The sequence below is a fragment of the Stagnimonas sp. FW305-C-60 genome (assembly GCF_058782965.1).
The window spans coordinates 1,073,162-1,125,316 of record NZ_JBYSYF010000002.1 but is presented as its reverse complement, the minus strand read 5'-3'; the positions used below and the strand labels follow the sequence as shown (position 1 = coordinate 1,125,316).

At 67.4% G+C, this 52,155-nt stretch carries 54 protein-coding genes (1 of these 54 running past the window's edge); 37 read left to right on the top strand and 17 right to left on the bottom strand.

What is annotated here, in order from left to right:
* The first annotated feature begins 76 nt into the window (after positions 1-76).
* From cutA to purH, 10 genes are all read left to right on the top strand, one after another.
* Complete coding sequence (gene cutA / locus AC3WT6_RS12020) at positions 77-403, top strand: divalent-cation tolerance protein CutA (protein ID WP_492653811.1); 327 nt, start codon at positions 77-79, stop codon at positions 401-403.
* Positions 364-825: a protein-disulfide reductase DsbD N-terminal domain-containing protein gene (locus AC3WT6_RS12015; RefSeq protein WP_492653810.1), complete on the top strand. Its 462-nt coding sequence runs from the start codon at positions 364-366 to the stop codon at positions 823-825. Before cutA ends, AC3WT6_RS12015 begins: the two co-directional genes overlap by 40 nt.
* Positions 825-1,406, top strand: coding sequence for a TlpA family protein disulfide reductase (locus AC3WT6_RS12010; protein ID WP_492653809.1), 582 nt, complete (start codon positions 825-827; stop codon positions 1,404-1,406). The genes AC3WT6_RS12015 and AC3WT6_RS12010 overlap by 1 nt, the downstream gene beginning before the upstream one ends.
* A 119-nt stretch (positions 1,407-1,525) precedes the next feature.
* Entirely contained in the window at positions 1,526-1,972 is a 447-nt protein-coding gene (gene aroQ, locus AC3WT6_RS12005; RefSeq protein WP_492653808.1) for a type II 3-dehydroquinate dehydratase, read from the top strand.
* Between the two features lie 79 nt (positions 1,973-2,051).
* Positions 2,052-2,525 carry an acetyl-CoA carboxylase biotin carboxyl carrier protein gene (gene accB, locus AC3WT6_RS12000; RefSeq protein ID WP_492653807.1) on the top strand — a complete coding sequence of 158 codons (474 nt, stop codon included), beginning with the start codon at positions 2,052-2,054 and terminating at the stop codon, positions 2,523-2,525.
* A 13-nt stretch (positions 2,526-2,538) separates the two neighbouring features.
* Entirely contained in the window at positions 2,539-3,888 is a 1,350-nt protein-coding gene (gene accC, locus AC3WT6_RS11995; RefSeq protein WP_492653806.1) for an acetyl-CoA carboxylase biotin carboxylase subunit, read from the top strand.
* Positions 3,889-3,984: 96 nt separating this feature from the next.
* On the top strand, positions 3,985-4,815 hold the full coding sequence (locus AC3WT6_RS11990; protein ID WP_492653805.1) for an HDOD domain-containing protein: 831 nt from the start codon (positions 3,985-3,987) through the stop codon (positions 4,813-4,815).
* Between the two features lie 67 nt (positions 4,816-4,882).
* Positions 4,883-5,761, top strand: a complete 879-nt coding sequence (gene prmA, locus AC3WT6_RS11985; protein ID WP_492653804.1) for a 50S ribosomal protein L11 methyltransferase — start codon at positions 4,883-4,885, stop codon at positions 5,759-5,761.
* 107 nt (positions 5,762-5,868) lie between these two features.
* A complete protein-coding gene (locus AC3WT6_RS11980; RefSeq protein ID WP_492653803.1) occupies positions 5,869-6,186 on the top strand; it encodes a helix-turn-helix domain-containing protein in 318 nt (105 codons plus the stop codon).
* A 41-nt stretch (positions 6,187-6,227) separates the two neighbouring features.
* Complete coding sequence (gene purH, locus AC3WT6_RS11975) at positions 6,228-7,784, top strand: bifunctional phosphoribosylaminoimidazolecarboxamide formyltransferase/IMP cyclohydrolase (protein WP_492653841.1); 1,557 nt, start codon at positions 6,228-6,230, stop codon at positions 7,782-7,784.
* A 58-nt stretch (positions 7,785-7,842) separates the two neighbouring features.
* Here the strand turns inward: purH and AC3WT6_RS11970 are convergent, their stop codons facing one another.
* Positions 7,843-8,193, bottom strand: a complete 351-nt coding sequence (locus AC3WT6_RS11970) for a hypothetical protein (protein WP_492653802.1) — start codon at positions 8,191-8,193, stop codon at positions 7,843-7,845.
* A 140-nt stretch (positions 8,194-8,333) separates the two neighbouring features.
* Here AC3WT6_RS11970 and AC3WT6_RS11965 point away from each other — a divergent pair, with 140 nt between their 5' ends.
* A complete protein-coding gene (locus tag AC3WT6_RS11965; RefSeq protein ID WP_492653801.1) occupies positions 8,334-9,215 on the top strand; it encodes a UDP-2,3-diacylglucosamine diphosphatase in 882 nt (293 codons plus the stop codon).
* Positions 9,216-9,226: 11 nt separating this feature from the next.
* Here the strand turns inward: AC3WT6_RS11965 and AC3WT6_RS11960 are convergent, their stop codons facing one another.
* Entirely contained in the window at positions 9,227-10,036 is an 810-nt protein-coding gene (locus tag AC3WT6_RS11960) for an FHA domain-containing protein (RefSeq protein ID WP_492653800.1), read from the bottom strand.
* A gap of 125 nt (positions 10,037-10,161) precedes the next feature.
* Here AC3WT6_RS11960 and AC3WT6_RS11955 point away from each other — a divergent pair, with 125 nt between their 5' ends.
* Complete coding sequence (locus AC3WT6_RS11955; protein WP_492653799.1) at positions 10,162-11,067, top strand: recombination-associated protein RdgC; 906 nt, start codon at positions 10,162-10,164, stop codon at positions 11,065-11,067.
* 66 nt (positions 11,068-11,133) lie between these two features.
* Here the strand turns inward: AC3WT6_RS11955 and ilvB are convergent, their stop codons facing one another.
* The 3 genes from ilvB to AC3WT6_RS11940 all read right to left on the bottom strand — a co-directional run bounded on the left by ilvB (position 11,134) and on the right by AC3WT6_RS11940 (position 14,907).
* On the bottom strand, positions 11,134-12,825 hold the full coding sequence (gene ilvB / locus AC3WT6_RS11950; RefSeq protein ID WP_492653798.1) for a biosynthetic-type acetolactate synthase large subunit: 1,692 nt from the start codon (positions 12,823-12,825) through the stop codon (positions 11,134-11,136).
* Between the two features lie 351 nt (positions 12,826-13,176).
* Complete coding sequence (locus tag AC3WT6_RS11945) at positions 13,177-14,061, bottom strand: DMT family transporter (protein WP_492653797.1); 885 nt, start codon at positions 14,059-14,061, stop codon at positions 13,177-13,179.
* A 99-nt stretch (positions 14,062-14,160) separates the two neighbouring features.
* Positions 14,161-14,907 carry an SDR family oxidoreductase gene (locus AC3WT6_RS11940; protein WP_492653796.1) on the bottom strand — a complete coding sequence of 249 codons (747 nt, stop codon included), beginning with the start codon at positions 14,905-14,907 and terminating at the stop codon, positions 14,161-14,163.
* 100 nt (positions 14,908-15,007) lie between these two features.
* On the opposite strand from AC3WT6_RS11940, the gene AC3WT6_RS11935 reads away from it, so the two are divergent.
* Positions 15,008-15,925, top strand: coding sequence for an AraC family transcriptional regulator (locus tag AC3WT6_RS11935; RefSeq protein WP_492653795.1), 918 nt, complete (start codon positions 15,008-15,010; stop codon positions 15,923-15,925).
* Positions 15,926-16,427: 502 nt separating this feature from the next.
* Here the strand turns inward: AC3WT6_RS11935 and AC3WT6_RS11930 are convergent.
* The 6 genes from AC3WT6_RS11930 to AC3WT6_RS11905 all read right to left on the bottom strand — a co-directional run bounded on the left by AC3WT6_RS11930 (position 16,428) and on the right by AC3WT6_RS11905 (position 20,423).
* On the bottom strand, positions 16,428-16,670 hold the full coding sequence (locus tag AC3WT6_RS11930; protein ID WP_492653794.1) for a hypothetical protein: 243 nt from the start codon (positions 16,668-16,670) through the stop codon (positions 16,428-16,430).
* 123 nt (positions 16,671-16,793) lie between these two features.
* Positions 16,794-17,249, bottom strand: a complete 456-nt coding sequence (locus AC3WT6_RS11925) for a GNAT family N-acetyltransferase (RefSeq protein WP_492653793.1) — start codon at positions 17,247-17,249, stop codon at positions 16,794-16,796.
* A gap of 232 nt (positions 17,250-17,481) precedes the next feature.
* Positions 17,482-17,871, bottom strand: a complete 390-nt coding sequence (locus tag AC3WT6_RS11920) for a hypothetical protein (protein WP_492653792.1) — start codon at positions 17,869-17,871, stop codon at positions 17,482-17,484.
* 659 nt (positions 17,872-18,530) lie between these two features.
* A complete protein-coding gene (locus tag AC3WT6_RS11915; protein WP_492653791.1) occupies positions 18,531-19,010 on the bottom strand; it encodes a hypothetical protein in 480 nt (159 codons plus the stop codon).
* Between the two features lie 377 nt (positions 19,011-19,387).
* Positions 19,388-19,840: a DUF4437 domain-containing protein gene (locus tag AC3WT6_RS11910; RefSeq protein ID WP_492653790.1), complete on the bottom strand. Its 453-nt coding sequence runs from the start codon at positions 19,838-19,840 to the stop codon at positions 19,388-19,390.
* A gap of 40 nt (positions 19,841-19,880) precedes the next feature.
* Positions 19,881-20,423: a carboxymuconolactone decarboxylase family protein gene (locus AC3WT6_RS11905; protein ID WP_492653789.1), complete on the bottom strand. Its 543-nt coding sequence runs from the start codon at positions 20,421-20,423 to the stop codon at positions 19,881-19,883.
* A gap of 113 nt (positions 20,424-20,536) precedes the next feature.
* On the opposite strand from AC3WT6_RS11905, the gene AC3WT6_RS11900 reads away from it, so the two are divergent.
* Positions 20,537-21,424 (top strand): LysR substrate-binding domain-containing protein, encoded by an 888-nt coding sequence (locus AC3WT6_RS11900; RefSeq protein WP_492653788.1) that lies wholly within the window; start codon positions 20,537-20,539, stop codon positions 21,422-21,424.
* A 54-nt stretch (positions 21,425-21,478) separates the two neighbouring features.
* Here the strand turns inward: AC3WT6_RS11900 and AC3WT6_RS11895 are convergent, their stop codons facing one another.
* The gene (locus AC3WT6_RS11895; RefSeq protein ID WP_492653787.1) at positions 21,479-21,670 is read right to left on the bottom strand and encodes a YgaP family membrane protein; all 192 of its coding nucleotides are present in this window, start codon (positions 21,668-21,670) and stop codon (positions 21,479-21,481) included.
* Positions 21,671-21,855: 185 nt separating this feature from the next.
* Here AC3WT6_RS11895 and AC3WT6_RS11890 point away from each other — a divergent pair, with 185 nt between their 5' ends.
* The 6 genes from AC3WT6_RS11890 (at position 21,856) to AC3WT6_RS11865 (ending at position 32,239) form a co-directional block, all read left to right on the top strand.
* The gene (locus tag AC3WT6_RS11890; protein WP_492653786.1) at positions 21,856-22,518 is read left to right on the top strand and encodes a hypothetical protein; all 663 of its coding nucleotides are present in this window, start codon (positions 21,856-21,858) and stop codon (positions 22,516-22,518) included.
* 82 nt (positions 22,519-22,600) lie between these two features.
* On the top strand, positions 22,601-23,803 hold the full coding sequence (locus tag AC3WT6_RS11885) for a diguanylate cyclase (RefSeq protein ID WP_492653785.1): 1,203 nt from the start codon (positions 22,601-22,603) through the stop codon (positions 23,801-23,803).
* Positions 23,782-28,605 carry a CHASE domain-containing hybrid sensor histidine kinase/response regulator gene (locus AC3WT6_RS11880; protein WP_492653784.1) on the top strand — a complete coding sequence of 1,608 codons (4,824 nt, stop codon included), beginning with the start codon at positions 23,782-23,784 and terminating at the stop codon, positions 28,603-28,605. Before AC3WT6_RS11885 ends, AC3WT6_RS11880 begins: the two co-directional genes overlap by 22 nt.
* Before the next feature lie 159 nt (positions 28,606-28,764).
* A complete protein-coding gene (locus AC3WT6_RS11875) occupies positions 28,765-30,726 on the top strand; it encodes a M1 family metallopeptidase (RefSeq protein WP_492653783.1) in 1,962 nt (653 codons plus the stop codon).
* Complete coding sequence (locus tag AC3WT6_RS11870) at positions 30,726-31,181, top strand: metallophosphoesterase family protein (protein ID WP_492653782.1); 456 nt, start codon at positions 30,726-30,728, stop codon at positions 31,179-31,181. The genes AC3WT6_RS11875 and AC3WT6_RS11870 overlap by 1 nt, the downstream gene beginning before the upstream one ends.
* A 56-nt stretch (positions 31,182-31,237) precedes the next feature.
* Entirely contained in the window at positions 31,238-32,239 is a 1,002-nt protein-coding gene (locus tag AC3WT6_RS11865) for an LLM class flavin-dependent oxidoreductase (RefSeq protein ID WP_492653781.1), read from the top strand.
* Positions 32,240-32,631: 392 nt separating this feature from the next.
* Here the strand turns inward: AC3WT6_RS11865 and AC3WT6_RS11860 are convergent, their stop codons facing one another.
* Both AC3WT6_RS11860 and AC3WT6_RS11855 read right to left on the bottom strand, forming a co-directional pair.
* Positions 32,632-33,231, bottom strand: a complete 600-nt coding sequence (locus AC3WT6_RS11860; protein ID WP_492653780.1) for a DUF2946 family protein — start codon at positions 33,229-33,231, stop codon at positions 32,632-32,634.
* 93 nt (positions 33,232-33,324) lie between these two features.
* Positions 33,325-34,443 (bottom strand): glycerophosphodiester phosphodiesterase, encoded by a 1,119-nt coding sequence (locus AC3WT6_RS11855; RefSeq protein ID WP_492653779.1) that lies wholly within the window; start codon positions 34,441-34,443, stop codon positions 33,325-33,327.
* A 76-nt stretch (positions 34,444-34,519) separates the two neighbouring features.
* On the opposite strand from AC3WT6_RS11855, the gene ubiA reads away from it, so the two are divergent.
* From ubiA to AC3WT6_RS11840, 3 genes are read left to right on the top strand one after another with little or no spacing between them, the layout of a single operon-like run.
* Positions 34,520-35,374 carry a 4-hydroxybenzoate octaprenyltransferase gene (gene ubiA, locus AC3WT6_RS11850; RefSeq protein WP_492653778.1) on the top strand — a complete coding sequence of 285 codons (855 nt, stop codon included), beginning with the start codon at positions 34,520-34,522 and terminating at the stop codon, positions 35,372-35,374.
* 4 nt (positions 35,375-35,378) lie between these two features.
* Positions 35,379-36,257 (top strand): alpha/beta hydrolase, encoded by an 879-nt coding sequence (locus AC3WT6_RS11845; protein WP_492653777.1) that lies wholly within the window; start codon positions 35,379-35,381, stop codon positions 36,255-36,257.
* On the top strand, positions 36,245-37,102 hold the full coding sequence (locus AC3WT6_RS11840) for an alpha/beta hydrolase fold domain-containing protein (protein ID WP_492653776.1): 858 nt from the start codon (positions 36,245-36,247) through the stop codon (positions 37,100-37,102). The genes AC3WT6_RS11845 and AC3WT6_RS11840 overlap by 13 nt, the downstream gene beginning before the upstream one ends.
* On the opposite strand, the gene AC3WT6_RS11835 is transcribed toward AC3WT6_RS11840, so the two are convergent.
* Positions 37,099-38,439 carry a GDSL-type esterase/lipase family protein gene (locus tag AC3WT6_RS11835; protein WP_492653775.1) on the bottom strand — a complete coding sequence of 447 codons (1,341 nt, stop codon included), beginning with the start codon at positions 38,437-38,439 and terminating at the stop codon, positions 37,099-37,101. The genes AC3WT6_RS11840 and AC3WT6_RS11835 overlap by 4 nt on opposite strands.
* A 218-nt stretch (positions 38,440-38,657) precedes the next feature.
* Between AC3WT6_RS11835 and AC3WT6_RS11830 the strand changes: the two genes are divergently transcribed.
* The gene (locus AC3WT6_RS11830; RefSeq protein ID WP_492653774.1) at positions 38,658-39,929 is read left to right on the top strand and encodes a DSD1 family PLP-dependent enzyme; all 1,272 of its coding nucleotides are present in this window, start codon (positions 38,658-38,660) and stop codon (positions 39,927-39,929) included.
* A 138-nt stretch (positions 39,930-40,067) separates the two neighbouring features.
* Here AC3WT6_RS11830 and AC3WT6_RS11825 read toward each other — a convergent pair whose 3' ends face one another.
* Complete coding sequence (locus AC3WT6_RS11825) at positions 40,068-40,766, bottom strand: ComF family protein (protein WP_492653773.1); 699 nt, start codon at positions 40,764-40,766, stop codon at positions 40,068-40,070.
* Positions 40,767-40,896: 130 nt separating this feature from the next.
* Between AC3WT6_RS11825 and bioB the strand changes: the two genes are divergently transcribed.
* From bioB to AC3WT6_RS11780, 9 genes are all read left to right on the top strand, one after another.
* The gene (gene bioB / locus AC3WT6_RS11820) at positions 40,897-41,958 is read left to right on the top strand and encodes a biotin synthase BioB (protein WP_492653772.1); all 1,062 of its coding nucleotides are present in this window, start codon (positions 40,897-40,899) and stop codon (positions 41,956-41,958) included.
* A 45-nt stretch (positions 41,959-42,003) separates the two neighbouring features.
* Positions 42,004-43,203 carry an 8-amino-7-oxononanoate synthase gene (gene bioF, locus AC3WT6_RS11815; protein WP_492653771.1) on the top strand — a complete coding sequence of 400 codons (1,200 nt, stop codon included), beginning with the start codon at positions 42,004-42,006 and terminating at the stop codon, positions 43,201-43,203.
* Between the two features lie 5 nt (positions 43,204-43,208).
* Entirely contained in the window at positions 43,209-43,898 is a 690-nt protein-coding gene (bioD, locus tag AC3WT6_RS11810; RefSeq protein WP_492653770.1) for a dethiobiotin synthase, read from the top strand.
* Between the two features lie 55 nt (positions 43,899-43,953).
* Positions 43,954-44,481: a DUF2244 domain-containing protein gene (locus AC3WT6_RS11805; RefSeq protein ID WP_492653769.1), complete on the top strand. Its 528-nt coding sequence runs from the start codon at positions 43,954-43,956 to the stop codon at positions 44,479-44,481.
* A 10-nt stretch (positions 44,482-44,491) separates the two neighbouring features.
* Positions 44,492-45,769 (top strand): cytochrome c oxidase subunit II, encoded by a 1,278-nt coding sequence (gene coxB, locus AC3WT6_RS11800; protein WP_492653840.1) that lies wholly within the window; start codon positions 44,492-44,494, stop codon positions 45,767-45,769.
* Between the two features lie 47 nt (positions 45,770-45,816).
* Positions 45,817-47,448, top strand: coding sequence for a cytochrome c oxidase subunit I (ctaD, locus tag AC3WT6_RS11795; protein ID WP_492653768.1), 1,632 nt, complete (start codon positions 45,817-45,819; stop codon positions 47,446-47,448).
* A gap of 5 nt (positions 47,449-47,453) precedes the next feature.
* The gene (locus AC3WT6_RS11790) at positions 47,454-47,585 is read left to right on the top strand and encodes a hypothetical protein (RefSeq protein ID WP_492653767.1); all 132 of its coding nucleotides are present in this window, start codon (positions 47,454-47,456) and stop codon (positions 47,583-47,585) included.
* Entirely contained in the window at positions 47,582-48,160 is a 579-nt protein-coding gene (locus AC3WT6_RS11785; RefSeq protein ID WP_492653766.1) for a cytochrome c oxidase assembly protein, read from the top strand. The genes AC3WT6_RS11790 and AC3WT6_RS11785 overlap by 4 nt, the downstream gene beginning before the upstream one ends.
* 67 nt (positions 48,161-48,227) lie before the next feature.
* Positions 48,228-49,106, top strand: coding sequence for a cytochrome c oxidase subunit 3 (locus AC3WT6_RS11780; RefSeq protein WP_492653765.1), 879 nt, complete (start codon positions 48,228-48,230; stop codon positions 49,104-49,106).
* A 150-nt stretch (positions 49,107-49,256) separates the two neighbouring features.
* On the opposite strand, the gene AC3WT6_RS11775 is transcribed toward AC3WT6_RS11780, so the two are convergent.
* Positions 49,257-49,466 carry a twin transmembrane helix small protein gene (locus tag AC3WT6_RS11775; RefSeq protein WP_492653764.1) on the bottom strand — a complete coding sequence of 70 codons (210 nt, stop codon included), beginning with the start codon at positions 49,464-49,466 and terminating at the stop codon, positions 49,257-49,259.
* A gap of 63 nt (positions 49,467-49,529) precedes the next feature.
* On the opposite strand from AC3WT6_RS11775, the gene AC3WT6_RS11770 reads away from it, so the two are divergent.
* The 4 genes from AC3WT6_RS11770 to cyoE form a co-directional block, all read left to right on the top strand.
* Positions 49,530-50,285: an SURF1 family protein gene (locus AC3WT6_RS11770; protein ID WP_492653763.1), complete on the top strand. Its 756-nt coding sequence runs from the start codon at positions 49,530-49,532 to the stop codon at positions 50,283-50,285.
* A gap of 2 nt (positions 50,286-50,287) precedes the next feature.
* Entirely contained in the window at positions 50,288-50,923 is a 636-nt protein-coding gene (locus tag AC3WT6_RS11765; protein WP_492653762.1) for a redox-active disulfide-containing membrane protein, read from the top strand.
* Positions 50,924-50,992: 69 nt separating this feature from the next.
* Positions 50,993-51,997, top strand: coding sequence for a COX15/CtaA family protein (locus tag AC3WT6_RS11760; protein ID WP_492653761.1), 1,005 nt, complete (start codon positions 50,993-50,995; stop codon positions 51,995-51,997).
* Positions 51,990-52,155, top strand: the 5' portion of a protein-coding gene (cyoE, locus tag AC3WT6_RS11755) for a heme o synthase (protein ID WP_492653760.1). It continues 728 nt past the right edge of the window; 166 of the gene's 894 nt are visible here — the first part of the coding sequence; it begins with the start codon at positions 51,990-51,992; its stop codon lies off the right edge, out of view. The genes AC3WT6_RS11760 and cyoE overlap by 8 nt, the downstream gene beginning before the upstream one ends.

Genomic DNA, 52,155 nt, shown 5'->3' with positions numbered 1-52,155 from the left:
ATCCGCAATCCGCAATCCGCAATCCGCAATCCGCAATCCGCAATCCGCAATCCGCAATCCGCAATCCGCAATCCGCATGTCCGCCATCCTGGTCCTGATCACCGCGCCCGCCGAGGCCGCGCCGGCCCTGGCGCGCGCCCTGGTCGAGGCCAGGCTCGCCGCCTGCGTCAACCTGCTGCCGGGGCTGCGCTCGGTCTACCGTTGGCAGGGCGAGGTCTGCGAAGAAGGCGAGACCCTGCTGATCGCCAAGACCGCCAGCGAGCGCTTCCAGGCCCTGCGTGAGGCGGTGCTGCGGCAGCATCCCTACGAACTTCCCGAGATCGTCGCGGTCAAGCTCGACGACGCCCACCCTCCCTATCTGCAATGGCTGCTATCCCAGGTTTCCGACTCTCCCTCGCCCTGAGTGGCGCTCTGCTGCTGGCATTGCCGGCTGCGGCCGGCGAGAGCCTGTTCAAGTCCAAGGCCCAGGCCGACGCCCTGCTGCCGGTGGATCAGGCCTTCCAGTTCGACGGCGCGCGCCGCGAGGGCGGGGCGCTGCAACTGCAATGGACGGTAGCGCCCGGTTACTACCTGTACCGGCACATGCTCAAGGTGACGGTCGACGCGCCGGCCAAGCTGAAGCTGGCGTCGCCGCAGCTGCCCAAGGGCGAGCCCAAGCAGGATGCGGAGTTTGGCAGCGTCGAGATCTACCGGGGCCGGGTGCAGGCGCGCATTCCGCTGGCGGCGGACGCGCCGCTGCCGCGCACGCTGCGGGTGCGCTACCAGGGCTGCGCCGACATCGGCGTCTGCTATCCGCCGCAGACCAAGCTGGTGGCGGTGCGCTGATGACTGTTTTCTCGCGCCAGGCGCTGGGGGCGGCGCTGATCGCCGTGGTCGCCGCCGCAGGCGGTTTTCTGGTGGCCCGGCAGTTTCAGCCGGCGCCGCCGGTGATCCCCGAGGGCGTGCCGCGGGTGCCGCCCGCCAATGGGGCGCTGGAAGGCCAGCTGGCGCCGGAGCTGAGCCTCAAGGATCTCGACGGCAAGCCGCGCCCGCTGTCGGAATGGCGCGGCCGCTGGCTGCTGGTCAATTTCTGGGCGACCTGGTGTGCGCCCTGCATGGAAGAGATCCCGGTACTGATCCGGGCGCAGGCCGAGCGGGGTGCCCAGGGCCTGCAAGTGCTGGGCGTGGCCATGGACGAGACCGAGGCCGTGCGCCACGCGGTGGCGGAAATGGGTTTCAACTACCCGACCCTGGCCGGCGACGAGGCGGTGCTGGCGGCGATGGAGAGTCTGGGCAACAGCCTGGGGGCGATCCCCTACACGGTGCTGATCGGGCCCGACGGCGTGATCCGGCACCTGGAAATGGGCGGGATCGACGCCGCCAAGCTGAAAATGCTGCTGGAACGCTTCCTGCCTCCGGCGGCTTGATGGTCGGTTCACAAAGTGGTCAACAAAATCTGCTAAGTCGCACCCATCTCCGCTGATTTGCGTCTCACCTCGCCCTTGGGGCAGACTCCGTTCATCTTCGTGAACCGCGTCGTGCTGCCTTGAGCCACCTGCTGCTGGTCAACGGTCCCAATCTCAACCTGCTCGGCAAACGAGAGCCGGGGATTTACGGGCACCAGACCCTGTCCGGCATCGAATCGGCCTTAAGCGGCGAGGCGGTGGTGCTGGGCCATCGCCTGAGCTGCTTTCAGTCCAACCACGAAGGCGCGCTGGTGGATCGCATCCAGCAGGCGGCGGTGGAGGCGGTGGAGGCCATCATCATCAATCCCGGCGCCTACACCCACACCAGCATCGCCCTGCGCGACGCCCTGATCGCGGTCAACCTGCCCTTCGTCGAAGTGCATCTGTCCAACGTCTACGCACGCGAACCCTTCCGCCAGCATTCCTACCTGTCGGATAAGGCGGCGGGCGTGATCGTCGGCTTTGGCCCGGCCGGTTATCGCCTGGCCCTGCTGGCCCTGCACGACCGTCTGCGGCCGCCGGTCTAGCCGCCTTTCTGAGTTTCTTTCCCCACATCCCGGTCAACGGCAACGAACCGCTGATCCTCCCTTGGAGCCTCACCCCGTCATGGACCTGCGCAAGATCAAGACGCTCATCGACCTGGTAGAAGAGTCCGGCATCGCCGAGCTGGAAGTGAAGGAGGGCGAGGAGAGCGTGCGCATCAGCCGCTATCCCACCGGTGGTCTGGCGCAGCAGGTGATGTTGCCGCCGGCCGCCTATGGGCAGTACGCGCAGCCGCCGGCACCCGCCGCGCCTGCCGCCGCCCCCGCGGCGCCGGCGCCTGCCGCTCCGGTCAGCAACCAGCACATCGTCAAGTCGCCGATGGTCGGCACCTTCTACCGCTCGCCCTCGCCGGGTGCCAAGTCCTTTGTCGAAGTCGGCCAGACGGTTAAGGCCGGGCAGGTTCTTTGCATCATCGAAGCCATGAAGATGCTCAACCAGATCGAGGCCGACAAGAACGGCGTGATTGCCGCGGTGCTCGCCGAAAACGAGAAGCCGGTGGAGTTCGATCAGCCGCTGTTCGCCATCGACCCCGCGTAAGGCGGCCGGCGCCATGTTCAACAAGATCCTGATTGCCAATCGCGGCGAAATCGCCCTGCGTATCCAGCGTGCCTGTCGCGAGATGGGCATCAAGACGGTGGCGGTGTATTCCACCGCCGACCGTGACTTGAAGCATGTGCTGCTCGCCGACGAATCGGTGTGCATCGGCCCGGCGGCCGCCTCCGGCAGCTACCTGAACATGGCGGCGATCATCTCCGCCGCCGAAGTCACCCAGGCCGATGCCATCCACCCCGGCTACGGCTTTCTCTCGGAGAACGCCGACTTCGCCGAGAGTGTCGAGAAGTCCGGCTTCGTGTTCATCGGCCCGCGTTCGGAAACCATCCGCCTGATGGGCGGCAAGACCAGCGCCAAGGCCGAGATGATCGCCGCCGGCGTGCCCTGCGTGCCCGGCTCCGAGGGCGTGCTGCCCGACGACGAGGCGAAGTGCCGCGAGATCGCCCAGAAGGTCGGCTACCCGGTGCTGATCAAGGCCGCCGCCGGTGGTGGTGGTCGTGGCATGCATGTGGTGCGCGAGGAGGGCGAGCTGATCAACAAGATCCAGCTCGCCCGCACCGAGGCGCTCAATGCCTTCAAGGACGGTTCGGTATTCCTGGAGAAGTTTCTGGAGGAGCCGCGCCACATCGAGATCCAGGTGCTGGCCGATGGCCACGGCAACTGCGTGCACCTGGGCGAGCGCGACTGCTCCATGCAGCGCCGCAACCAGAAGGTGATCGAGGAAAGCCCGGCGCCCGGCATCACCGCTGCTCAGCGCGCCGAGATCGGCGCACTTTGTGTCGAGGCCTGCAAGCGCATCGGTTATCGCGGCGCCGGCACCATGGAGTTCCTGTACGCCAAGGGTCACTTCTACTTCATCGAGATGAACACCCGCATCCAGGTCGAGCATCCGGTGACCGAGCTGGTGACCGGCATCGACCTGATCCAGGCGCAAATCCGCGTCGCTCAGGGCGAGACGCTGTGGATCGACCAGAGCCAGGTGGTGCCGCGCGGCCACGCCATCGAGTGCCGCATCAATGCCGAGAACCCGCGCACCTTCGTGCCCTCGCCGGGCGAGATCAAGCGCTACCACGTACCCGGTGGCCCGGGCGTGCGCATCGACTCGCACTGCTACGCCGGCTACAAGGTGCCGCCCAATTACGACTCAATGATCGGCAAGCTGATCACCTATGGCGTCACCCGCGAGTCGGCGATGGCGCGCATGCGCATCGCGCTCTCGGAGATGGCGATCGACGGCATCCAGACCAACATCCCTCTGCAGCGGCGCATCCTCGACGACGAGACCTTCGTCGCCGGCGAGCACCACATCCATTACCTCGGACAGATGCTGGAGCGCGGCGAGGGCTGAGCGGTAGGGCGACGCCGACCGAAGGCGCCGCGCGGCATCAAGCTGGAAAGGGGCGGAGCCGATCTAGTGGGCATAGCCCCGTCGCCAGGTTTCGCCATGCTCGCCACGCCCGCCACGCTGATGTCCCGCATCCACACCCTGCCGACGGTGCCCAAGGTGGTGCAGGAGCTGATCGCCACCTTCGATCAGCCGCAGATCGACCTGACACGCATCGCCAGGCTGGTGAATACCGATCCGGTGATCGCCGCCAAGGTCTTGCGGCTGGCCAATTCCGCCTATTACCGGCGCAGCCGCACGGTCACCAGCGTCAACGACGCCATCGTGTTCATGGGCCTGGACGCGCTGCGCATGCTGGTGGTCGGCGCCGGCTTTGCCGCCAGCGTCAAGGTGCCGGCCTCGCTGGGGCGCGAGCTGTTCTGGCGCTATTGCCTGCATACCGCGGTCAGCGCCCGCTACTTCGCCGGGCAGTGCGGCGAGGATGCGCAGGCGGCGTTCACCGCCGGTCTGCTGCACGCCATCGGCGAACCGCTGATGGTGATGGCGATGGAGGAGGAGCTGCGCGAGGTGGAGCGCCAGACCCGCTTCTTCGACCGCGAGCGCGCCGTCTGCGAGCGCGCCCAGGTGGGCTTCGCCTATTCCGATCTCGGTGCCGAGCTGACCGAGAGCTGGCGGTTTCCGCCGGGCATGGTCGACGCCATCCGCCATGCACCGGAGCCGCTCCACGCCGAGGATTTCTCGCGCGCCGCCGCCTGCGTCTACCTAGGCAGTCATTTTGCCGCCGGCTACGAGCGCCACGATGCCGCCGACATCAGTCTGATGACGCTGGACGTCCGCGTGCTCGACCTGCTGGGGCTGGACCTGACGGTGGCCGAGAAGATGCCGCCGGTCGACAAGCTGGCCAGCGGGCTGGAGGAACTCGTGGCCTAAAAGCAGCACCGGCGCGGCGCCAGCGCGCTACCCTAGGCGCCCCTTGCGTTGATCCCGCGTACCTCCCATGGCCTGGTTGCAGCTGCGTGTCTTTACCCGGACTCCCGAATTTGCCGAGGAGCTGCTGAGCGCCCACGAGGCTTCGGCGGTGAGCTTCGTCGATGCCGCAGACAGCCCGATCCTGGAGCCGCTGCCGGGCGAGACGCCGTTCTGGCCAGACACCATCACCCAGGCCTATTTCAAAGAAGACCAGGATCTGGAGCCGGTGCTGGCGGCGCTGCGTGAGGCCCTGCCGGAAGCCGAGGCGCTGCGCACCGAGACGCTGCTGATCGAGGATCGCGACTGGGTGCGGGTCTGGCTGGAGCACTGGCCGGTGCAGCGCATCGCCGAGAAGTTCTGGGTGGTGCCGCGCGCCAAGCGCCACGAGGTCACCGAGGCCGATGCCACCGTGCTGCTGCTCGACCCCGGTCTCGCCTTCGGCACCGGCACCCATCCCTCGACCTATCTGTGCCTGGAATGGCTGGCGCAGACCGACCTCAAGGGCCGCACGGTGCTCGACTTCGGCTGCGGCAGCGGCATTCTCGCCATCGCCGCGCTGCTGCTCGGCGCCGAGCGTGCGGTATGCGTCGACATCGACCCGCAGGCCCTGACTGCCACCCGTGACAACGCCGAGGTCAATGGCGTCGCCGATCGGGTGACCACCTTGCTGGCGGAAGACTTCCAGCCGGCGCCGCACGGCGTGCTGGTCGCCAACATCCTGGCCAATCCGCTGATCCAGTTGGCGCCGCTGCTGGCCGCCTGCGCCGAGCCGGGTGCGCCGTTCGCGCTGGCCGGCCTGCTGGAGCGCCAGGCCGACGAAGTGCGCGCCGCGTATGCGCCCTGGTTCGTGTTCGCGCCGGACGGCCAGCGCGAAGGCTGGAGCCGCATCAACGGCTGGCGACAGTAAGGCTGTCACAAAAATCCGGCGTACTGAACGCTTTTTAACCGCCGGCCTTGGGGGTATCATTGCCGCCCTTTTCGCTGCGCACGGACGCCCAAGCGTTCGTATGACCCATGTCGTTCAAGCCCTACGAGCGTGACACCAAGCCGCTCAGCCATGCCGTCTCCGACAGCCTCAACGATTACTTCCGGGCGTTGAACGGCCACGCGCCGGAAAACCTCTACGACGTGATCCTGGCGCAGGTCGAGCCGCCGCTGCTGCGCGCCACCCTGGCGTATTGCCGTGGCAATCAGTCCAAGGCCGCCGACATGCTGGGTCTGAACCGCGCCACCCTGCGCAAGAAGCTGGGCCAGTACAAGATCAGCGCCAAGGCCACCGCCGGCGCCCTGGCCGCCGCTCGCGGCCAGGGTCTGCCCGAGCGTCGCCTGTGAGCATCGTCGCCGCGCAAGTCGCGCCCACCACGCTCGCCAAAATCCGCCGCGCCCTGCTGTCGGTCTCCGACAAGGCCGGAGTGCTGGAGCTGGCCCAGGGCCTGCAACAGCGTGGGGTCGAGCTGCTCTCCACCGGCGGCACCTGCAAGCTGCTGCGCGACGCCGGCCTGAAGGTCACCGAAGTCGGCGAGCACACCGGCTTCCCGGAGATCATGGACGGCCGGGTCAAGACCCTGCATCCGAAGATCCACGGCGGCCTGCTCGGCCGTCGCGGCCACGACGACGCGGTGATGGCCGAGCACGGCATCGCGCCGATTGATCTGTTGGTGGTCAACCTCTATCCCTTCGAGCAGACCGTCGCCAAGCCCGGCGTCGCCGACGCCGACGCCATCGAGAACATCGACATCGGCGGTCCGGCGATGCTGCGCGCCACCGCCAAGAACCACGCCCACGTCGGCGTGCTGGTCGACCCCGCCGACTACGCCGCGCTGCTGGCGGAACTCGATGCCCAGGGCGGCCTGACGCTCGCCACCCGCCGTCGGCTCGCGCTCAAGGCCTTTGCGCTGACCGCCCGCTACGATGCGGCGGTCGCGGCCTACCTTTCCAGCGTCGCCGAAGACGGTAGCCGCGATCCCTTCCCGGCGGTGTTCGGCATCCAGCTCAACAAGCTGCAGTCGCTGCGCTACGGCGAGAACCCGCACCAGCGGGCCGCCTTCTACAGCGAGGCGAATCCGCCAGTGGGTTCGCTGGCCGCGGCCAGGCAGCTGCAGGGCAAGGAACTCAGCTACAACAATCTGGCCGACGCCGACGCGGCGCTGGGCTGCGTGCAGGCCTTCGTCAAGCCGGCCTGCGTGATCGTCAAGCACGCCAATCCCTGCGGTGTGGCGGTGTCGCTGGACGGCATCCGCGCCGCCTACGAGCTGGCCTACCAGACCGATCCCACCAGCGCCTTCGGCGGCATCATCGCCTTCAACCGGCCGCTCGATGGCGCCACTGCGCAGCTGATCGTCGGCCGCCAGTTCGTTGAGGTGATCATCGCCCCCAGCGCCGACGCCGAGGCGGTGGCGGCGGTGGCGGCCAAGCCCAATGTGCGCCTGCTGGTCACCGGCGAGTGGCCCTCGCAGCCGGCGGCGAGCTTCGACTACAAGCGCGTCGGTGGTGGTCTGCTGGTGCAGGACGCCGATCTCGCCCTGCCCAGCGAAGCGGGTCTGAAAGTGGTGACCAAGCGCGCGCCTACCGAGGCCGAGATCCACGACCTGATCTTCGCCGCCAAGGTCGCGAAGTTCGTCAAGAGCAATGCCATCGTCTACGCCCGCAACCGCCAGACCATCGGCGTCGGCGCCGGCCAGATGAGCCGCGTCTACTCGGCGAAGATCGCCGGCATCAAGGCCGCCGACGAGAAGCTCACCGTCGCCGGCAGCGTGATGGCCTCGGATGCCTTCTTCCCGTTCCGCGACGGCATCGACGCCGCTGCGGCTGCCGGTATCCGCGCGGTGATCCAGCCGGGCGGTTCGATGCGCGACAGCGAGGTGATCGCCGCCGCCGACGAACACGGCATGGCGATGGTGTTCACCGGCGTGCGCCACTTCCGCCACTGAGGCGACGCGCACAAAAAAGCCCGGCTACGGCCGGGCTTTTTTGCGCGCGCAACAGGCTTTAGCGATGGCGGCCGCCGTGGCGGTGGTCGTCGTTGCCGCGCCAGTAGCCGCGATCATCGTCGCGTCCACGCCAGTCGCCACGGTCGTCGTGACGGCAGTGACGGCCGTGTTCGTGCCGATCCCAGTCGCGGTCGTAGTAATAGACCGGCGCCGGGCGGTAGTAGACCACCGGTTCCGAGTAATAGCGGGGCGGCGGATAGCGATGATGGCGTGGCGATTCGATCACCACCGCGGGCGGGTAGGGCAGGCCGATGCCGACATAGACCCGGGTGTCGGCCAGGGCCGCGGTCGGCAGCAGGCTGAGGCTGGTCAGGCCGGCCAACAGACCACAGACGATGCGCTTGTTCATGGGGTGTGCCTCGAATAAGGGCGGACCAGGGAGTAGGCCGCAGTGGCAGCCTCGCGCCAGCGCCTGAACCGGCTCTGAACTGGCTCCGGAGCCGCTGCGCGTCACGCAATCGTCACGCGCCGGCCGGAAAATCCGCGCACATGAAAAGAGCCCGTCCCAGCAGCAAGGCCATCAGCGCCAAGCCCGGCAAGGCCCAGGTTGAAGCCGGCAAGACCCACTACCGCACGGTCTGGATATCCGACGTGCATCTCGGCACCCCCGGCTGCAAGGCCGAGCATCTGGTCGAGTTTCTGAAGAGCCACACCTGCGACACGCTCTACCTGGTCGGCGACATCATCGACGGCTGGAAGCTCAAGAACAGCTTCTACTGGCCGCAGGAGCACACCAACGTCGTGCGCAAGGTGCTGACCAAGGCCAAGCGCGGCACGCGGGTCTACTACGTGACCGGCAACCACGACGAGTTTCTGCGCAAGTTCGTCGGCTTTCGCCTGGAGCTGGGCAACATCAAGTTCGTCAACGAGGCGGTGCACCAGACCGCCGATGGCCGCAAGCTGCTGATCACCCACGGCGACGCCTTCGACGTCATCACCCGCTACCACGCCTGGATCGCGATGGCCGGTGACACGCTCTACGAAGGCACCATGCGCTTCAACTACTGGTTCAACCGCGCGCGCAGCATGCTGGGTATGGGCTACTGGAGTCTGTCGGCCTTCGCCAAGCAGCACGTCAAGACCGCGGTGAACGTGGTCTCCACCTTCGAGGATTCGGTGGCACACGAATGCCGTCGGCGCGGTCTGGACGGCGTGGTTTGCGGGCATATCCACCACGCCGAGCTGCGCGACATCGGCGGCGTCACCTATCACAACTGCGGCGACTGGGTGGAGAGCTGCACCGCGCTGGTCGAGCATCTGGACGGTCGCATCGAGGTGATCCGCTGGGTGCAGATCGACCATCTCAACCAGCTGCGCAAGCCGGCCAAGCCGCGTCTGCCGGTGGTCGAGGCCGCGGCCGAGGCCGCCTAGGGCCTCTAGCCCTAGGCCAGGAACAGCGCCAGCTGGGAGACCAGCTCGCGCACCGCTTCGGCGGACTTCTCGTAGCGGCGATCCTGCAGGCCGGAGGCGCGCACCCAGATGCCGTCCGGTGCCTTGTCGCGCTGATCCGGATGACCCCAGGTCAGCGACAGCAGGCGATTGGGCTGGCCCTCGCTGCGTACCACTCGCAGCACGATCTCGTGCCGGCGCTCGGAAACCTCGAAGTAGCGGATGCGGCTCTCGCTGGCCAGCCGCGCCTTCATCGCCTCGGCATAGGCCAGGGTGGTGCGCCATTCGCGCAGCAGCTCGGCCTGGCGCTGGCGCTGGCTGTCTTCCTCCTGTTCGCGAAAGCTGCGGATCGAACCCAGCAGGCGATCCAGTTCCTGCAGATCGGGGCTGCCGTCATGGGCCATCTGCGGGTTGCTGTCGCCGCCGCTTGGCAGCGCCGGCGTTTCCGGCTCGGCATTGGCGGCCAGCGCCGGCCGCGGAATGGTGGCGGCCAACTTCGGCTCCACCGCCGTCGGCGTCTCGTCGATGAAGCGCATCGCCACCCGGCCAAAGGCGACGCTGTCGCCATGCACCAGCTCCTGGCTGCTGATGCGGCTGCCGTTGACCCAGGTGCCGTTGCTGGAATTGAGGTCATGCACGGTGACCCGGCCGTCGCGCAGGATCAGCGCCGCGTGGCGGCCACTGACCGCCGGCTCCGGCAAGCGCAGGTCGTTGCCGGCATCGCGCCCCACCGAGATCCGTTCGTGCCGCAGGGGAAATGCGAGCGGTGCCTGTCCCGGCACCTGCCAGACCAACTTCGCCATGATGTCTTTGAGTCGTTCCCGCGTGGAATTCTTGCCCGGCCCTAGCCTGACCCAGCAAGCGGCTGCCCCGCAAGAGCCGGCCGCTCCTCTATCATCGCCGCCCGGATATCGAGGGCAGTACCTCCATGTGGTTCAAGAATCTGCAGATCTACCGTCTGGCCAATGGTTGGGCCATGACTCCCGGCGGCCTGGAGGCAGTGCTTGCCAAGCAGCCGCTGCTGCCCTGTAGCGGCCTCAGCCTACAGACCCGCGGCTGGGTACCGCCGGTCTCCGGCGAGGGCGCGACCGGCCTGGTGGCCTCGCTGGGAAAGCATCTGCTGATCGCCATGGGCAGCGAGCAGAAGATCCTGCCCGCCAGCGTGGTCAACCAGGAGGCCCTGGAGCGTGCCGCCGAGCTGGAGCAGAAGCAGGGCTACAAGCCCGGCCGCAAGCAGCTGCGCGACTTGAAGGAGCGGGTGACCGCCGAGCTGTTGCCGCGCGCTTTCGCCAAGCGGCGGGTGACCTGTGCCTGGATCGATCCCGACGCCCGCTGGCTGGTGGTCGATGCCTCCAGCCCGGCGCGCGCCGAGGAGCTGCTGGAACAGCTGCGCAACAGCCTGGGCGAGCTGCCGGTGACGCGTCTGGAAACCGAGCTGTCGCCGCAGGGCGCGATGACCCAGTGGCTGACCCTGGGCAAGGCGACGCGCGATTTCGCGCTCGACAGCGAATGCGAGCTCAAGGGCACCGGCGAAGACGGCGCCACCGTGCGCTACCTGCGCCACGATCTCTCGGTGAAAGAGATCCGCGAGCACATCAGCGGCGGCAAGCTCGCCACCCGGCTCGGCCTGGTCTGGCGCGAGCGCCTGAGCCTGCTGCTGGTGGAGCCTTTCCAGGTCAAGCGCCTGAAGTTTCTGGAGATGGAAAAGAACGGTGACGAGTCCAGCTTCGCCACTCCCGAGCAGCAGTTCGAGGCCGACTTCACGCTGATGACCGGCACGCTCTCGGCGCTGCTGGCCGATCTGGTCGAGGCGCTGGGCGGCGAGAAGGCCTAGCCGCTTGTTTTTGGTGTCTCCCCTGTCCCACAGGGGAGACACATCATTCCTTCGACGACACTGCCCTCAGCTTTCGGTGTCGACATAGGGCTGCACCACCTCCAGGTTGGAGCGCCCCGGCACCACCATCGGCAGCACCTGGCGGTCGGCATCCACCGGCACCCGGATCAGCGCCGGGCCGGCGCTGCGGAAGGCGGCTTCCAGCGCCTGACGCGGCTCGCTCAGGCGGCCGAGATCGTAGGCGGGGATGCCGAAGGCCTCCGCCACCTTCGCGAAGTCGGTCGGGGTGACGTAGTGCGAGGCGACATGGCGCTGCTTGTAGAACAGCGTCTGCTGCTGGCGCACCAGGCCCAGCGCGGCGTTGTCGAGCAGCACGATCTTCACCGGCAGGTCCAGCTCGGCGAGTGTCGCCAGCTCCTGCACGTTCATCAGCAGGCTGCCGTCGCCGGTGAAGCAGACATTGGGCAGGTCCGGCCGCGCCAGCGCCGCGCCGATGGCGGCCGGCAGGCCGAAGCCCATGGTGCCCAGGCCGCCGGAGGTCAGCCAGCGGTCCGGCCGCGCGAACGGGTAGTGCTGCGCCACCCACATCTGGTGCTGGCCGACATCGGTGCTGATCAGCGCCTCGGGGCCGGCGAGCTCAGCCACGGCGGCGATCAGGCCGCTGGGGTCTTGCAGGCTGTCGCGCGTGGGCTCGGCGGGGAAGGCCGCGCGCAGGGCGGCGATGCGCGCCAGCCAGCCCGGCCGGCTCTGCGCGCGCAGGCGCGGCAGCAGGGTTTCCAGCGCCTGGCGGGCGTCGGCCTGCAAGGCCAGGGTCGGGGTTTTGATCTTGCCGAACTCGTGGGCGTCGAGATCGATGTGGATGATCTGCGCCTGCGGGCAGAAGCCGCTCGGCTGGCCGGTGGCGCGGTCGTCGAAGCGTGCGCCCACCGCGATCAGCAGATCGCACTCGTCGAGCACATGGTTGGTGGCCTTGGCGCCGTGCATGCCCAGCATGCCCAGCGCGAGCGGGTGCCCGGCGGGCAGGCTGCCCAGAGCCATCAGGCTGGTGGTGGTCGGCAGCCCGGCCTTCTCGGCCAGCGCCCGCGCCGCCTCCCAGGCGCGCGCCTTGACCACGCCGCCGCCCAGGTAGAGCACCGGCTTCTGCGCGGCATTGATCATTGCCGCCGCGGTTGCCCAGGCGGTGTTGGTGGGCTGGCGGCGCTCTTCGGCGGTCTCGCTCAGGCAGGGAGGCGGCGGCAGCGGCAGGGCGATGCGCTGCAACTGCACGTCCTTGGGCACGTCCACCAGCACCGGGCCGGGGCGGCCGGACTCGGCGATGCGGAAGGCCTCGGGGATCATCCACAGCAGGTCTTCCACCGAGCGCGCGAAGAAGTTGGCCTTGGTGATGGAATCCGCCAGATGCCCGGTCTTCACTTCCTGGAAGGCATCGGTGCCGATCAGGTGCTGCGGCACCTGGCCGGTGATGCAGACCAGCGGCACCGAGTCGAGCTTGGCGTCGGCGATCGCGGTGAGCAGGTTGGTCACCCCCGGCCCGGAAGTCGCCAGGCAGACACCCGCCTTGCCGCTCACCCGCGCGATGCCCTGGGCGATGAAGCCCGCGGCCTGCTCGTGGCGCGCCAGCACATGGCGCACGCGGGTATCGCCGCCGAGCGCTTCATAGAGCGGCAGGATGGCGCCACCGGGAATGCCGGCGACCAGGTCTACGCCCTGGCTCTCCAGCAAGTGCACGATCAGTTCTGCGCCGGTGAAGTGGTTCATAGCTACGTCCTAGGTAAAGACCCTGGACGAGAAACCGGCGGGTGAAGCTCAAAGAAAAACCCCCGCCGATTTCGCGTCGGCGGGGGTTGGTTGATTCAGCAGCTCCCCTACGACGCGTCGGTAACGACGGCGACGACGAGAATGGCTTTGAGGGCGCGGGAGAGCTTCATGGCGGCGGATTATGGCGATTTGGATCGCGGATTGAAAGCTGTCGCCTAATTCAGCTGGCCGGCGCCGGCCCTCGGCACCTGCGCGTCTGCGCAGTGTGGGTAGACCGTTTAGCTGTGCCTCCCCTGCTTGGCGGGAGAGGTGGCGCCGAAGGCGACGGAGGGGGCGTCGCGTCGCTTGCGGCTATTGCGCCTCCGGCAGCACCGCCTTGGGGCCACGCTCCTGGCGGATCAGGAACACCCCGGCCGCGACAATGATGGCCGCGCCGAGCAGGGTGATGCCGTCCGGCAGGTGCTGCCAGAGCAGCAGATCGAGGCCCAGCGCCCAGGCCAGCGCCGAGTATTCCAGCGGCGCGATCACCGAGGCCTCGCCGCGCGAGAAGGCTTCGGTGATGGCGATCTGCCCCAGCGTGCCGCAGAGGCCGATGCCGGCGATGATCGGCCAGTGCGATGCCGCAATCGCTTGCCACTGCGGTGCCGCCAGCAGTGCCGCGCCGACCCCCATCAGCGTCATCAGCCAGAACACCATCGCCTGGCTGCTGTCGCTGCGCGCCAGCACCCGCACGGTGATGGCTGACAGCGCATAGCCGACGGCGGCAAACAGCACCGCCAGCGCCGGCAGGCTCAGCAGTCCCTCGCCGCTGGGGCGCAGGATCACCAGCATGCCCAGCAGACCAAAGCCGATCGCCAGCCAGCGCGCCCGACCCACGCGCTCGCCCAGCAAGGGGCCGGAGAGCGCGGTGATCAGCAGCGGCGCGCAGAAGAAGATGCTGTAGGCAGTGGCCAGCGGCAGCGTGCGCAGCGCGTAGGTGAAGCTCGCCATCATCGCGATGCCCAGCAGGCCACGGAACAGGTGCAGCGGCCAGCGGACGCGCAGCAGCGTGGCGGCGCGGCCGCTGGCGAGTATCCACAGCGCCACCAGCGGCAGCGAAGACAGGCCGCGAATCGCCGCCATCTGCATCGGCGGGTAATGCGTGCTCAGCGCCTTCAACCCGGCGTCCATCAGCGAGAACAGCCCCACCGCCGCCAGCATGGCGAAGATGCCTCTACGGTTGTCGGTGTGGGACATGGCGGCGGCGCCTGCGCGGAGCTGGAAACGGCGCGCAGCCTACACCGGAGGTTGCGGCGCTGCAGGAGCGCCGCCGAGGCTATCCGGCTCTCGCGAGATTTATCCCGCCGCCTTGGCGAGCGCCACCGCGTCGGCACCGGCCGGGAAGCGGAGTTGCGTCGAGCTGTCGTTGGCGGCGCGCCACACCGTTTCAGCGACGTCAGTCTCCTTGGTCACCGCGCTCGGCTGCGCGAACAGGGCAAACACGCTCTGCGCGTAGGCCGCATAGGCCTCGGGGATCAGCCCCTGCATGCGCACGCCGCCGTTCTCGGTAAAACGAGTGCTGGGGCCATAGCCCGGCTCGACCAGCTTCACGCCCACATCGAAGGCCGCCAACTCGTGCGCGAGCGAGGCGGTAAAGCCCTCGATGGCCATCTTGCTGGCGGTGTAGACGGCCACCAGCGGCATCGGCGCCAGCGTGGCGCTGGAGGTGACGTTGACCACCACGCCCGAGCGCCGCGCACGGAACTGCGGCAGCACCGACTGCGTCATCGCCATCACCCCGAAGGTGTTGGTCTCGAACAACTCGCGGGTGGTCGCCATCGGCGTGGCCTCGAAAGCGCCAAGCAGACCGATGCCGGCGTTGTTCACCAGCACGTCGATGGGCCCGCTGGCCGCCAGCACGGCGGCGATGCTCTCGGGCCGGGTGACGTCGAGCGCCAACACCCGCATGCGCTCGGACGCAGGCAGCAGCTCCGGGCGCGGCGTGCGCATGGTGGCGATCACCTTCCAGCCCTGGGAATGGAAGTAGCGCGCGGTTTCAAGGCCATAGCCCGACGAGCAGCCGGTAATCAGTACGGTTTTCATGGAGGTCTCCTGGTTGGTTTCCATGGAGGCCACGATAGGGCGCCGATGAAGTACGATCTATAACGAATAGTCCGAATAACATTCGCAATAGTCCTAATCCATGGATCCGCTGACCGAAGTCATCGCCTTGCTGCGTCCCAGCTCCGTGCTCTCCAAAGGCATCAGCGGTGCTGGACGCTGGGCGGTGCGCTATTCGGTGTTCGGTCAGCCGAGCTTCTGTGTGGTGCTGGAAGGCGGCTGCCTGCTGGCCGTGGATGGTGAGCCGCCGCTGCGTCTGGAGCAGGGCGACTTCCTGCTGCTGCCGGCGACGCCCGGCTTCACCATGTCCGGCTTCGAGCCCGCCGAGCCGGTGGCGATAGATCCCCGGGGCCTCGCGCCGATGACGGGCGAGGTGCGTCACGGTGGCCGCGGCGGACGCCCGGACGTGCGCCTGCTGGGCGGCTATTTCGTATTCGACTCGCCCGACGCCGCCTTGCTGGTGTCGCTGCTGCCTTCGCTGGTGCATGTGCGTGGCGTCGAGCGCCTGTCGGTGCTGGTGCGCCTGCTGAGTGAGGAATCGCGCGCGAGCCGCCCTGGTCGCGAGCAAGTGCTCACGCGCCTCGTGGAAGTGCTGCTGATCGAAGCGCTGCGCGCCGCGCCCAGCGACAACGCGCCACCCGGCCTGCTGCGCGGCCTGGCCGACGCCCGACTCGCACGCGCCATCCGCCACATCCACGGCGAGCCCGCCCGAGGCTGGACGGTGGCGGAACTCGCCAAGAAAGCTGCGTTGTCGCGCTCGGCTTTCTTCGAGCACTTCACACGCGCCCTCGGCCTGTCGCCGATGGAATACCTCGTCGCCTGGCGCATGGCGGTCGCCAAGGGCCTACTGCGTCAGCAGGACCTCGGGCTCGCCGAGATCGCCGAGCGTGTCGGCTACGGCTCGGCCAGTGCCTTCAGCACCGCCTTCAGCCGGCATGTCGGCCATTCGCCGAGCCGGTATGCGCGGCAGCGCTTGGGCCAGGAAGCTGGGGTCATCTAAGCGGCGCTAGTCCGTGGCGATTTGGTGCCGGTAATGTCCAGCCTAGGTTTGCGCGAGAGAACGTGGAGGCGTGCGACGCCCGCTGTGGCGGTATTGGTGCAGCGAAGGGTGGTGCAACAGCATGGCTCGCTACCGCGACTGCCTGCGGCCTAGCACCCACGCGGTGGCAACGAGGGCGGCGCCTGCGATCACCAGTGCCAAAGGAACGACGTAGGCGCCGGCTGTTGAGCCCGTAGCGGCTCGGTAGTAGTGCGGCGAGGTGTGGAAGTGCGGGAAATCGCGCGCGAGCAATGGAGCGGCGCTGAGCGGAAGAAGATCCGCCAAGGGCGAGAGAAGAAAGACTCCCAGCGCTAGCAGGCTGTAGCCGGTTCTCGTGATCCATCTGAGCATGTCTTGGTGCTCCTTCCGACGTGAGGCCTAACGCCTGACGTAACAGGCTGTCTTAAGCGCGAGCCGCAGCGGTGTGGACGTCGCTTGGAGCAGCTTGTTGTTGCCAGACACATCACCTACTGAACGTAAGCTCTCGCGTTAGGGCCGGCGATTGAATAAGCATCGCTACCTGCACCGAAGCCTCCGGCTCAAGCCCTTTGTACTCGTCGTTCAAGTATTCAACGACCTCGTCTTGGCTCCACGGCCCCAAGGATGTCTGGTAGTCGGGAACCATGGCTTGAAGCTCCTGCCAAGGCAGCTCCACCTGCTTTGAAAGCAGGATCGCAGTTTTGGTGTGGATGATGTGGAGCCTCATGAGATTCAACCTAGGGGCAATCGGGTCGAAGCGGAAGGGCGACTGGGCCCTGCGGCCGATGATGGGCCAATGGGTCGGTACGACCCGGCTGGTCTGCCATGGCGCCACCGGTTGGCCGACCAGTCAGGCATCGCCCTCTCTTCGTCTCCACTTCCAGACCTCTCCATCTTCTTCGTGCTGGATGCTGCCAAGCAGTTCGAAGTCAAGTTTGCGAAGAATGGCAGTGGACGGGCCTTCTTCAGGCAAGGTGTGAGCAATAAACCTCGCGCCGTCAGCCCGCGCCTGCTCTTGGGAGACGAGCATCAGTGCAGTGGCCATTCTGGTGGCGACGCCGCGCCCTTCGTTTCCCGGGAAGGTGAAGTAAGCAATCTCGGCCTCGGATTTATGAGGAGGAGCTGCAAAGCCACAACTGCCGACGACGTTCCCATGCTCAATAGCGGCATAACCGATCCAGGGAGGACGAAATCCTTTCCGCCGATACAGGCCCGCCATGGCCTGGAGAATGTCGTCCAGTACAGGGTGCAACTGCGCACCACACAGATCGACGGTGCCGTCTTGGGCGATTGGACAAAGGTGCATTAGAGCTGCGACGCCTAACGAGTCTGTAGAAAAACGCCACTGCCGAAGCCGATGTGCTTGGCGGGTGATTTGTCGCGACGTGTTTTGGCGGTGGGCCGCTCGTTGTTCATGGTGGCGATTTGCAGGATCGCGATGCCTTGTGGCTTATGGGATGGACCACGCCGAAGCTCACCGGAAAAACTGCAGTAGCGAAGCGAAGGCAGATTTTTCTGGTGCAGCGCCTGGTTAGGAGTCACAGCCACCCACGCTCTTTTCCAAGGAAGATCATTTTGATGTACATGACTACGCCGCCCATAAAAAAGAACATAAATGGCAGCAAAGCCCAAACTACCCAGCTCTTTCCGTTTCGGGACGCGAGGCGGCCAAGTTGAACATAGAAGGCAAAAAAACCTCCCAAAGCTAAGCCGCAATACAACCACATGTTGATTGGTACTAGCCCATCTGGTGTAAATATGCCAACGGCATTCGTGCCGCCAATAATTAGCGGAAGCCAGATGGCGAAATATGCGGTGAGCCACCAAAAGCCGGCGCGACACTTCGCGATATCAACTGAAGGCTCGGGCAGTGCCTTACGGCCGTAGCCAGGACGGGGCGGCACGTAGATATCTGGAACCTCATTCATCTTGTGACTCCCAACGAACTAACTCAGCCGACCGCGCGTTGTTTGCGCGGTTCGGCTGCAGTGCCGGGTTGGGCACACGGCTATCCACCTCTGTAGTACTCAATTGGAACAACTGTTCGACCGACAGGGTTTGAAATAGTTAATGTGCCCTCGTAGCTGTCACCGCAGCAGGACTCTGAATCCGGCCGGCATGTGGTGCCTTTTACAGTCGCTTTCAGGACGATCTTCGTAGCTTTATCTGACGTCAGAAAGACATTTTCTTGCGAAGACCCAACAGAGGATTCGGTATCTGGTCCTTCCGTGTCCTGTTCTGACTCTAAATAGACTGATGTCAAAACGCTGTTTAGCATCACGCTGTAAACATTCGCCCCTTCAGCAAACAGCAAGCAGTCTCTGGTGTCCTTTACGTCACGGGGCCAAACAACGTTATTTCCAAAGTCGTCTTTTTGACAAATCTCGCGCGGCAAAAGCGAAATAGTGGGGCCTTGCGCAAAGGATGGAGATGCCAGAGAGGCCAAAAGAAATAGAAGTCGCACAAAGATTGCCCTCAAGGTTGCTCCTGCGCCCAACGCCTAAGCTCAGGGGCGGCCACAAACTTGCGCTGTTGCTTCTGCAAGTTTGGGGACGTCCCCTGGAGCGCCTTGTTGGACGTCATGTCGTTACGGACACGTGCCGGAGTCCTTGAGTTGAAACTGCGCAAACCCCACCTCCGTTCCGTCCGCGAACCGCCCCACGATAAATGGCCCCTCTCCGAACAGTGCGCCATTTCTCTGCACCTTTGCCGACTCCAGGCACCAGGACACGAGCGAGAACGTGCCGTCGGTGTTAAGCGAGTAGTCCGCGTTGCAATCGCCCATGGCTTCCTCAACAACGCACCTCTTTGGGAGGGTGCGCAACCGAGCAAAGGCCGCTGTGGGTATTAGCTTCGCCTGCGGGAGTGGAAGTTCGCTCTCATCCAGCAGGTTGAGATGAACCCACGCTACTCCATCCTTTTCTCTCCTAACCGAAACGACATTGCCGCTGTTCAGTTGTACCTCGCCGGCCAGGTAGTCCTCTTTGACGACGGCATAGTAAGGGAGAGGCCGTGCGCCAGCGCTCGAACCAATGAGTGTCAGGAAAAGAACGACCCACCGCTTCATGACGTCCAACAGCTAATAGACGGAACGAGGTCCGGACATGCATTGTTAGTCCGGGCGCCGAAATGACGCACTAAGTCATTGTTCGAATTAAAGTCCATCCCGTTCCCGTCTCTTTATTCATCAACTGCCCGGGCGCTCTTTGGCGACCGGGTCACATGCTGCTCCCGCTGACTCGCCGAGGCAAGCTCGCATCGTCTGCCGACGGTTGGCATAGGGCTGTTTGATCCCGAAGGCGCCCGACGGCGACGGCATCGTGTCGGCTGGCGTGAAGCAATGAACTTCGACAGTGCCTTTGCCGCTCCAGAATCCCAGGAAAGACTTCCAGTGCGGCAACGGCGGGTGACCCGCGCCGCCGTCGCCACACTGCATCGGTGCCACTACTTCCGAGGCTGGTCGGTCACATAGTCGAACTTGCCGTTCTGGCTGATGAAGAACAGGCACTCGTTGGGCGACAGGCACTTGGTCACGTGGCGCTCGCCGCCTTTCTGGAACCAGTAGGAGCCGGCCGGCAGCGCGAAGTCGGCGCTACCCGGCAGGCCGTTGGCCGCCACGCCCGAAATCACCACGCCCCAGTAATCCTCGCTGTGGATGTGGATCGGGCTGACGAACCCGGCCGGCATTCGGACGAAGGTGCCGTGCGCGCCGTGTGCGAGATCGCCGTAGGCGGGGGCTGCCTTGAGCTCACCATGCACTCCGTCGCTGACGCCGGTGCTGCCGTACTGCAACTGCGTCACGGGAGTGCTGCTGGATGGCGTCGCCGCCTCGCTGGTCAGCGAGATGGCGGCAAAGAGGACGAGAGCGGCAATGCGCCCGAGGGAACTTGGTTTCATGATGGACATAGCTCCTGGTGGATTGGAAAGAACGGAACGCTCAGGCCGCCTGGGCGCGCACGACCGGGAAGTCGATGTCCGTGGCGGCGACGTTGTTGAGCAGGTTGGTAAACACATTCACGACGACGTTGGCGACGATCTCGACGACCTGGGCATCGCTGAAACCGGCGAGCTTCACGGCGGCCAGATCGGCATCGCTGACCTTGCCCTTGGTCTCGACCAGCTTCTTGGCGAATACCAGGACGGCATCGGCTTTGGCGTCCTGCGAGTGACCTCGGCGGTTGGCCGCCATCTCCGCCTCGTCGAGCTTGGCGAGGTTGGCGCCGAGATAGCTGTGCGCGGAAAGGCAGTAGTCGCAGCCGTTGGCCTGCGCGGTGACGAGCGCAATGCGATTGCGGGTCTGGAGGTCGAGTGTCTTGCCCAGGGCGCCGGAGTAGGCGAGGAAGCCTTCGAGCACTGCGGGGCTGGTGCCGATCAGGCGGAACAGATTGGGAACGGTGCCGAGCTGGCCGTTGACGACGTCGAGCAGAGGGCGCGAGGCCGTGGGAGCGGCATCGATGCTGGGGATGGATAGGCGGGACATGCGGTTTCTCCAAAGGGTGGTTGAGGCAGCCCCGCCACTTTGAAGATCGAACGTCGTCGGGAGAATCCGTCAAGAGCGCATTTCATTGATGCGAAAATCGGCATAATTGCCGCATGGATCGATTCCAGGTTCTGCGGCTGTTCGTGGCCATCGGCGAGCACGCGAGCTTTGCCGAGGCGGCGCGACGCCTGCGCGTGTCGCCCACTGCCGCGAGCCGCGCCATTGCCGGGTTGGAACGCGATCTCGGCGTCACGCTACTGCGCCGCACCACGCGCTCGGTGTCGCTCACCGAAGCCGGTGCGCGCTACCACGAACACTGCCAGCACGCGCTTGAGGAGCTCGACGATGCGGCGCGGGGCCTGCGCGGCGAGAACGCGGAGCCTCGGGGCACGCTGGTACTGACCGCGCCGGAGATGTTCGGGCGCCTGCACATCCTGCCGGTGGTCACCACCCTGCTGCGCCGCTATCCCGCGCTCGATGTGCGGCTGACGCTGAGCGATCGCGTCGTCCGGCTAGTGGAGGAGGGCATCGATGTCGCCGTGCGCATCGCCGAGCTGCCATCCAGCAGCCTGCGCGCGGCGCGGGTTGCGACGACCCGTCGGGTGCTGGTCGCGAGCCCCGACTATCTCGCCGCAAGGGGGACGCCAGAGCGCGTCACCGACCTGTACGACCATGCCCTGATCGCGGTCGAAAGCCTGGCGCCCAATGGCGAGTGGCGGTTTGGTGGAGCGGGCCATCCGGCCATCCGCTTCGAGCCCCGCCTGCTCACCAACAGCATGGGCGCCGCCATCGACGCCGCGCGTGCCGGTGCCGGCATCACCCGCGCGCTGTGCTACCAGGTGCGGGCGGAAATCGACCGTGGCGAGCTGGTGCCGTTGCTGAGCGACTTCGATCCACCGGGGGTGCCAATCAGCCTGCTCTATGCACCCAACCGCCAGCGCTCGGCCAATGTCCGCGCCTTCATCGATGCCACCAAGGCGGCGCTGTCTGGTCTCGGCTAAGCCGCGCGTTCAGGCCTGCCTGGTGAGACGAGTGCGCACTGTGGTGGCGGCGGGTTACTTGCCGGCCAGCTTGCAGGTGCTGAAGCCGAACGGCAGATAGGCGGGGCAGCGGCCCGAGGTGCCGGTCGCCAGTGGCACCAAGCCGATCCAGGCCCAGACCGGGCCGCCGGCAAGCGCCCAGGCGATCAGGCCTAGGCCGACGGCGATGCGCAGAACGCGGTCGATTCCACCGACATTGATTTTCATGGCACCCACTCCTTACTCGCGTGTTTGGCTCCTGCCGCCAAGAGTGCTGGCGCCCGGCCGCGCAGGCATTGATCTCGGTCAGCGTCAATGCCCGATCCGGGGTGCGAGGATGCTCTTGGCCGTGGTGGTCGCGCGCAGTCCGAGCACGAGGCGGCCATCGTCGGTTTTCGTCATGTCCGAGAGTCATGCCCAGCCCCCATCTGCCCCTGCCTGCCGATTGGACCCTGGCCCTGGCCAGCCTGGCGGGCCTCGCATTGCTGACGGCCGCGCTGAGCGCGAGCTGGAAGGCGATCCTGGCGGCTCCTTGGCGAGTGCATCTGTTGTTCGGTGCGGCGCTGCTGCTGGGGGCGCTGCGGCTGGCCTCTTTTCGACTCGGCACCTCGCCGGAGGTGCATCTGCTCGGTGTCACCGTCGCCTCGCTCTTGCTCGGGCCGAGATTTGCCCTGTTGGTCGCGAGCGCGGTGGAGATCGTGTGGCTGCTGGTCGCGGGCGTGCCCTTGCTTGAAGCCAGCGCGGTCACCGCGCTGGATGTGCTGTTGCCGGTGACGATCATCTGGGCTCTGTTCTCGCTGCTGCTGCGGCACGGTCCTCGCAACCACTTCGCGTTCACCCTGCTGGGCGGTTTCGCGGGTGGGGCCACGACCATGGCGGCGGTCTGTCTGGTCGAATCGGCGCTGATCCGCGCGCAGGGCGGTCAGGCCATGTCCTTCGAAGTCGTGGCCTTGCTGTCCTATGCCGAGGGCTTTGTCAGCGGTGCCCTGCTGGCCGTGCTGGCGGTGTATTTCCCGCACTGGTTGAAGGCTTACGACGACCGCCACTTCGAGCCGCCAGCGTCCACGCCGCCGTGAAAATCGCTGTGGGTTCCCTGACTCGCTGTTGTTGAGGGCAGCCCGCGCCCCAGGACGCGCAACAGGCGAGGGTGGCGCCGACATGAGCAGCCGGCGAGGCCGAGGCCGGGACTTGGCTTCGTCGCGCCTGTCGCGGACCGTTCGCCAAGCTTCGGAGCAGGCCATCGTCGGCGTTTCCACCGGCTCCGTTGGCGCGGCCTTCCATGCCGGTGCCGGCACCGCCCGGCGGGCAGTCGCGGTGGCGGTTCGAGACGGCGTGATAGCTTTTCAACACGTTGCGGCAAGTGGCAACCAAAGCTCCGTGGACCTAAGTTTGACTGACCTCGATATCCATAGCGCCTGCATCCTGCTGGTAGACGACGACCCGGGGACGATTCAGGTCCTTCACCGGGCGCTGGGTTCGTTCTCCAATGTGCGCTTCGCGACCAGCGGCGCCTTGGCTCTGAAGCTGGCCGAGGAACTGCAACCGGACCTGATCCTGCTGGACGCCGACATGCCCGGTATGAGCGGGATCGAGACCTTCTGGAAGCTCAAGTCGGACAGCCTGCTGCAAGCCACGCCGGTGATCTTCGTGACCAGCCGCCGGGAGACCGATCTCGAAGTGGAGGTGCTGGAGCTGGGCGCGGTGGACTTCATCAGCAAGCCGGTCAACCCGGTGTTGCTGCGAGCGCGGGTCGGCACGCAACTCCGACTCAAGCTGCTGACCGACGAACTGCGTAGGGCGGCCGGCCGCGACGGGCTCACCGGCATCGCCAACCGCCGGCAGTTCGACGAATGCATCGACGCGGAATGTCGCCGTGCCCTTCGTGGCGGTACGCCGCTGTCCCTGCTCCTCGCCGACGTCGATCACTTCAAGGCCTACAACGATTGCGCCGGCCATCTCGCCGGTGACGACGCCTTGCGCAAGGTGGCACTGGTACTGCAGAACGAAACCCGCCGGGCGGGAGAGCTCGCAGCCCGCTACGGCGGCGAGGAATTCGCGATCGTGCTGCCGGGTCTGGATGGCGAGGCGGCACGTCAGCGTGCCGAAGAAGTACGGTCCCTGGTCGAGGCGTGGGCGATCCCGCACCCGCGGTCCGCGGTTGGTCCCGTCGTCACCCTGTCCATCGGCGTCTCGACGCTGCATCAGGCGGCCGATGCCACGCCGGACGACAGTTCCGCTGCTCGCGCCCTGATCCAGCATGCCGACAACGCGCTGTACCTCGCCAAGAATGAGGGGCGCAACCGCGTCCGCTACGAGGCCTGCTCCTACCCCTTCGGCCCATGGACCCGACAGACCGCCTGAGTACGCCAGGCTTGCGCTGGGACGGCCCAGCGACCTGGGGCGCCATTGTCTTTTTGATCGGGCTGGTTCTTTCGGCCACCCTGGCCCTGGAAGTCCGTGATGGCAATCGGCAGGCGCTCGTCAGTCTTTTCGAGCAGCGCAGCAGCCGGCTTTCCGAGGCCGTAGTTGAGCGGGTCACTCTCTACCAGTACGGCTTGCGCGGTACGCGTGGCGCCGTGCTGGCGGCTGGACTGGATTCGCTCAGCCACTCCCAGTTCGTTGCCTACAGCCGGTCCCGGGACCTCGCCCAGGAGTTTCCGGGCAGCCGGGGTTTTGGACTCATCCGCAGGGTGGCGCCGGAGCAGATTGATGCCTTCCTTTCGAGGGCCAGCGCTGATCGTGGCGAAGTCTTTCCTCTGCATAGCCTGGGTCCTAACGAGGACGACCGCTGGCTGATCCAGTACATCGAGCCGGAGGCGAACAATCGCCCCGCGATTGGTCTCGACATTGCCTCTGAGCCGGCGCGGCGGGCCGCCGCGTTCAGGGCGATGGTCAGTGGTCAACCCGCCCTCACTTCGCCGGTTCAACTGGTACAGGCGAGTGGCGCTGGCCTTCTGATGCTGCTGCCGGTCTATGAGCCCGGCGAAGAGTTGGGATCGGTGGAGCAGCGTCGGCGGGCTTTGCGTGGCTGGGCCTACACGCCCCTGGTCGCGCAGGAGGTTTTCAGGGATCTGCGCCGGCAGATTCCGAATCTGTTGTTCGGGCTCACCGACGTCACCGACCCGGGGGGCGGACTCCCGATTCTGGGAGACCCGTTGCCCTCCGCGCAGAATGGCCTGATCCGACGAGAGTCGATCGAGTTGTTCGGTCGTCGCTGGCAACTGACCACGACTCCGGACGCAGGACTGGCGGCCGAATTGCGTAGTCCGAACGCCGGCATGGTTCTCGGCGGAGGCATGCTGACCAGCCTGTTGGCAGCGCTGTTGGTCGCGGTTCTGCGGCTGTTCGCGGAGCGCGCGCAGGCCTCGCGCCGTGAGCAGTTGGAACTGGTCCGTGGCATCGTCGATGCCTCCCCGGACGCGATCGTGGTGATTGACGGAGAGGGAAGGATCGTCGAGTCCAACCGCCAGGTCGAAACCCTGTTCGGCCGCGCTCCGCAATCCGTGGTTGGCCAGGACATCGGCGAGCTGCTACCCGTAGTTAGGCCGACCGAGCCCGCTCGCGAGGCCCTAGGCTCGAAGGTGATCGGGCCTAGTACGGTGTCTCGTCAGGAGTTGCCGGCGCGCGATGCCCAGGGACGGGAGTTTCCCGTCGAACTGCATCTGCGTCCCCTCGAATTGCAGGGGCGACACCTGGTCGTCGCGACACTGCGCGATGTCTCCGAAGCCCGCGCCGCCGTGCAAAGGATTCAGGGCAGCGAGGCGCGCTGGCGCGAGCTGGCCAATTCGATGCCGCAACTGGTTTGGACCTGCCGGGGTGACGGTCCCTGCGACTTCCTGAGCGCCCAGTGGCTGGCCTACACGGGGATCGACGAGGAAAGCCAGCTTGGCTTCGGCTGGCTGGAGCAGGTTCATCCGGATGACCGCGAGCGACTGATGGCGCGGTGGAACGAATCGGTGAGCCGGCGTGGCACCTTCTCGGTCGAGTTCCGTCTACGGCGCCACGACGGTGTCTACCGGTGGTTCGATACCCGCGCCGAACCGATACTCGACAAGGCCGGCCAGATCCGCGCCTGGATCGGTAGCAACACCGACATCGAGGACCGCAAGCAGGCCGAGGCCGAGCTGCTGCGCCTGAATGCCTCGCTCGAAGCCCAAGTCAGGGAACGCACCTCGGCGCTCCAGCGTTCCTCGGCCCTGCAAAGCGCGGTTCTGGAGTCCGCTGGCTACTCGATCATCGCCACTGACACCGAGGGACTCATCACCCTTTTCAACCCGGCCGCCGAGGCCATGCTCGGCTATTCGGCCGCCGAGATGATTGGGCGCCAGACGCCGGCGATCATCCATGTCGGCGACGAGGTCGCCGCCCGGGCCGCCAGTCTCAGCGAAGAGTTGCGGAAGGACGTGCCGCTGGGCTTTGAAGCTTTCGTTGCCAAGGCTCGCCTGGGTGGCCCCGACGAGAACGAATGGACCTATGTCCGCAAGGACGGCAGCCGTTTCCCGGTTCGGCTGAAAGTGTCGGCGATGCGCGACGAATCCGGGGGGATCATCGGCTTCCTTGGCATTGCCGTCGATCTGACCGAATCCCGTCGGCGCGAGGAGGCACTGAGCCAGGCCAGACAGGACGCGCTGCGGATCGGACACGACCTGCGCACCATTCTCGACGCCATGCCCTCGATGGTCGCCTACTGGGATCGTGACCTGCGCAACCGCTTCGCCAACCACGCCTACCGGGACTGGTTCGGCGTCGATCCTGACCACCTGCCGGGCACCCATCTCCGCGATCTTCTGGGGCCAGAAACATTCAAGGCGAATCTGCCCTACATCAAGGGGGTATTGGCAGGTCAGCCCCAGCAGTTCGAGCGTCGGATCGGCCAACGATTCTCGCTCGCCCGTTATGTGCCGGATATCGCCGACGGAGTGACCCGCGGCTTCTACGCCTTTATCACCGATGTCACCGCCTTGCGCGAAGCGACCGACGCCGCCGAGGCTGCCAGCGCGGCCAAGAGCGCGTTCCTGGCCAACATGAGCCACGAGATCCGTACGCCGATGAACGCGGTCATGAACCTCTGCTATCTACTCGAGCAGACGCCGCTGAGCGAGGAGCAGCGCGATCTGGCCAGCAAGATGCGTATCGCCAGCCGCTCGCTGCTCGGGCTGATCAACGACGTGCTCGATCTGTCGAAGATCGAGGCCGGTGGCATGTCAATCGCCAACGAGCCTTTCAGCCTGCGTCGCCTGATGCTGGATATCGAGCAGCTCATGGCGAGCCAGGCCGCCGCCAAGCGGCTGCACTTCCACGTGCGGACTGGCGTGGAGGTTCCGGATTACGTTCGGGGAGACAGCCTGCGAATCAATCAGGTACTGACCAACCTGCTCAGCAACGCCATCAAGTTCACCGACCGGGGCGAGGTCGAGTTGAAGATCAATGGCGAGCGGCTGCCCGAAAATCGGATCAAGCTCCATTTTGAAGTGCGCGATACCGGCATCGGTATCAGCGCCGATGCCCTGGCTCGTCTGTTCCAGCCCTTTACCCAGGCCGATGATTCCACCACCCGCCGTTTTGGTGGCTCCGGACTGGGGCTCGCCATCGTCAGTCGGCTCGTGCAGATGATGGGTGGCAAGCTTGGCGTGGAGAGCGAGCCTGGGGTTGGCAGTCGCTTCTGGTTTTCCATCGAACTGGCCGTCGAGTCGCATGGCGCATTGCCGGAGCTGGCGCCTCAGGCGCTGAGTGTGCTGGTGGTCGATGACATCGAAGGTCAGCGCGAGCAATTGGTCGCCCTCAGTCGCTCGCTCGGCTGGCGCACCGAGTCGGTGGCGACAGGCGTCGAAGCCCTGCAGCGAGTCACCGACCGGCTCCGGTCGGCGCAGCCGTTCGACGCGATCATCATCGACTGGCATCTGCCTGGACTGGATGGCCTGGTGACACTGGAGGAACTGTACCGCCGCATCGGCAGTCGGCCCTCACCGTCGATCGTTCTGGTTACCTCTAGCGACGTCGGCGCCCTGCAGGCGCTAACCGGCAGCCAACTGGCCGACGAGGTGCTGGCCCTGCCGGTCAAGGCTTCCGGGCTGTTCAACGCCGTCCATCGCGGGGTCGCACGGTACAGCCCCGACAGCAGCGTCCTCTCCGATGAGCGCCAGCTCTCCCCGACGCTGAAACGTCTTCAGGCTGTCCGCGTGCTGCTGGTTGACGACAGCAGCATCAATCTCGACGTCGGTCAGCGCCTGCTCGAGCGCGAAGGCGCCACGGTGCGTCTCGCCGCCAACGGCAAGCAGGCGGTCGATCTGATCGCGACGGACAGCTCGGCGTTCGACATCGTGCTGATGGACGTGCAGATGCCGGTCATGGATGGCATTGAGGCGACCCAGCGGATACGCCAGCTTTCGGGTTCTGCCCAGACTCTGCCCATCGTGGCCTTGACCGCCGGAGCCTTGATGGAAGAGCGCGACCGCGCTCTGGCCGCCGGCATGGACGATTTCATCAGTAAACCCTTCGACGCCGAGAGCATGGTGCTGCGCCTGCGCCAGCGCGTGGAGCGCTATCTGGGCCGGCCTCTGCCACTGGAGCCGAAAACGTTCAGCGTCGCCGCGCCTTCCGGACTGCCCGCCTTGGTTGGTCTCAACCTGCCGGAGGCTCTGAGCCGGGTTGGCGGCGATCTGCCGCTGCTGCGCTCGCTGCTGCGGCGGCTGCTGGAAGAGTTTTCCGACTTCGGGCCGAGCCTGGTGATCAATCACGACGACGCCGAGCGCCAGGCGATCGCGCAGCTCAGCCACAAGCTGCGCGGTATCGCGGGCAATGTCGGCGCCGACGCGCTGCGCCAGGCGGCTGGAGAGCTCGAAGACTGCGCGCGCAGCCCCAGTTGCGCCGAGATCCCTTTTCATCTCGGGCGAATCGAGCAGCAGATCAAGTCGCTCAAGCTCGCCGCGCGCGACTTCCTCGCGGACCTGGATCAACCCACGGAACGCGAAACGACGCCGTTGACGATTGCCCAGCTCGAACGGCTGAGAATGGATCTTCGGGAAAACCGCTTGTCGGCCCTGAACCTTGCGGAGAAGCTCGGTACCGGGCTGCGCGATCTGCTGGGCGAAGCGGGGTACGCGGAGCTGGTTCTGGCCTTGCAGGAACTGCGCTTCGACCACGCCCTACGCCTGCTCGAATAGCGTTCTGTCCGCGTGTCGGTGACTGGGCCGCCTCCAGACTTCCTCGTTCGAACGCCGGCGAATCATGGCGCCGCGGCTCCGGACGCCAAGATTGGCGGTGGTCATCGCGGTGGCCGCCTATCATGGCGGCCTCGAAACCCGTCGCCTGCGAACTCCGCCATGCCCCGCGCCGTTGCCCTGCTGTTGCCCCTGCTGCTGCTCACCGCCATGACCTCCACCGCCTGCCGCCGCAGTGAAACACCCGTGCCGCCCGCAGCCGAGGCGCAGGCTCCGGCCGCGCCCAAGCTCGATCTGCATCGCGATCTCGCCTCTTACGCCAATGTCGAGGCGCTGCGGCTCTCGGCACTCAAGCTCGACCTCGCGGTGGACTTCGAGCAGCGGCGCCTGATCGGCAGTGCCGAGCTGAAGCTGCAAAGGCTGGACGCCACCGCGAAGGAGCTGGTGCTCGATACCCGCGCGCTGGAGATCGCCGAGGTGCAGGCGGCGGTGGGCGAGGGCGCCTGGCGGGCCACCAGCTTCAAGCTCGATGCCGCCGACCCGGTGCTGGGGAGTGCGCTGCGCATCGCCCTGCCGGCTGGCGCCGACCGTGTGCGCATCGCCTACCGCACGTCGCCCGAGGCCAGCGGCCTGCAATGGCTGGCGCCGGTGCAGACCGCCGGCAAGAAGCAGCCCTTCCTGTTCAGCCAGTCGCAGACCATCCACGCCCGCAGCTGGGTGCCGCTGCAAGACACGCCGGGCGTGCGCTTCACCTACGAGGCGCGCATCCGCACGCCGAAGAACCTCCTGGCGGTGATGGGTGCCGAGAACGAGCCAAACGCGGTGCTCGACGGCGACTACAGCTTCCGCATGCCGCAGCCCATCCCCTCGTATCTGCTGGCGCTGGCGGTGGGCGAGCTGGGCTTTGCCAGCACCGGGCCGCGCAGCGGCATCTATGCCGAGCCCTCGATGCTGGAGATGGCGGCGCGCGAGTTTTCCGACACCGAGAAGATGATCGAGGTGGCCGAGAAGTTGTACGGCCCCTACCGCTGGGGCCGCTACGATCTGCTGATCCTGCCGCCCAGCTTCCCCTTTGGCGGCATGGAGAATCCGCGCCTCACCTTCGCCTCGCCAACCGTGATCGTCGGCGACAAGTCGCTGGTCTCGCTGGTGGCGCACGAGCTGGCGCACAGCTGGTCCGGCAACCTGGTCACCAATGCCAGCTGGCGCGACTTCTGGCTCAACGAGGGCTTTACCAGCTATGTCACCAACCGCCTGATGGAGGCGGTGTACGGCCGCGAGCGCGGCGACATCGAGCGGGTGCTGGAGGCCGAGGAGCTCAAGCGCGACCTGCCCGGCGTGCCGGAGGCGCAGCGCACGCTGGCCGGGCCGCCGCAGGCGGGCGACCCCGACAACTTCGCCGGCGTGGTCGCCTACAACCGCGGCTCGCTGTTTCTCTACAACCTGGAACTGGCGTTTGGCCGCGAGCGCTTCGACGCCTTTCTGCGCGAGTGGTTTGACCGCAACGCCTTCGGCAGCCGTATCACCGAGGACTTTCTCGCCTTTCTCGACGAGCGCCTGCTCAAGCCGCACCCGGAACTATTCGCCCCGGAACTGGCGCGCGACTGGATCTACCAGCCGGCGCTGCCGGCAACGACGCAATTCCCGGCTTCCGACGCCTTCGACAAGGTGGCGCAGGCGCGCAACGACTGGCTGGATGGCCGCATCAGCGCCAAGCAGTTGCCGAGCGCCGCCTGGAGCGTGCTGCACTGGAGCTACTTCCTCGACGGCCTGCCGGAGCGGGTGAGCAGCGCGCAGCTCGCCGAGCTGGACGCCGCCGCCCATCTCACGCCCAGCCAGAACCGTTTCCTGCTGCGCAGCTGGCTGCCGCTGGCGATCCATCACGGCTATGGCGCCGCCGACGAGGCGGTGCGCGCGCACCTGCTGACGGTGGGGCGCATGTACTACATCAACCCGGTCTACCGCGCCCTGCTCAAGACCGAGGCCGGCCGCGCCCGCGCCAAGGCGATCTATGCCGAAGCGCGCCCGGGCTATCACCCCATCGCCCAGGCCAGCATCGACAAGCTGATCGCCGAGGCGGACGCCAATGCTGACGCTGACGCCAAGGCGGCGACCCAACCCTGATGCGCATCGGCGTCATCTCCGACACCCACGGCCTGCTGCGGCCGCAGGCGCTGGCGGCGCTTGAGGGCAGCGAGTTGATCCTGCATGCCGGCGACATCGGCGCGCCCGAGGTGCTGGCGGCACTCGAGGCCATCGCGCCGGTCGCGGCGGTGCGCGGCAACAACGACACCGAGCCCTGGGCCGAGGCGCTGCCGGAAACCCGGGTGGTCGAGGCCGGCGGGCTGCGCTTCTACCTGCTGCACGACTTGAAGACGCTGGCGCTCGATCCGCTGGCGGCGGGCTTCGACGCGGTGCTCAGCGGCCACTCGCACAAACCCTTGGCGGAAACCCGCGCGGGGGTGCTCTATCTCAACCCCGGCAGCGCCGGCCCGCGCCGCTTCCGGCTGCCGATCACGCTGGCGCGGCTGCGGCTGGCCGAAGGGCGCATCAGCAGCGAGTTGCTGCACCTTGATTGAGCGGCGGCCGTCTCCAACCTGAGAGGGGCGGGGTGCCTCCTCGCAGAGGAGTCGCCATGCCGCTGTCCTTTCCGCTGTCCGTACTCGATCTGGTGCCGGTGCCGGAGGGCGGCAGCGCCGCCGAGGCCCTGCGCCGCACGGTGGAGCTGGCCGGTCTCGCTGAGCGCCTGGGCTATGCGCGCTACTGGTTTGCCGAGCACCACGGCATGCCCAGCGTCGCCAGCGCCGCGCCGGAAATCCTCATCGGCCACGTCGCCAGCGCCACCACGCGCATCCATGTCGGCGCCGGCGGCATCATGCTGCCCAACCACGCGCCGCTGAAGGTGGCGGAACTGTTCCGCACCCTGGCGGCCCTGCATCCCGGCCGCATCGACCTGGGCCTGGGCCGCGCGCCCGGTTCCGACGGCATGGCCAGCCGCGCGCTGCACGCCAGCGATGGCCACGAATTCCCGGTACAGCTCACCGAGTTGCAGGCCTTTGGCGGCACTCGCGCCTTCCCTGCCAGCCATCCCTATCGCGCCATCCAGCCCATGCCCGGCGATGCGCCGCTGCCGCCGATCTGGCTCCTGGGCTCCAGCGGCGCCAGCGCGCAGTGGGCGGGTTCGCTGGGCCTGGGCTACAGCTTTGCCAGCCACTTCAGCCCGACGCCGGCGGGGCCGGCGTTCCGCGCCTATCGCGACAGCTTCCAGCCCTCCGCCGCTTTCCCGCGGCCGCATGCGGTGCTGGGGCTGGCGGCGGTCTGCGCCGAGACCGAGGCGGAGGCCGACCGACTGGCCGCGACCATGGACCTCGCCTGGCTGCGTATCCGCCGTGGCGAGTTCCTGCCGCTGCCCAGCCCGGAGACGGCGCTGGCCTACCCCTACAGCGCGCAGGAGCGCGAGGTGCTGCGCGAGTACCGCAGCCGCACCCTGGTTGGCACCCCGGCGCAGTTGCGCGCCGGCATCGAGCAGCGCGCGCGCGACAGCGGCGCCGACGAGGTGATGATCACCAGCAATCTCTACGATCACGCCGCGCGGCTGCGTAGCTACGAGCTGCTGGCGCAGGTGTTTGCGGCTTAGCGGGGCTGTTGTCCCCTCCCCTGCGTAGCGGGGGAGGGCCAGGGAGGGGGCGGCTCGTCGCAGGTGCAGAGGTAGGCGTTGAGGCACGCCCCCACCCCAACCCTCCCCCGCCTGCGGGGGAGGGAGTAGATGCATGAGGCGAGTCGGGTGCGCGCTCGGCGGCTGAGGCCGCTGGCCTGTGGCGCAGCCCTCCGTCGCCTTCGGCGCCACCTCCCCTACCAGGGTAGGGGAGGCAATAGGCGGGCTCGCGCCTTGGCGGAACTCTTAATTCCCTCCCCTGCGTAGCGGGGGAGGGCTAGGGAGGGGGCGGTTCGTCGCAGGTGCAGAGGCAGGCGTCGAAGCACGCCCCCACCCCAACCCTCCCCCGCAGGCGGGGGGAGGGAGTGAAGACGCTAATCGGGTGCGCGTTCGGAGGTCTTCTCACCCGGCTGAGGCTGTGGCTCGGCGACAAAGCACAGCACCTGCGGCGCCTCGGCCCGCGACAGCCGTTGCAGGGGCAGCGCCTGCGCGCTCCATTCCAGCCGCAGGTCGGTGCGCGCTCCGGCTGGCAAGGCCAGGGCGGTCGCCAGCTCGGCTTCATCGACCAGGCCTTGCGCGCCTTGCAGATGCGCCAGCAGCCACTCGGCTTCCTGATCGCTGAGCGCCGCCGGGCCGTGCTCGGTGGCGAGCCAGAGCCCGCCATCCTCGTCCAGCCAGCCAGCGCTGGGCGATTCGACGGCGAGGCCGTTGTGCGTGCGCAGCGCCTCGCCCTCGGCGTGCAGCACCAGCGGCGCGGTTTCCAGTTGCACATAGCCGCGCTGCGGACCGTTCTGGAAATACCAGCGGCCGTGTTCGTCAGCAGCGTAGTTGCGGTCGAAGGTGTCGATGATCTGCGGCCGGCTGATCAGCTCGCCACGGATGCGCCAGCGGCCGCGCCGGTCCAGCGACAGCCAGCCGAACAGCGCCGGCACGTTCGGCCAGCGCGCCATCGCGCGTAATGCCCAGTCTTCCATCGCGGCTCGTCCTTCAGGCTTGCGCGGGCATGGTGCAGAGCCGCGCGCGGGCGGGCAAGCCGGCGCGTCCGCCCGGCGTCCGCCCGGCGTCAGCTAGGCGCGCCTGCGACCGCGCCAGACCGCCGCCAGCGCCAGACCGGCCAGCAGCAGGGGCGGCAGGCCGCCGCCGGAACTGCCGCCACTGGAGCCGCCGCCAGAGCTGGAACCGCTGACGGCTTTCAGCTGCACGCCGCGGGTGCCGGTCGGCTCCCAGACATCGCCGGGGCCGAGATTGGAGGTGACGCGGCCGGCGATGCCGGGGCAGCCGTGCTCGAAGCTCGCGGGGTTGCCGCGCTCCTCCGGCGTGGTGCCGTTGCCGCGCGCGTCGATGGCGGCGCGCAGCAGGTCGGTGTTGTTGGTGAAGATGCCGTCCACGCCCAGCGCCAGCATCAGGTTCATCTGCGCGCTGTCGTTCACCGTCCAGGTCTGCACGTCGTGGCCGTTGGTGTGAAAGGCGGTGACCGCCAGCGGGTAGAGCAGCAGCAGCGCGGAATTGGGGATGTAGAAGTCGATGTAGTCCGGGCCGCTGCCGGTAAGCAGCCAGGGCAGGGTGGTCTGGTCCGGCACCGAGAACAGGAAGCCGGTGGGGATGCTCGGCGCCAGACCGCGCATGCGTTCCAGGCTGCCGGCATTGAAGCTCTGCAGCACGATGGTCGAGGACTGCACATTGCCATTGGCGAGATCGCCGGTGGCGATCAGCCCCTTGCGGGTGAGCAGGTCCACCATCACCTGCTCGGCGCGTCCGCCGGCGGAGTCCTTGGTCTCGACATGGAAGCGCATCTTCGGGTTGATGCGCAGGTAGCAGTCGAGCTGCTCCTCGAAGGGCACGATGCGGGCGCCGACGTATTCCGGCTTGGCCAGCGTCGGGTTGGCCTCGTTGAACCAACTGCCGAAGTCGAACTGCCGCAGCTCCGCCAGGGTGAAGCCATCGACCCGGCCGCTGCCGTTGCTGGTGCGGTCGATGGTCTCGTCGTGGATGCACACCGGCACCTCGTCCTTGCTCAGGATCAGGTCGCACTCGAGCATGTCGGTGTCCTGCTCGATGGCGAGGTCGTAGGCGTTGAAGGTGTGCTCGGGCGCGTAGGCCGAGGCGCCGCGGTGGGAGATGGCGATCTGCGCGGCCTGCGCCGGCAGGGCAAGCGCCAGCAGCGCCGGCAGGAGGTAACGCGGCATGGGGGGAAGTCCGAAAAGAAACTGTCACGAGCTTAGGCGGTCGATGTGAAACGCCCGTGACCTTTAAGCTAGCCGGATGCTCAGCAAATTTATCGACTATCTCCGGCTCTGCCGCCTGCACAAGCCGGTCGGCATCTGGCTCCTGCTCTGGCCCACGCTCTGGGGCCTGTGGTTCGCGGCGGAAGGGCCGCCGCCGGTCAAGGTGCTGTGGATCTTCGTGGTCGGCACGGTGCTGATGCGCTCGGCCGGCTGCGTGATCAACGACGTGCTCGATGCCGATTTCGATCCGGGCGTGGAGCGCACCAAGGACCGCCCCATCGCCGCCGGCCGGGTGAGCCGCCAGGAGGGCGTGCGGGTGTTCGTGGCGCTGGCGCTGATCGCCTACGGGCTGGCCACCAAGCTCAACACCCTCACCGTGCTGCTGGCGATCCCGGCGGCGCTCTTGGCCGCCAGCTATCCGCTGATGAAGCGCTGGATCGCCCTGCCGCAGGCCTACCTGGGTCTGGCCTTCTCCTGGGGCATCCCGATGGCCTACGCGGCGGTGCGCGACGAAGTGGACTGGGGCCCGGCGCTGCTGCTGATGGCCGCCAATGTCTGCTGGGTGATCGCCTATGACAGCTACTACGCCATGGTCGATCGCGACGACGACCTGAAGCTCGGGGTGAAGTCCTCGGCGGTGTTCTTCGGTCGCCACGATCTGCTCGCCACCGGCCTGCTGCAGGCGCTCGCCCTGGCGCTGCTGGCGCTGGCCGGCGCCGAGCGTGGCGCCTGGTACTTTGCCGGCCTGGGCCTGGCGGCGCTGATCGCGGCCGGCCTGCAATGGCTGGCGCGCAGCCGCAGCCGCGCCGACTGCTTCCGCGCCTTCCAGCTCAGCCACTGGCTGGGGCTGGCCGTATTTCTGGGCCTAGTGCTCGACTACCGCTACGGCTGATCCCATGCGCCTGCTGCCCATCTCGCTCTTGCTCACCTGCCTTTTGGCACTGCCCGGCTGCGCCAGCCATCTCGGCCGGCCGGAGGCGCCGGCCAAGCCGGAGGTGCATACCCGCTACCAGATCGCGCGCGACGTCATCTACTCGCCGCCCGGCTGGCCCGAGGTCCTGAAGGCCGACATCTACACGCCCGACCCCGGTCCGCGCTCGATCATGTTCCCGCCGCTGCACTGGCCGGCGGTGCTGCTGATCCACGGCGGCGGCTGGGAAGGCCCGGACCGTCGCGAGCTGATGGCCTCCATCGCCGAGCGTCTGGCCAAGCGCGGCTATGTGGTGATGAACGTCAACTACCGCTATGCCCCGCAGTACCACTGGCCGGCGCCGTTCGAGGACTTGCAGGAGGCCCTGAAGTGGCTGCGCGCCCACGCCGAGCAGTACGGCGTGCGCAGCGACCGTATCGCGAGCTTCGGTTATTCCGCCGGCGGTCATCTGGCGGCCATGCTCGGTGCGCTGGGCAATACTGCGGAAACCCGGGTGCAGGCGGTGGTGGCGGGCGGCACCGCCAGCGATCTGCGCAAGGTCGCCGAGCACCCCCTGGTGCTGCAGTTCCTGAACGGCAACCAGCAGACCTTTCCGGAGCGCTACCACGCCGCCTCGCCGATTCTCCAGATCAAGCCCGGCGATCCGCCGGTGTTCCTCTACCACGGCGGCATGGACGGCCTGGTGAAGCTCGATCAGGCCGAGGACTACCACCGCGCGCTGGACGCCGCCGGGGTGCCCAACGAGCTTTACGTCCTGCGTGGCCGTGGCCACATCGGCGCCATCTTCACCGACGGCGGTGCGGTGGACGCGGCGCTGGAATTCCTCGATCGGTGGCTGCGCTGAAGCCAGCACTCTGGCTGTTGCTGCTGGCGGCGCTGGCCGCGCCGGCCTGGGCGCAGGTGGAGGCGCCGGAAACGAGAGCGCCCTCGGAAGGCAAGGTGACCTATCGCGTCCTGCGCGATCTCAGCTACACCCCGCGCGGCTGGCCGCAGACCTTGAAGGCTGATGTCTACCTGCCGGATACGCCCGGCCTGCGGCCGGCGCTGCTGCTGATCCACGGCGGCGGCTGGGCGCAGGCCGAGGGCAGAAAGAGCATGGCCGGCATCGCCCGCGGCTTTGCCGAGCGTGGCTACGTGGTGGTCAACCTCAACTACCGGGTGCTGCCGGACTGGCGCTTTCCGGCACCGCTGGAAGACCTGCGCGTCGCACTCAAGGCCTTGCGCGCGCAGGCTGACGAGTACCGCGTCGATCCCGAGCGCATCGGCGCCTTCGGCTATTCCGCCGGCGGCCATCTGGCGGCGCTGCTGGGCGCGGTCGGCGAGAGCCCGGAAACCCGGTTGCGCGCGGTGGTGGCCGGTGGCGCGCCGGCCGATCTGCGCCGCTACCCGGAGCAGCCGGCGGTGCTGAATTTTCTTGGCGGCCAGCTGAGCCTGCTGCCAGAGCGGGTGGCCGCCGCCTCGCCGGCGCTCAACATCGACGCCGGCGATCCGCCGGTGTTCCTCTACCACGGCGCGCGCGACGAGCTGGTGCCGCTGGCCGACGCCCAGGCCTATCACCGTGCCCTGCTGGCGGCCGGCGTGCGCAGCGAGCTCTACGTGGTGCCCGGCGGCGATCACGCGCGCAGCGCCACCGAGCTGGGGGCGATGCTGGCGGCGGTGGAGTTCCTGCGCCGCGAGTTGCGGCCCTAGCGCCGCGCGCAGCGACCCACGGGTGGCGGCGCCAGGGCTTCCAGTGGCACCGCCTGGGCCATCACGTAGAAGCCCGCCGAGGTCGGGTGCAGCAGGTCGGGCGAGTACAGCAGCGGATGCGGCCGGGTCGCGTCCAGCGGACTGCCCATCACCGCGTCGAAGTCGGCGATGCCCTCGACGCCGCCGTCGCTGCGGATGCGCGCATTCACCCACTGGCGCTGCTCTTCCATGCTCGCGCGATCCCAGCCGAACAGCAGGTCGTCGCGCGGCATCAGGGTGCCCAGCACCACGCAGAGGCCGGCGGCATGGGCGCGGTCCACCAGTCTGCGCAGGCCGGCGTAGAGCGCCTCGCCGGAAACGCCCGAGGTGAGGTCGTTGGTGCCCTCGAACAGCAGCAGGCCGCGCACGCCGGAGCGGTCCAGCGCATCGCGCTGAAAGCGGTCCTCGGCGGCCGGACCCTTGAACAGCTCGCCTTCGAGTATGCCTGCGCGGGTGACGGTATTGCTGTTGATGCCCTGGTTGAGCACGCCCATGTTGGCGCTCAGCGCGTCCAGCCGCGCGGCGAGGAAGTCGGGCCAGCGGGTATTGGTCTCCGGCACCTCGTAGGCGCCGTCGGTGATCGAGTCGCCGAGCATCACCAGGCTGCCCGGCGAGTCGGGCGCGTGGACATCGACGCCGCTCAAAAAGAACCAGCCCAGGCTGGTCTGGCCGAACAGCAGGCCCGTGGCGTCGGCGGTGCGGTCGCCGCTGCCCGGCAGGCTCACGTAGTTGAGTCCGAAGGACACCGCATGCCAGGTCATCGGCCCGCTCTCGCCGACCACGTGGAAGGACACCGCGAGGTCTTGCCCGTAGTCGTAGGCGAAGTCGAGGGGATCGCTGATCGCCTCCGCGCCCGGCGCGATCAGCACGCGCGGTTGGCCGGCGAAGAGCACCGGCTTGGCGCTGCCGGGCAGCAGTGCCGGGCCGGCGGCGCGCAGCGCCACACTGACTGGTTCCAGGTGCAGCGGCCGGCCGCCCATCAGATTGGAGAAGCGCAGCCGCAGGCGCTGCCCACCGAGCGTGGGGTGCACCACCATGCGGAAGCTCTGCTCGCGCGCCTGCTGGTTTTCGAACAGGGTGATGGCGCCCAGCGGATCGACCGGCAGCACGCTGCTCAGCGGGCCTTGCGGATAGGGGCCGTAGGGCGCGGCCGACCAGGCGCCGACCCAGCCGGCTTCGTGGAGGCTGGCCTGGTAGCGGGCTTGATCGGCGGCGCCGTCCTCGCCGCCGGCGCAGGCGGCCAGCAGCAGGCTCAACAGTCCGGTGGCGACGGCGCGCCGGGCGAGACGAAACTTCATGGACTCCTCCACGGCTTCTAAGGAGCCGTTGTTCAGTCGCGAGCTTAGCGGCGAGGTCCACCGCGGCAAGTGGCAGAGCTAATTTTTCCCCAGTACGGCAGTTGCCCTGGGTGCTCTCCGGCGAGGATATTGCAAGCCGCATTCGGCCCTATCGCCAGCAGGCAGTCGGCGGCGCTGGGCCTTTCTCACACACAAGCAGTTGCGAACAGGGCGAAGACATGAAGCGGCGCACGGTGCTGTTGGGTTTGGGTGGTCTGGCCCTGGCGGGCGGATACGCGGCGCGGCCGAAGGACCAGGGCGCGCCCTATGACGACTACTTCCGTACCCTCAATGCCGAGCTGAAGGCCAATGGCCCGATGCGCCCCAGCCTGGTCATCGACCTCGACCGTCTCGATCACAACATCGACCTGGTCGCCGCCTCGGTGAAGAAGCAGCCGGGCCGGCACTACCGCATCGTCGAAAAATCGCTGCCCTCGCCGAAGCTGCTCGAATACATCGGCAAGCGCGCCGGCACCAACCGGCTGATGTCCTTCCACCAGCCCTTTCTCAACCACGACGCCGAGATGTTTCCCGGCGCCGACCTGCTGCTCGGCAAACCGCTGCCGGTGCGCTCGGCGGAGCTGTTCTACAAGACGCTCAAGGGCCCCTTCGACCCGGCTCGCCAGTTGCAGTGGCTGATTGACACGCCGGAGCGCGCCGCGCAGTACCTCGATCTCGCCAAGGGTCTGGGCACCCGGCTCAAGCTGAATCTGGAACTGGATGTCGGCCTGCACCGCGGTGGCCTGTCGGCCGGCCTGCCGCTGGCCTATGTCCTCAAGCTGATCTCGGAGCATCCGGAGCAACTGGAGTTCGCGGGCTTCATGGGCTACGACCCCTTCGTCGCCCTGGTGCCGGGCGCGCTGGGCACGCCGGAGGAGCTGCTGGTCAAGGTGATGGCCCGCTATCAGGCGGCGGTGGACCAGACTCGCCGGGACTATCCCGGCCTCTGGAAGGAGGGGCTCACCCTCAATACCGCCGGCAGCCCCACCTACAAGCTGCACGAGACCGAGACCCTGAGCAACGACATCTCGGTGGGCACCGGCCTGCTCAAGCCCAGCCACTACGACCTCGCCACCCTGGCCGACCACCAGCCGGCGGTCTACATCGCCACCCCGGTGCTCAAGGCCACCGGGCCGGTGCAGATTCCGGCGCTCGATGAGAAGTCACGCATCTTCTCCTGGTGGGACGTCAACCAGCGCCAGACCTATTTCATCTACGGCGGCTACTGGATGGCCGACTACGAATCGCCCAAGGGCCTGCAGTTCAATTCCATCTACGGACACAGCTCCAATCAGGAGATCGTCAACGCCTCCGCCTCGGCGGGCTTGCAGGTGGACGACCAGGTGTTCTTCCGGCCGACCCAGGTCGAGGGCGTGCTGTTGCAGTTCGGCGATCTGCTGGCGGTGCGCGGCGGCAAGATCGTTGATCACTGGCCGGTGTTCAGCGGCTGATCCTTGGAGTTTGTCGACCCTGCATGCAGGGGCGATGTCGCGTGAGCGACAGAGGGGTTTTCCGCTCGGAGGCGGAACCCCTCCGACGCCTTCGGCGCCACCTCCCCTACAGGGTAGGGGAGGCTAGGTCTGCCGTCCTCACTGGCTGCCTCCCAGCGGTTGACGCGCCAGCGCCCAGGCCTCCACCCGCGCCGCTCCGGCGGCCTTGCAGGCGCGCGCCAGCTCGTCCAGCGTCGCACCGGTAGTCATCACATCGTCGAGCAGGGCCACATGCAGGCCGGCGACCTCTTTGCCGACCGCGAAGGCGCCACGCAGATTGAGCCGGCGCTGGGGCGCGCTCAGGCCGATCTGGTCGGGTGTCGCCCGTAGCCGCCGCGCCAGCATCGGAGCAACCGGGATGTCCAGCCGCTTGCCGAGCTGGCGAGCCAGTTCCTGCGCCTGGTTGTAGCCGCGCCGCCGCAGCCGGCCAGGGTGCAGCGGCACCGGAATCAGTCGCTGCGGCAGCGCTGCCTGGCGCTGGCGCAAGGCAGTCGCCAGGCTCTCGGCCAGCCAGCGCGCCTCGTGAAAGCGGGCGCCGTACTTCAAGCCCTGCAGCGCCTGGCTGCCGGGCGTTGCGTAGCGGAAGGCGGCGAAGGCGGCATCGAAGGCGCGCGGCTTGTGCTGGCAGGCCGGGCAGGGCAGGTCCGGCAGTGGCGCGGGCAGGGCGCAGCCGGGGCAGGCGGGCTGGTTCCAGGGCAGGTCGGCCTGGCAGGCGGCGCAGACCGGAGCAGCTCCGGCCTCGCCACAGAATTGGCAGTGGGCGGGTAGCAAGCCGTCAACCAGCGAAGTCCAGTTCAAGTTGACAGCCTCCCGTTCTGCTGCCGACACTGACGCTCACTGTAGGCCTGGAGGCTGGCCTCCGCCTACAGTCAGGCTGCGGGGCGCTGAGGCGCAATCCGCAATCCAATCCGCAATCCGCAATCGAATCATGGCCGCCGACGCTTCCTCCGTTCCTGCCTCCCAGCCCGCCCTCCGCCACGACTGGACCCGCGCCGAGGTCGAGGCCTTGTTCGCGCTGCCGTTCAACGACCTGCTGTTCCAGGCGCAGAGCCTGCACCGGCAGTACCACAAGCCGAACAGCGTGCAGCTCTCGACCCTCTTGTCGATCAAGACCGGCGCCTGCCCCGAGGACTGCGCCTACTGCCCGCAGTCGGTGCGCTTCGAGACCGGCCTGAAGAAGGAGCCGCTGCTCGACGTCGAGGTGGTGCTGGAAGCCGCCCGCGAAGCCAAGGACAACGGCGCCACCCGCTTCTGCATGGGTGCCGCCTGGCGCAGCCCGAAGGACCGCGACCTGGAGCGCGTCGAGGCGATGGTGCGTGGCGTGAAGGCCCTGGGCCTGGAAACCTGCGTGACCCTGGGCATGTTGAAGCCGGCGCAGGCCGAGCGCCTCGCCGGCGCCGGGCTCGACTACTACAACCACAATCTCGATACCTCGCCGGAGTACTACGGCAAGATCATCTCCACCCGCACCTACGAAGACCGCCTCGACACGCTGGCCAATGTCCGCGCGGCGGGGGTGAAGGTCTGCTGCGGCGGCATCGTCGGCATGGGCGAGGAGCTTTCCGACCGCGCCGGCCTCTTGCAGCAGCTCGCCAACTTAAGCCCGCACCCGGAAAGCGTGCCGATCAACGATCTGGTGCAGGTCGCCGGCACGCCGCTGAAGGGCGCCGATTCGCTGGGCGGCATCGAGTTCGTGCGGGTGATCGCGGTGGCGCGCATCCTGATGCCGGCCTCCTACGTGCGGCTGTCCGCCGGCCGCACCGCGATGAGCGACGAGACCCAGGCCCTGGCCTTCTTCGCCGGCGCCAACTCGATCTTCTACGGCGAGAAGCTGCTCACCACCGAGAACCCGCAGAACGGCCGCGACCGCGCGCTGCTGGTACAGCTGGGCATCCAGACCGAGGGCGCGGTGGCGCCTACGGCTTCTGCCGAAGCGGGCGCCAGTTGCGGAGCCGGTGCGGCGGCGGCATTGACCTCCTGCTGCGGCTGAGACGAATCGCGCCCGCGCCACGGCGCCGGGGTCAGCAAGGAGAGCGTGAAAGTGGATGGAGCCTCTGCGGTGGAGTCGCCTCTGGACCGGCGCCTGGCGGCGGAGCTGGAGCAGATCCGCGCCGCCGACCTGTACCGGCTGCGGCGCATCGTCGATGGCGGCCACGGCGCGCGCATCGTTGTCGACGGCCGCGCCTGCCTGAATTTCTGCGCCAACGACTACCTGGGCCTGGCCGGCGATCCGCGCCTCGCGGCGGCCGCGCGCAAGGCCCTGGAGCAGGGCACCGGCAGTGGTGCGGCGGCCTTGGTGTCGGGCTACAACCGCGAGCACGCGGCGCTGGAAGAGGAGTTGGCGGATTTCCTGCGCCGGCCGCGCGCCCTGCTGTTCTCCTCCGGCTGGGCCGCCAATCTCGGCGTGCTGCGCGCCCTGCTCGGGCGCGAGGACGTGCTGATCGCCGACGAGCTCAACCACGCCTCGCTGATCGACGGCGGCCGGCTGTCGGGCGCGCGCTATGTCCGCGTCGCCCATGCCCAGGTCGCCGCCTACGCGCGGGCCTTGGAGGCGCCGCTGCCCGAGCCCGGCTCGCTGAGGCTGGTGGCCACCGACAGCGTCTTCAGCATGGATGGCGATCTGGCGCCCTTGCCCGAGTTATCGAGGCTGGCGACAGGCCACGGCGCGGCGCTGATGGTCGATGACGCCCACGGCTTCGGCGTGCTCGGCGCCAGCGGGCGCGGCGCGCTGGAAGCCAGTGGCGCCGAGGCCGACATTGTCATGACCGGTTTCGGCAAGGCGCTGGGAACCGCCGGTGCGGCCATCGTCGGCAGCGAAACCCTGATCGAATACCTGATCCAGCGCGCCCGTACCTGGGTGTTCTCCACCGCGCCGCCACCGGCCCTGGCCGCCGCCACCCGCGCCTCGCTGGCCCTGGTGCGTGGCGAGGACGGTGCGGAGCGACGACAGCGGCTGCGGGCGCTGATCGCCCGCTTCCGCGCCGGTGCTGCCCAGTTGGGCCTGCCGCTGTCGGACTCCGAAACCGCGATCCAGCCGCTGGTGCTGGGCGAGGCGGCGCGGGCACTGGCGGTGTCGCGCGCGCTCTACGAGCGCGGCTACTGGGTGGCGGCGATCCGGCCGCCGACGGTGCCGGCCGGCACCTCGCGGCTGCGCATCACCCTCTCCGCCGCCCACGCCGAGGCCGAGGTCGATGGCCTGCTGGCGGCACTCGCCGAGGCGCTGGCGGCGGCGTGAGCGCGGTGGCCAAGTCCCAGACCCTGTTCGTCACCGGCACCGACACCGATGCCGGCAAGACCTATGTCGCCAGCGCCCTGCTGCGCCGCCTGCGCAGCGAGGGGCTGAAGGTCTGCGGCTACAAGCCGCTGGCCTCCGGCTGCATCGAGACGCCGGAGGGCCTGCGCAGCGAGGACGCGCTGGCGCTGATCGCCGCCAGCGGCAGCACCGCCGCGTACCAGGACGTCAATCCCTATGCCTATGGCCCGGCCATTGCCCCGCATCTGGCGGCGGCGGAGCGGGGCGAGCGCATCGAGCCCGCGCGCCTGCGGGCGGCCCATGCCCGGCTGGCGGCGGAGCACCGTCTGGTGATCGCCGAAGGGGCGGGGGGCTGGCTGACGCCGCTGGGCGCGGACCTCTGCCTGGGCGACTGGGTGGCCGCCGAGGGCTGGCCGGTGCTGCTGGTGGTGGAGCTGCGGCTGGGCTGCCTCAATCACGCCCTGCTGACGGCCGAGGCGATCCGTCGCCGGACCCGGCTGACCGGCTGGGTTGCCAACCTGCGCGACCCGGACCTGCCCCGGCTACAGGGCAATCTGGAAACCCTGGAAAACTTCCTGGGTGCCCCACTGTGGCAGCAGCGGCCAGGGGGGGCGGCGCCGGAAAACCTGCTGCCGCGGCTACTCCCGCCCTTGGAAGCCAAGCCCTCGCTGCTCTAAAATGCGGCGGCTTTGTGGCTGCGGTATTTTCCGCAGGTACTGCAAGGCGAATCCCATGCATGTCTCGGACACCCGTCTGGTCATCGGCCCCAATGCCTCGCTGAGTCCGCGCCAGGCCCTGGTTTTCATGGCCCTGGTCAGTGCGGCGGCCTTGCCGGTGGCCATCGGATTCGCGTTGCAGGGCTTGTGGCCTATCCTGCCGTTCGCGGGTTTGGAGTTGGGCGCGCTGGGTCTGGCGCTGTGGGTGAGCCTGCGGCGCAACCGCTATCGCGAGGTCATCGACTTCGAGGCGGATCGGGTGCGGGTTGGCTACGGCTGGATGCAGGCGGGAGCGGTGGCGCAGATCGACTGGCCACGCGCCTGGACCCGCGTCGAGTTGCTGCCGGGAGGTAACCGGCACCAGCCCAGCCAGCTGTGCTTGCGGCAAGCGGGGCAGATTTTGCGGCTGGGGCGCTGCCTCACCGATGAAGAACGCGAGCGGCTGCATCGCCGCCTGAAAGAATTGCTGCCGCCGGTGTGGACCTACACGCCAGCGGGGGAGTCGGAGCAGTCGCCGACGCAAGAGGTCTTAACTGGAGGTTAGTGGGATGTCGATGACGAAGTGGATGCGGTCCCTGGTCGGTCTTCTGGCCGGCACGTTCGCCAGCGCGGTCGCGCACGCGGAGACGGCCCGGTCGCAATACAACCTGCCGGTCGGTGCGACCGACATCAGCGCCCAGGTGCACTGGCTGCACATGCTGATTCTCGGCGTGGTGACGGTGATCGGTGTCGGCGTGTTCGGCACCATGATCTACTCGATCATCAACCACCGCCGCAGCAAGCATCCCAAGCCGGCGGACTTCCACGAATCGACCACGGTCGAGATCATCTGGACCATCATCCCCTTCTTCATCCTGATCGGCATGGCGGTGCCCGCCGCCGGCACCCTGATCAAGATGGAAGACACTCGCAATGCCGAGCTGACCGTCAAGATCACCGCCTTTCAGTGGGGCTGGAAGTACGAATACGTGGGCCAGGACTACGAGTTCGTGTCGATGCTCGCGCCGGAATCCAACCACGCCCGCCAGCTGGGCGCCAACAAGACCCCGGCCGAACTGGCCCAGGTCGATGGTGGCAACTACCTCTGGGAAGTCACCAACCCGCTGGTGCTGCCCACCGGCAAGAAGGTGCGCTTCCTGATCACCGCCCAGGACGTGATCCACGCCTGGTGGGTGCAAGACCTGGCGATCAAGAAGGACGCCATCCCCGGCTACATCAACGAAGCCTGGACCAAGATCAACGCCCCGGGCACCTTCCGTGGTGTCTGCGCCGAGCTCTGCGGCCGTGACCACGGCTTCATGCCGATCGTGGTCAAGGCGCTGCCGGAAACCGAGTTCAACACCTGGCTGGCCCAGAAGAAGGGCGTGGAAGTGGCTGCCGTGGCACCCACCGCGCTGACCGAAGCCGCGCCGGCCCCGGTCGCCGCCGCCGAGCCTGCCGCTGCGGCGCCGGTGGAAGTGGCCGCCGCGGCGCCCGCGCCGGCTGCTCCGGCTGCTCCGGCTCCGGCCGCCGCCGCCAAGGCCTTGTCCAAGGACGAGCTGATGGCGCAGGGCAAGAAGGTCTACGAGGCCAACTGCCAGGCCTGCCACCAGCCCACCGGCGCCGGCCTGCCGCCGAATTTCCCCACCCTGATCGGCTCCAAGGTCGCCAACGGCGACGCCAAGGCGCATGTGTCGCAGGTGCTCAACGGCAAGCCCGGTGGTGGCGGCATGATGCCTCCGTTCAAGCAGCTCTCCGACGCCGATGTCGCGGCGGTGGTCACTTTTGAACGTCAGTCCTGGGGTAACAAGGGCTCGGTTGTGCAGGCTTCCGACGTGGCGGCGCTCCGCTAGTTAAGCCCCGCTGGTCCCCCCGTTTCGAGAATTGCAGGAGTTTCGCCATGGCCCACGCCCACGCTCACGAAGGTCACGATCACCACGGTCCCGACAAGGGGATCATGCGCTGGATCAAGACCACCAATCACAAGGATCTGGGCACGCTGTACCTGTGCTTCGCCTTCATCATGTTCTTCATCGGCGGCCTGATGTCGCTGGTGATCCGCGCCGAGCTGTTCCAGCCCGGCCTGCAGTTCGTGGATCCGGAGTTCTTCAACTCCATGACCACCATGCACGCCCTGGTGATGATCTTCGGCGGCGTGATGCCGGCCTTCACCGGTCTCGCCAACTGGATGGTGCCGATGATGATCGGTGCCGGCGATCTCGCCCTGCCGCGTGTCAACAACTGGGGCTTCTGGATTCTGCCCTTCGGCTTCGCGATGCTGCTGTCGACCTTCTTCATGGCGGGTGGCGCGCCGGCAGGTGGCTGGACCATGTACCCGCCGCTGGTGCTGCAGACCGGTAACGCCTTCCCGATGCTGATCTTCGCCGTGCACTTGCTGGGCATCAGCTCGATCACCGGCGCGATCAACGTCGTGGTGACCATCCTGAACATGCGCGCGCCGGGCATGACCCTGCTGAAGATGCCGCTGTTCGTCTGGACCTGGCTGATCACCGCCTACCTCTTGATCGCCACCATGCCGGTGCTCGCGGGTGCTGTGACCATGCTGCTGACCGACAAGTATTTCGGCACCAGCTTCTTCACCGCTTCCGGTGGTGGTGACCCGGTGCTGTTCCAGCACATCTTCTGGTTCTTCGGCCACCCCGAGGTCTACATCCTGATCCTGCCGGCCTTCGGCATCGTCTCGACCATCATCCCGACCTTCGCCCGCAAGCCGCTGTTCGGCTATGCCTCGATGGTCTACGCCACCGCCTCGATCGGCTTTCTGAGCTTCATCGTCTGGGCGCACCACATGTTCACCGTCGGCATGCCGCTGGCGGCGGAACTGTTCTTCATGTTCTCCACCATGCTGATCGCCGTGCCCACCGGCGTGAAGGTGTTCAACTGGGTGGCGACCATGTGGCGCGGCTCGATGACCTTCGAGACGCCGATGCTGTTCGCGCTCGGCTTCGTGTTTCTGTTCACTCTCGGTGGCTTCTCCGGCCTGATGCTGGCGGTGACCCCGGTGGACTTCCAGTACCACGACACCTACTTCGTGGTCGCGCACTTCCACTATGTGCTGGTGCCGGGCGCGGTGTTCTCGATCATCGCCGCCGTCTACTACTGGATCCCGAAGTGGACCGGCCGCATGTACAACGAGAAGCTCGGCAAGCTGCACTTCTGGCTGTCGGCGATTTTCATCAACCTCACCTTCTTCCCCCAGCACTTCCTGGGTCTGGCCGGCATGCAGCGCCGCGTTCCCGACTACAACGTGATGTTCACCGACTTCAACGTGGTGTCGTCGATCGGTGCCTTCGCTTTCTTCATCAGCCAGTTCATCTTCATCGGCAACATCCTGTCCTGCATGTTCGGCAAGCGCGACGGCAAGGTGCCGGAGCGGGTCTGGGAAGGCGCCCACGGTCTGGAGTGGACGGTGGCCTCGCCGGCTCCCTACCACACCTTCGAAGATCCGCCGCTGGTCGGTGACAACGGTGAGCCGGTGGCCGCCGGCCAGGCTGCCGCCAAGGCGCACTGAACGCCATGAACCAACCCTTGCCGCAGCAGGATCGTGAGCAGGCCCGGCGCAACCTGCGCCTGGCTCTGGTGCACGTCGTGCTGGCCCTGGGCTTTCTGGCCGGCTTCGTCTGGATCACCGTCGCGCAGCGCCAATGAGTGAACCCACCGGCTCCGCCGAAACCGGCCGTCGCAAGCGGCGCAGCGTCTGGGAACTGGCGCTGCTGACGGCGGCGATGTTCGGCTTCGGCTTTGCCATGGTGCCGATGTACAACGCGCTCTGTGAGCTGACCGGGCTCAACGGCCGCGACAAAGGCATGCAGCTGGTGTCCAGCGTGCAGGAGCAGCCGGACCTGAGCCGCGAGGTCACCGTGCAGTTCCTGACCGTGGTCAATGGCGGGCGGGAATGGCTGTTCAAGCCGGCCGTATCGGAAATGAAGGTGCATCCGGGCCAGCTCTACACGGTCAGCTTCACCGCCGAGAACCAGCTGGATCAGGACGTGGTGGGGCAGGCGGTGCCGGCGGTGACGCCGGGCAAGGCCGCCAAACACCTGAAGAAGACCGAATGCTTCTGCTTCAACCAGCAGCCGTTCAAGGCCCGCGAGGCCAAGAACATGCCGGTGCGCTTCATGCTCGACCCGGAGCTGCCGGCCGATGTCCACACCGTCACGCTGTCGTACACGTTTTTTGATGTCACCGAACTGGCGCAGCGCAGCGCCAAGCCGAATGGCTGAGCCGCGCAGACTCAGACGCTAGAATTCGCCGCACAACTTTTCATCAGGTCTCAAACAGGGAATCGCCATGTCCAGCCCCGCTCCGGCCAACGGCCAACAACGCTACTTCGTCCCCGACCCGAGCGCCTGGCCGTTCATGCTCACCGCTGGTCTGGTGACGCTGATCATCGGCGTCTGGTCCTCGCTGGAAGACAAGAACCTCGGCCCCTTGCCCTACTACCTGGGCGGCGGCTTCGCGGCCTTCGTGATCTTCCGCTGGTTCCGTGGCATCGCGCTGGAGAGCGAGGGCGGCAAGTATTCCAAGCAGGTGGACATGACCTATCGCATGGGCATGGCCTGGTTCATCTTCTCCGAGGTGATGTTCTTCGGCGCCTTCTTCGGCGCCCTGTACTACGCCCGCGAAGTGGCTCTGCCCTGGCTCGGCGGTGAAGGTGCCAAGGGTGTCGCCAATCTGCTGTGGTCCGGCTTTGAAGCCTCCTGGCCGTCCAACGGCCCGGCCAATTTGGGTGGCTACTACGAGACGGTGTCGGCCTGGGGCCTGCCCTTCATCAACACCTGCCTGCTGCTGTCTTCCGGCGTGACCATCACCTTTGCCCACCATGCGCTCAAGGACAACAAGCGTCTGGCTTGCATCCTCTGGATGTGGGCGACGGTGGCCTTCGGCGTGGTGTTCCTGTACTGCCAGGCGGTGGAATACATCCACGCCTACCACGCCCTGAACCTGACGCTGCACAGCGGCGTCTACGGCTCTACCTTCTTCATGCTCACCGGCTTCCACGGCATGCATGTGACGCTGGGCACGCTGATGCTCACCGTCATCACCATTCGCCTGATGCTCGGCCACTTCAAGCCGGACTCGCACTTCGGCTTCGAGGGCGTGGCCTGGTACTGGCACTTCGTGGACGTGGTCTGGATCGGCCTGTTCGTGTTCGTCTACGTGCTCTGATCGAACGCCTGGACGCGAGAAAGCCCGGCACTGCCGGGCTTTCTTGTTGGCGCAGTTTCCAAGTCTGGAATGGCGTCTTCCAAACTTGGCGCGACGGCGCAAGGCCTGATGCGGCTCCCGGTGCCGGAAACCGTTCGCGGCGGAATTCCGTTAGGGCTTCAGGCCGTGCGGCTGGATCCAGCCGAGGAAGTAGGCCAGGGCCAGGAAAGCGATCAGACCGACCTGCAGACCGACACGCCAGGTCAGTGCCTTGAGCGTGCGGCGCTGGCTGCTGGGATCGCGGATCAGATAGGACATGCCGATGAACAGCGCGACGACGATGGCGATCAGGAAAGCGACGATGGCGAGCTTGGGGATCATGCGAAAACCGGAACCGGCTAAAGGCTGTTGCGGTCATGGTATCCGCATCGCCAGGCTGAACTCATGAACCCGTCTCCGCTGCCGTCCGCCACCCCCAAGCTGCGCCTCCGCTTCCGCCCCGCCTGGTGGGCGCTGCTGGGCACCCTGCTGCTCGGAGGCGCCATGCTCGCGCTGGGCTTCTGGCAATACGGCCGCGGCCAGGCCAAGCAGCGCCTCTTGGACCGCCATGCCGCCGCCGCCGCGCGGGCACCAGTGCCGCTCCTGGCCGACAGCGGCAAGCCGGCGGTCGGCGAGGTGCGCCGGGTCTATATCGACGGCGTCTATCGCTCGGACCTCTCGGTGCTGCTCGACAACCAGAGCCACCACCGCCGCCCCGGCGCGCATGCCTGGACGCCGCTGCAGCTCGCCGACGGCAGCCTGGTAGTGGTCGATCGCGGCTGGCTGCCGCTGGATGTTGCCAGCGTGCCGCCGGCGCCGAACGGCCCGCAGCGGCTGGAGGGCTACTGGCGGACGCTGCCGCAGCCGGGCCTGCGCCTGGGCCAGGCCGGTGCCGCCTGCGCGCCGGGGGGCGCACTGGCCCCAAGAGTCAACTATCCCGACCTCGCCGAGCTGCGCTGCCGGTTTGGCGCCACCACCCGCGACGGCCTGCTGGAACTGGCGCCGGAACTGCCCGGCGGCTTCGTCCGCGAATGGAGCCCGGCCGGCGTCGATGCCATTCCTCCCCAGCGCCACTACGGCTATGCCGCACAATGGTGGGCTTTCGCCGCCACCCTGGTGGGGCTGTTCATCAAACTCAATCTCAAGAAAGTGCCCGCCTGACCATGACCACCTCCGCGCCACCTGGCCACTCGCAGCTCCGTTCCCGCGCCCAGCTGATCCTGCTGGCCGTGCTGTTCTTCGCGCCCTTCGTCAGCGCCTATGTCGCGGTGTTCGTGTTCGACTGGCGGCCCGGCGGCGCGCGCACCAACTACGGCCAGCTAGTGACGCCAGCGCGGCCGATGCCGGCCATCGCGCTGCGCGATGCCGACGGCCAGCCCCTGGTCAGCGATCCGCTGCGCGAGAAATGGAGTCTGGTGCAGTTGCTGCGCGGCCCCTGCGACGAGGTCTGTCACCGTGAGCTGGTGCTGAGCCGCCAGACCCGTCTGGCGCTGGGGCGCCAGCGCGAGCGGGTGCAGCGCCTGCTGATCGCCGACGATGCCGCGGTGCTGGCCGAGCTGCGCGGCCGCCTGCAGGCCGAGCAGCCGGGACTGCTTTGGCTGCTGGACGCCGAGACCGGTCCGAAAGCCTTCGAGCAGTTCGCCGATCTTCCCGCCAACGCCCTGCTGGTGCTCGATCCGCACGGCAACTGGCTGATCTGGTACCCGCCGGTAGGCGAGGGCGAGGCTGCCGTGCAGCAGGACTTCAAGGGTCTGCAGAAAGACCTCAACAATCTGCTCAAGCTCTCCCACATCGGCTGAGCCGGCAGCGCCGGCCCAACGACGAAGCCTTACAATCGCGCGCCCGCAGGCGCCCCCACGGATTTGCCCATGTTGTCCGGTATGCCGACCTTCCGCCGTCTCAACCTGCTGACCATCGCCCTGTGCTTCGTGGTGATCGTGTTCGGCGCCTATGTCCGCCTGTCCGACGCCGGCCTCGGCTGCCCCGACTGGCCGGGTTGCTACGGCCATCTGGGCGTGCCCAGCAGCGAGCAGCACGTCGCCGAAGCCAATGCCGCCTTCCCGGAACGCCCGGTGGAGGCGCACAAGGGCTGGAAGGAGATGATCCACCGCTATCTCGCCTCCACCCTGGGTCTGTTGATCATGGTGCTCGCCCTGCTGTCGCTGCGCCTGCGCGGGCAGGGTGCGCCCAAGGTCCTGCCCTGGCTGCTGGTGGGGCTGGTGATATTCCAGGGCGTGCTGGGCATGTGGACGGTCACCTGGCAGCTCAAGCCGCTGGTGGTGACCGGGCATCTGCTTGGTGGTCTCACCACGCTGTCGCTGCTGGCCTGGATGTGGCTCGCGACCCGCCCTTCGCGCAGCACGGCCGGCCCGGCCTTGCCAGGCTGGCTACGTAAGCTGGCGGCGCTGGGGCTGGTGCTGGTGGTGGTGCAGATCTTCCTCGGTGGCTGGACTTCGACCAATTACGCGGCGCTGGCCTGCCCGGATCTGCCGACCTGTCACGGCCGCTGGCTGCCGGAGACCGACTACCAGGAGGCCTACACGCTATGGCGGGGCCTGGGCATCAACTACGAATACGGCGTGCTCGACAACCGTGCGCGCGTCACCATCCATTTCACCCACCGGCTGGGGGCGATCCTGCTCAGCCTAGCGCTGGTGACCTTGGCCCTGGCCCTGATACGCCGTGGTGGCCATTGGTACCGCTACGGCCATGCGGTGATCGGCGCGCTGACGCTACAGGTGCTGATCGGCCTGAGCGTGGTGCACTTCCAGCTGCCGCTGCTGCTGGCGGATGCCCACAACGCCGGCGCCGCGGTGCTGCTGCTGACGCTGGTCGCGCTCAATCACGCCGTGTTCGGGCGCCGTCATGACTGACGCCGTGGTGACGGCCGTAGGCCCGGGCTCGCTGCTGCGCGAGTACTACGAGCTGACCAAGCCGCGGGTGGTGATGCTGCTCACTCTGACCGCGGTCATCGGCATGTTTCTGGCCGTGCCCGGCCTGCCGCCGCTGGCGCTGCTGTTCTGGGCGACGC

Excerpts from the sequence above, each read along its gene's own strand:
- bioB (WP_492653772.1), top strand. The coding sequence starts at position 40,897 with ATGGCCGCCGACGCTTCCTCCGTTCCTGCCTCCCAGCCCGCCCTCCGC.
- AC3WT6_RS11765 (WP_492653762.1), top strand. The coding sequence starts at position 50,288 with ATGACCACCTCCGCGCCACCTGGCCACTCGCAGCTCCGTTCCCGCGCC.
- AC3WT6_RS11910 (WP_492653790.1), bottom strand. The coding sequence starts at position 19,840 with ATGAAACCAAGTTCCCTCGGGCGCATTGCCGCTCTCGTCCTCTTTGCC.
- AC3WT6_RS11785 (WP_492653766.1), top strand. The coding sequence starts at position 47,582 with ATGAGTGAACCCACCGGCTCCGCCGAAACCGGCCGTCGCAAGCGGCGC.
- AC3WT6_RS11775 (WP_492653764.1), bottom strand. The coding sequence starts at position 49,466 with ATGATCCCCAAGCTCGCCATCGTCGCTTTCCTGATCGCCATCGTCGTC.
- AC3WT6_RS11955 (WP_492653799.1), top strand. The coding sequence starts at position 10,162 with ATGTGGTTCAAGAATCTGCAGATCTACCGTCTGGCCAATGGTTGGGCC.
- AC3WT6_RS12010 (WP_492653809.1), top strand. The coding sequence starts at position 825 with ATGACTGTTTTCTCGCGCCAGGCGCTGGGGGCGGCGCTGATCGCCGTG.
- AC3WT6_RS11880 (WP_492653784.1), top strand. The coding sequence starts at position 23,782 with ATGGACCCGACAGACCGCCTGAGTACGCCAGGCTTGCGCTGGGACGGC.
- AC3WT6_RS11905 (WP_492653789.1), bottom strand. The coding sequence starts at position 20,423 with ATGTCCCGCCTATCCATCCCCAGCATCGATGCCGCTCCCACGGCCTCG.
- AC3WT6_RS11895 (WP_492653787.1), bottom strand. The coding sequence starts at position 21,670 with ATGAAAATCAATGTCGGTGGAATCGACCGCGTTCTGCGCATCGCCGTC.
- AC3WT6_RS11900 (WP_492653788.1), top strand. The coding sequence starts at position 20,537 with ATGGATCGATTCCAGGTTCTGCGGCTGTTCGTGGCCATCGGCGAGCAC.
- AC3WT6_RS11830 (WP_492653774.1), top strand. The coding sequence starts at position 38,658 with ATGAAGCGGCGCACGGTGCTGTTGGGTTTGGGTGGTCTGGCCCTGGCG.
- ctaD (WP_492653768.1), top strand. The coding sequence starts at position 45,817 with ATGGCCCACGCCCACGCTCACGAAGGTCACGATCACCACGGTCCCGAC.
- AC3WT6_RS11970 (WP_492653802.1), bottom strand. The coding sequence starts at position 8,193 with ATGAACAAGCGCATCGTCTGTGGTCTGTTGGCCGGCCTGACCAGCCTC.
- AC3WT6_RS11855 (WP_492653779.1), bottom strand. The coding sequence starts at position 34,443 with ATGCCGCGTTACCTCCTGCCGGCGCTGCTGGCGCTTGCCCTGCCGGCG.
- AC3WT6_RS11770 (WP_492653763.1), top strand. The coding sequence starts at position 49,530 with ATGAACCCGTCTCCGCTGCCGTCCGCCACCCCCAAGCTGCGCCTCCGC.
- ubiA (WP_492653778.1), top strand. The coding sequence starts at position 34,520 with ATGCTCAGCAAATTTATCGACTATCTCCGGCTCTGCCGCCTGCACAAG.
- AC3WT6_RS11845 (WP_492653777.1), top strand. The coding sequence starts at position 35,379 with ATGCGCCTGCTGCCCATCTCGCTCTTGCTCACCTGCCTTTTGGCACTG.
- AC3WT6_RS11980 (WP_492653803.1), top strand. The coding sequence starts at position 5,869 with ATGTCGTTCAAGCCCTACGAGCGTGACACCAAGCCGCTCAGCCATGCC.
- AC3WT6_RS11965 (WP_492653801.1), top strand. The coding sequence starts at position 8,334 with ATGAAAAGAGCCCGTCCCAGCAGCAAGGCCATCAGCGCCAAGCCCGGC.
- AC3WT6_RS11860 (WP_492653780.1), bottom strand. The coding sequence starts at position 33,231 with ATGGAAGACTGGGCATTACGCGCGATGGCGCGCTGGCCGAACGTGCCG.
- AC3WT6_RS11930 (WP_492653794.1), bottom strand. The coding sequence starts at position 16,670 with ATGAGGCTCCACATCATCCACACCAAAACTGCGATCCTGCTTTCAAAG.
- AC3WT6_RS11890 (WP_492653786.1), top strand. The coding sequence starts at position 21,856 with ATGCCCAGCCCCCATCTGCCCCTGCCTGCCGATTGGACCCTGGCCCTG.
- coxB (WP_492653840.1), top strand. The coding sequence starts at position 44,492 with ATGACGAAGTGGATGCGGTCCCTGGTCGGTCTTCTGGCCGGCACGTTC.
- AC3WT6_RS11885 (WP_492653785.1), top strand. The coding sequence starts at position 22,601 with ATGAGCAGCCGGCGAGGCCGAGGCCGGGACTTGGCTTCGTCGCGCCTG.
- accB (WP_492653807.1), top strand. The coding sequence starts at position 2,052 with ATGGACCTGCGCAAGATCAAGACGCTCATCGACCTGGTAGAAGAGTCC.
- AC3WT6_RS11790 (WP_492653767.1), top strand. The coding sequence starts at position 47,454 with ATGAACCAACCCTTGCCGCAGCAGGATCGTGAGCAGGCCCGGCGCAAC.
- AC3WT6_RS11925 (WP_492653793.1), bottom strand. The coding sequence starts at position 17,249 with ATGCACCTTTGTCCAATCGCCCAAGACGGCACCGTCGATCTGTGTGGT.
- AC3WT6_RS12015 (WP_492653810.1), top strand. The coding sequence starts at position 364 with ATGGCTGCTATCCCAGGTTTCCGACTCTCCCTCGCCCTGAGTGGCGCT.
- AC3WT6_RS11935 (WP_492653795.1), top strand. The coding sequence starts at position 15,008 with ATGGATCCGCTGACCGAAGTCATCGCCTTGCTGCGTCCCAGCTCCGTG.
- AC3WT6_RS11780 (WP_492653765.1), top strand. The coding sequence starts at position 48,228 with ATGTCCAGCCCCGCTCCGGCCAACGGCCAACAACGCTACTTCGTCCCC.
- AC3WT6_RS11865 (WP_492653781.1), top strand. The coding sequence starts at position 31,238 with ATGCCGCTGTCCTTTCCGCTGTCCGTACTCGATCTGGTGCCGGTGCCG.
- cutA (WP_492653811.1), top strand. The coding sequence starts at position 77 with ATGTCCGCCATCCTGGTCCTGATCACCGCGCCCGCCGAGGCCGCGCCG.
- AC3WT6_RS11940 (WP_492653796.1), bottom strand. The coding sequence starts at position 14,907 with ATGAAAACCGTACTGATTACCGGCTGCTCGTCGGGCTATGGCCTTGAA.
- AC3WT6_RS11945 (WP_492653797.1), bottom strand. The coding sequence starts at position 14,061 with ATGTCCCACACCGACAACCGTAGAGGCATCTTCGCCATGCTGGCGGCG.
- AC3WT6_RS11760 (WP_492653761.1), top strand. The coding sequence starts at position 50,993 with ATGTTGTCCGGTATGCCGACCTTCCGCCGTCTCAACCTGCTGACCATC.
- AC3WT6_RS11875 (WP_492653783.1), top strand. The coding sequence starts at position 28,765 with ATGCCCCGCGCCGTTGCCCTGCTGTTGCCCCTGCTGCTGCTCACCGCC.
- AC3WT6_RS11915 (WP_492653791.1), bottom strand. The coding sequence starts at position 19,010 with ATGAAGCGGTGGGTCGTTCTTTTCCTGACACTCATTGGTTCGAGCGCT.
- AC3WT6_RS11960 (WP_492653800.1), bottom strand. The coding sequence starts at position 10,036 with ATGGCGAAGTTGGTCTGGCAGGTGCCGGGACAGGCACCGCTCGCATTT.
- prmA (WP_492653804.1), top strand. The coding sequence starts at position 4,883 with ATGGCCTGGTTGCAGCTGCGTGTCTTTACCCGGACTCCCGAATTTGCC.
- AC3WT6_RS11870 (WP_492653782.1), top strand. The coding sequence starts at position 30,726 with ATGCGCATCGGCGTCATCTCCGACACCCACGGCCTGCTGCGGCCGCAG.
- accC (WP_492653806.1), top strand. The coding sequence starts at position 2,539 with ATGTTCAACAAGATCCTGATTGCCAATCGCGGCGAAATCGCCCTGCGT.
- AC3WT6_RS11920 (WP_492653792.1), bottom strand. The coding sequence starts at position 17,871 with ATGAATGAGGTTCCAGATATCTACGTGCCGCCCCGTCCTGGCTACGGC.
- AC3WT6_RS11835 (WP_492653775.1), bottom strand. The coding sequence starts at position 38,439 with ATGAAGTTTCGTCTCGCCCGGCGCGCCGTCGCCACCGGACTGTTGAGC.
- AC3WT6_RS11805 (WP_492653769.1), top strand. The coding sequence starts at position 43,954 with ATGCATGTCTCGGACACCCGTCTGGTCATCGGCCCCAATGCCTCGCTG.
- ilvB (WP_492653798.1), bottom strand. The coding sequence starts at position 12,825 with ATGAACCACTTCACCGGCGCAGAACTGATCGTGCACTTGCTGGAGAGC.
- AC3WT6_RS11990 (WP_492653805.1), top strand. The coding sequence starts at position 3,985 with ATGCTCGCCACGCCCGCCACGCTGATGTCCCGCATCCACACCCTGCCG.